Origin of the sequence: Pseudoalteromonas sp. 2CM36K (assembly GCF_023161865.1) — a bacterium.
In the GTDB taxonomy this organism is placed as follows: domain Bacteria; phylum Pseudomonadota; class Gammaproteobacteria; order Enterobacterales; family Alteromonadaceae; genus Pseudoalteromonas; species Pseudoalteromonas tetraodonis.
In genome coordinates this window covers 1-57,671 of sequence record NZ_JALNTK010000019.1, presented here as the reverse complement: position 1 = coordinate 57,671, position 57,671 = coordinate 1, and the positions used below count along the sequence as shown (strand labels likewise).

Genomic DNA, 57,671 nt, shown 5'->3' with positions numbered 1-57,671 from the left:
CTCAATGTTAGTGGTGTCGGTATTAACCCAAACTTCACCATCTTGAATGGTAATAGCCAATTTAATATTACGATCAACCAACGCAGCTAATAACTGAGTAGCAGCATAATCAAGGCTAAAAATGCTTAAGTTTTTAAACTCGTACAATTTAGGCTGATGCTTTTGCCACCAAATAGCTTGGTTATTCTCGCCATAGGTATATAAAACTACTTTTTTAGCTTTATTACAGGCTTTTTTGAGGCGTTTTTCATCAGGTAGCCCCAGCTCAATCCACAGCTCTATTTCTTCGCTGTAATTAATATGCCAAAGCTCCGGCTCATCATCAGCACATAAACCTTTAGTAAACTCTAATCCATCACAGCTATTAAGTGCAAACGCTAGTAAGCGAATCATCAAGCGCTGCTCAGTTTCTGATGGGTGTTGTGCCAAGGTTAAATTAAAGTCTTGGTATACGTGACGGTCCATATCGCTAAGCGATAGTTGCGCTTTAATAATGGTAGATTTGAGAGCCATAATATCTAATCTGAAAAAATTTGCGTCAGTATAGCGCAATTAAATGAATTGCCAGTTAAAATAGCTACAAATTATATGTTAGGAGTTAAAAATGGCTATCCAGTGGTTCCCTGGGCGCTTGCATTAACTTCCATCAGCATACGCAGAAAGAGTTTTTCTCAATTTAAATCAGTGGTTTACCGTTATTTTATTCCGCCACATTCCGCATGGTGATTACTAAATCCGAACCGCTCAGTACCCCAGCCAGTACCCCCAGTTATAAAATTGCTATATACTCATGTTATTAATTGAATATATGGGTTATGCGAAATATGCGTTTAACTGATCGCAAGATAAAATCAATAGTGGCTACAGGTAAAGAACAAAGCTTCTCAGATGGTAATTGTTTAGTATTGCGCGTTAGGGCGAATGGCACTAAATCTTGGCGGTTTAAATATACAGTTAATAAAAAAGTGACCAAAATTTCTTTAGGTGCTTATCCAGCTGTTACTCTTGCTGAAGCCAGAAGTGTGGCAGTAAACTATATGCAGCTTTTAGCTAAAGGTATTGATCCTAAAGAATACGAAAGTACCAAGAAGCTTGAAGCAAGTAGAAAGCTAGCTAATACATTTTATGCTGCTGCAGAGCTTTGGTTTGAACGCAAACAGCCTACTGTGACGCCTCATCACGCAGCTAGGGAATGGCGAACACTTGAGATGTATATTTTCCCCAAGTTGAAAGACACGCCTTTAGAAAGCATTACAGCGATTGATACCATTGAAATTCTCAGGCCACTTGAGGCTGACGCTAAGCACTCCACAATTAAGCGTATTTGCCAAAGCTTAAACCAGATCATGGATTACTCGGTAAATCATGGCTTTATCAATGCCAATCCACTAGCAAAAATTATAAAAGTATTTACTAAAAACACGGTTGAGCACATGGCTACAATAAGGCCTGAAGAGCTACCTGATTTTTTAACGGCTGTGAATAACTCTCAAACCATTCAGGACAAAACCAAGCTTTTAATTTTGTGGCAGTTGCACACAATGACTCGTTCAAAGGAAGCCGCAGGCACTAAGTGGGCAGACATTAATGTTGAAGAGGCTGTTTGGGTGATTCCTGCTGAAGAAATGAAGCGTAGAAGGGCTCACAGAGTGCCTTTAACGCCTGCTACCTTGGCAATACTTGAACAAATGAAACCATTGAGCGGTCACCATGAATATGTATTCCCGAGTGAGCGTAATGAAAAGGGCCATGCAAGCACTTATACGGTCAATGCCGCGATTAAACGCAGTTTGGGTTACAAAGATAAGCTGGTGGCTCATGGCTTGCGCTCAGTTGCATCTACAGCTCTTCATGAGGAAGGTTACGACAGCCTTTTGGTCGAAGCCTGCCTAGCCCACGCAGATGAAAACGAAACAAGAGCGGCATATAACCGCTCTGATTATTTAGAGCAACGCAGGCCAATAATGGCTTGGTGGAGTGATCTGATTGAGCAGGCTAATTCAAAGTAATAGGAGCTAATCAAGCATTGTTTTAACTAGTTCATTGAGGGCTTTTTTTTCAGTGGTATTTTGATCTTTAGCGTAGTTGGTTAGCTTTTTTTGGTTTGCTTTGGTTAAGCCTAACGGGCTACTACTTTTTTGACGAAACATTTTCTGTTTATGTGCGTTGTATAATGATGTGTTTAGTTCAGCTGTTGTTGGGAGCTTATCCTCATATTTGTTAATAAAACGACCAACTTTATTGCTGGAACCTATTATAGGGCTTGTTGTTTTAAATTTTTGATATTTAAAGTCTACTTCAGGCCAGTTGCGAATATGTACTTCACCTTTACGCTTGAGGCTAACCATAAAGAGATATTTTAGTCTGGATCGAAAAATATATGATGGCTCAATAGTTTCGTATGGGTAATAGGTATCGGTGTAAATGATACAAGGCATATATGCATCATTGATGGACTTGAATTCATTAAGCTCAACTAGTTCAATGTCTGACGGTTTGAAGAGGTCCATAGTGTTGGGGGTGGCGTTTTCTGTTTCATTACTATTTTTAGTTATAGTTTCATTACCATAATAGTTTAAATCGATTTGAACATCCAAACTTTTAGTTGTAATGATATGATCGAATATTGGGACTTTAATTGCTTCTATAAATCCCCCTTTTAAGTGCTTCCAATTACTTATCAAGGCAATAACAGACCAATAAATTGTCTCATTATCAATTGGTTTAATGAATTGGAAAGCTATTTTTTCCTCTGCCGCCTCATCTATTTTTTCTGTTAGATAACGCCAAATCCAGCTACATGTTTCTTCATCTTTTATATCTAACCAGGGAAGTAGGCTTTTACCTGTTACAAACTGTGAATAGTCTCGTTTCATCGTCAGTAAATAGTCTTGTTTAACTCCTTCATTGCAAAGTGAGGCATCAAAAATTCTAATGATTAGAGGGTAAATCTCTTTAACGTTACAAGCAAAATCTCGAAAGTACTTATTTGGGGGGGCGTAGTAATAGCGTTTAGGAGGGTTAAATTTCAAGTAAAAAAATACCCAGCATAACTGTTTTGGCTCACTATCTGACAGCCAATTGAAACTCTCAATAGGTAGAATATTTGCAAAGTAACTCTTCATTAACTTTCTCAATTCATACTTGAGACGCCACCCTGTTTCATTAATGGATTCATTTTCCCAACACTGAATAATATAGCGAGCTTCTTTAATGTTTTTAGGAAGTTGATTTACCTGAAACAACTCAGTGTGATGAATATATTTAACTAACCACAAGAGCGATCTTTCATCATTTTTGAATGTGTCTAGCCATGACATTTTTGTAATTCCTTATTAAGTGAAGTTCATTTATAGCATAACTAAAGCATAATTTATAAGTGATTTATTCATAAAAAATCAAACTATATATAGTAAAAAATACGTAACTAAGATGCTTTGTATGAGCACGTTTTTACTGGGGTTAGCTGTTTTTTGGTGTTTATTTTCTTAGTTTTTATTTTATGATCTATCGCATGCTAGTTTTGAAAAAGCAAATATTAAGCTTTGTAGGCAGATGAATTGATCCCGCATCGGTACTACTTTTCTCTTTTTTCTTTCTGTTAAATTCAACTCAACAGCCTATGGTTTTTTGATTCATACCACACAAATCTGATGGGTTGTTTTTCTGTATAGGTAATATATACACGGCACTATCTCTCCAACATATTAAGGAATAATGGATAAATAATTACTAAGGAGACACCTCTTATGTGACTAATTAAATTAAGAGGAAATTATGAATAAACGTCATCCAGTTAATAGGAACTTAGTGATAAACAAAGTAGGGTTCTATAAAAATATTCCTGTATGGAATAAAGGAGACTTGATACAAAATTATTTAATATCTATTGAGCAGGTTCTAACTCAAAGCCTGAATGAACATCCTAGAACTTTGGCTATTAGATTTGATTTAAGATTTCCAGTTAGCTTTGGGATTATTGATCAAATCGCAAGTTTACAAACATCGCATATATCGAGCTTTTTTAAGAATCTTGATCTAGAAATAAAGCGTGACATTAAAGATAAAATTAAAAGAAACGGTAATGCTCACCATAGTAGTTTGAGATACATATGGGTTAAAGAGCAAGATAGCTCTTGCATGCCTCATTATCATGTTGCGATTTTTCTGAATAAAGACACTTATTATGGTTTAGGTAATTATCAAGGTAATGGTGATAATAAGGGCCTGGGCCAAGTCTATAGGGATTGAAACCTATGATGCAGGTAAGTGTGTAGAATTTCCTGATAATCATACATATAGGCTTAATAGGAACAGTGAAAACTTTGCAGAGGATTTTGAACAGCTATTCTTTAGAGTTAGTTATTTTGCAAAAGTTGATACAAAAGCTTTTGGTAGTAAAGATAATTACTTTGGTTGCAGCAGAAGGTAATCAACTTCCCATTAAGCTACTTAAAAGTGTTTTGAGACCTTCAACTAGCTAAATAAGCTCAAATCCTTAGTATATAAGGGCTGGCAAGTTCCCAAAATACCATTATGAGAACCTAAAAAATAAACGGTGTTATTGCACTATAAAAGAGTGCTCATATTGAGCACTCGTATTTAATTAATCAAACAAACTAGCAATGCCAGCAACTACTCCACCAGCTACCGCCAAAGGGACTGTAATAGGCGCAGAGGCAACACCTGCGCCTATTACTATTGCACCAGATGTAAGCGCTCCAGCAGCTGCACCGGAGCCTATAGCCACAGCTGTTCTGCTTACGCTAGAATCACTACTGCCAGTTATCTGTTTAGATAACTCATTACCAACCAAGCCGCACGAAACAGCTTTATCTAAAGACATAATGCCTTCCTTTTAGTTAAGTAAAACAAGCGCCAGAATGACGCTATCAAGGGTTATAGCTCTAGTTCTTCAAAGTCTTTGTCTATTTCCTCCTGTGTTATGCCTATATAACGAAGTGTTGTTGCTTCGGAGCTATGGCGAAGCATTTTCATTACTCGGGCGATGTCGTGGGTTTTCTGATACAAGTGATAACCGCGTGTTTTACGCATTGAGTGAGTACCTAAATGAATGTTTAGTTCTTCACCAACTAGCGCAAATGCTTTTGTAACCGCTCTACGAGATAGCGGTTTGGGCTTTGAGTTAATTGCTTGTTGATTTCGGTATGATTGAAATAAGTAGATGTGATGTGGATGAGTAAGCTTAATTTCGTTGATTAAGGTAAGCGCCTTATCATTTAGCTTTATTTCAGCTAATTTAGAGGTCTTTGACTCGTAAATAATCAACCTATCGTTGTTTATGTCAGTAAATTTCACTGCAAGTAAGTCAGATATTCTAAGCGCGAGATTTAAGCCAATATTCCATATTTGACTCATTTGCTTTGAGCAGCGCTTTTCTAGTAAATAGCTAACGAGCCTTACTGTATCAAGACCTTTAACCGCTTGTACTTCAGCCATAAAAACCTCCAGTTACTCAGTAGTAACCGTTACCTGATAACAACCTGTGTTGTAGTACTCAACAAAGTTTGAAATGAACAAGGCTAACAACTCTTTACCTTCCTTAGCGTTCAACCAACCAGCTAAAAAGTGATAAACCTGCTTAATACTAAAGCACACATCAATTTCTTTTATCAGTTCAGGGGTATGACGGCCCTGATACGAAAAGTCAGTAATATAAATAAGCTGCCAGCTGGTGGCCTGCTTTTCTAGCCTTACCTCTACAGGATGAAAGCCTCCAGCTTTTGGACTGTAATCTGGATCTCTAAAGTTAAGCGTAACCGCTTTTGCCCCACCTACAGAATCACCCCCATTCGTAACTGCACTTACAATTACACCAATAAAAGAGTCAGGCACATTTAAGCCTGATACTTGCTCTATTTTTAACGCCATATTTAACTCCTTTTAAATTAAACCATGCTCAGCAAATGAATACGTGCTTTCGCCAATAATGATGTGATCAAGCACAGATACATCAATTAGGTTAAGTGCCTGTTGAAGTTTGGTAGTAATAAGTTTGTCTGCTTGAGATGGGGTGGTAACGCCCGAAGGGTGGTTATGCGCCAGGATAACGGATGCTGCATTAAGCTCTAACACCTCTTTAACGACTTCTCTAGGGTAAACACTAGCTGCGTTAATAGTGCCTCTAAATAGCTCTTTAAACTCCAGTATGCGGTTCTGGCTATCTAAAAACAGTACGGCAAATACTTCATGTTCATGTATCGCTAATTTATGTTTTAAGTACTCTTCACAATCATTAGGGCTATTTAAAACGCCATCTCTAAACTGCTTCTTAGCGATTATGTATGCAGCTGCTTCAAGTATTTGCTCATCATTTACGGGGTGTTTAAATTCATATAACGACTGTTGACCTTGCATTGTAAATTCCTCTTTAGTGGTTCATGCAAGTTAGTGATGTATATGTGTAAGTTTTTTGTTTGAAGAGCATAAAAAAATACTGACCCCGGAAAGGTTATGTACTAATAACCAACCGGAGAAACTCCATGCGTTTAATCAAATTAAAAGAAGTTATACAAAAAACATCATTAGGCCATTCAAGCATTTATAAATTTATTGCAGAAGGCACATTCCCAAAGCAAGTATCGCTAGGCGCTAAATCAGTAGCTTGGTTAGAATCTGAAGTAGATGATTGGATCATGGATAGATTAGGAGAAAGAGGTTAATTGTTTTTACTTTGTAAGGTAATAAGAGCTATCTATTTAGATAGCTCTTGAAGAGCAGTTGCTACGGTGTGTATTCTGTTTCATGGCATTTAGGGCAAGGTGGCAAAGTATCATCATGATCGTCAAGTGTTACAGTGTTGCCGCAATTATCACATTGGTAAGTGCCAGTACCTGGTTTTTCCCCTGTTGTAGACATTTTTATATCCTCTGTAAGTTTACCTAAAAAGCTACTTCTATTATTGAATTGGTGATTCAATAAAACTCAGTTTTATAGTGAATGTATTAATTGAAAGGTTAAACTTAGTAATAAGACATCCATCTGTAAAGGTATTAAAGGTAATTTATAGTCTTAAAATCGTAAGCGATAAATTGGCTACTTATTTAACAACGAGGAAAAGATATGAACTCTTTTTTTAATGATTTAGAAAAGCAGCTCTCAGGTATGGATGGCGGGAATATTAGTGCACCTTTATGGCTTTCAGGGCTTGAATGGGGTGGCGCAGATGAGAAGGTTACCTCAGAAATAACACGGCCAACCCACGAAGTACATGGTTATTGCGTTCCTTACTTATCTAGTGGGTGGAAAGCTGAAAACCTGAATTTTTATAAATGGCAATTCGACCAAAAAATAGCAAAAATCCTTTGTAAGGCCTTTGAATTTCAAGATGGTTATAAAAATTACATGAAAGATCACTACTGTAATTTTGATTCGAATGAGTTTAAGTTAAATTTGTTCCCCCTCCCTTGCAAGAATATGAACACTTGGTCAGAGGAGCATATCGAATTAACGAAAACCAAGATCAAATATCACTATCAAACACACTGTTCTGTTTCACGGTTTAAATTATTTAATGACTTAGTTAAAGAGTTTGAGCCAAAGGTTATAGTTTGCTTTGGGCAAAAATATCTTGAAGAGTACAAAATGGCATTTTGGAGCTGCAACGATAATAGAATTGATTACACGGAAGTGCTTGAATCGGTTGGGGTTAAAAATACGCTGAAAATTCTTAAAGCCAATGGTTTACCAATATTGGTAATCGCGCCTTTCTTAGGGCGTAACTTAGTTGCTAATGTTGAGCTAGATAAAGTGGGAGAAATAATAAAAACATATCTTTAATACAGTTCAGCTATAAGCTACTTTTTCTCTTTGTTAGATAGCTTTATAAAATATCAAAAGTGTATGTGATCAATTCAGACTCTGGTAGGATGATTCATAAAACGTAAGGATTACAAGTATATGAATTATAATATTGAAAACATTCTACTAGCTTTGCTTGCTGGTGAGCCAGTATCAAATGCTGAGCATGTCGTGTTAAAGGATGCTTTAAAACCAGTATTTTTTGGTAAAGGTTTTATGACATGGGCCCGAAATGAAAAAAGGGATGAAATTAAAGAAAATATAATAAGTGAAGGTAACAGCTTAGTTTATAGCGTGAAGAATGACGCGAATGCTTTAATTGATTCATTTGCAAGTATGGCGAGTGAGTTAAACCAAGGAGGGCAACTAAACTTATTCTACGATCTCTACAAAATCTTTCCTAAGTTTCAGGGCGATGCTCTTAAAGGCAATGAAGCTAAGCTCTTGACCATAATCAAAGATGCACTTCAATCAGAAGATAAAGATGCGAAAGCAAGAGCTACTATGCTAATTGCTTTATATGCTGAATCTAGTAACTCTCAATCTAGAAAGTCTTCTGCAGGCAACGCAGCTGAGCAAGCTATAGAGTTACTAATGCGTTCAATAGGCTTAGTTAAAGGTGAAACTTACGGAACACAGTTTATTTATCAAGGCTCTAATACCGATTTCGTAATTCCATATGCGGAAAGTGGCGATATCAATAGTGTTTCAGCATTTATTGCTGTCCAAGTTAGCACTAATGATAGAGCCCGATTAAGCTCAAGTGAATTGCACCGAGGTGCTAAGAGATATTTGTGTTCACTCAATGGTTGTAATGCATCAAGTAAAAGCACGAAAGACATTGGTGATGATTTAGCCGCTGGTTATTTAGATAATGAAACACATTATGTTGTCATTGAACGTGAGCGACTAGCAGCAATAGAAGATGCTGAAAGAAGGCTGGAGAAAGCAGAAGGCACTCCAAGAGCTGTAAATGCTAAAAGGCGTTTAAAATGGCTAAAAGCTTATGCAATTAACTATGAAGAATTTGCCTGTCAAATTAAACAATTAGCAAATGAATAACTCCCTCTCCTTAATTATTAAATCAGTTATATAAACAATTAGCTTATATTTATACCCTGGACTTAGTTTCAGGGTTGCGTTAAACTGTTAGCTATTAAAGTTTCGGAGTATTTATTTGTGCGGCATATTGAGCTGTTTGCTGGCTGTGGCGGCCTTTCATTAGGTTTAGAAAGTGTGGGTTTTGAGTTTGTTTTAGGTAATGAATTATCACCTATGGCAGCAGAGACGTTTGCTTATAATTTCTTTAATGAAAATTTAAGTGACTTAGCTAAAGCCCAAGCAAAGCCGGAACGAGTGAAGTGGATTAATAGTCGCAATGATGACTTGAATGCTAGGTTACGAGAAAACCCTTTTGAATTTCCTACTATTGATGAGAGTGGTTACAGAGATTTACCTGTTGATGTTTGTGAATACGAAGGCAAGTTATTGGTTGGTAGTGTCAGGGAACTAAACACTCTTTTATCACAACGACCTGAGCTCGCTGATGCGTTACATAATAGTTTCGGGAAAGGTGAATTAACACTTGTTTCAGGCGGCCCACCTTGTCAGAGCTTTAGTATGGCAGGTGCACGTAAAAAAGATTGTGAAAAGAATACCTTACCTTTGGAATTTGTTTCTTTTGTTGAGCGTACTCGGCCGCGTTTTGCGTTGCTTGAAAACGTAACAGGTATTTTAAGAGCATTTCAAGACGATGATGGCAATAAGTACCATGCATGGTATGAAGTCGCGAAAGCTTTCGCTTCTATCGGGTACGTGCCGCTTTGCCTTCACGTTAATGCTCGTTACGTAGGCATTGCACAAAACAGACCTCGCTTTATTCTTATAGCTATTCGACAAGATGTTCATGAAGCTATTTCTGAAGCACAGCACTTGAATGAGCAAAGCCTTAGTCTACTCGCTTCATCCTTGCCGTTTTTTAATATGGTGCAAGAACAAGGCGCTGAATTAGAATTTGGCCATTTAGATTACTTTGATGTAGATAAACAACCAAAGGTATTCGAAGGAAGCTTTTTAGCTGAACTTGTCAATGGGACTCAGGTTTCTGTTAGTGAGGCAATTGATGATCTTCGAGGTGAAGGTATAGATCCATCTAACTTTGTTACTCAACTTAACAGCACCTTTGAATTGCCAGATAGAGGCGTTATTCCAAATCACGATAAACGTGCGAATGGTGAACTTGTGCAAAGGCGCTTTAGGCTTTATCAGGTGTTACAACAAGTTGGTAGTAAAGCTGTAAGCAAAGAGGTATTCGCTATTTTAAAAAGTGAATCTACAACCCTTAGTAGTGATGCATGGGCTGCACTTTCTAAGTATGAGTATTTAAATTTAGATGGTGAATTAGAGCTTATTAAAAGCCTTCAAGAGTTTATTAGTTATTTGAAACGTCACCCAACTAAAAAGCAAACACAGAAAGCTTTGACTCCAAACTCACCTGCACCAGCAGCTTTATCTATCCCTGATGATGCATGCCATTATCATGAAGATGAACTTCGTACACTTACCGTAAGAGAAATGGCGCGCATACAATCTTTTCCTGATAACTTCGAATTTCGCTCCAAGGTAACCACTGGCGGTAAAATGAGGCGATATGAAGTACCTCAATATACGCAGGTTGGTAACGCCGTTCCTCCATTGCTGGGAAGAAAGTTAGGTCAGATTATTTTGACGCTAGATAATTTATAAATGGATATTATTTAAATCGCAGTTGTTTGGATATAACTACTCATGTAAGAGTAACTTCAGTATAATTGCCGTCGTTTTTGTTATTAAGAGTATAAAATGATACGGAATTTGACTGCAGTGGATTTGTTTTCTGGGGCTGGTGGTTTTTCACTCGCCGCCCAAAATGCAGGGGTCGATGTCCTTGCAGCTATAGAGTTTGATCTAAATGCAGCTGAAACCTATCAAAATAATTTGGTAGACCGCCTTGGTGCACCTACACAAGTTTTTGCTCAAGATATTACAAAAAATCTAGATATAGACTCTATGATGCGATATCAAGGAATAAAGAAAGGTGAGCTAGATATTCTGCTAGGCGGGCCTCCTTGTCAGGGGTTTTCTTCCCATCGAATAAAAGGTTCTGGCAAAGACGATCCTAGAAATGCCTTGCTCATTCGTTATTTCGATTTTGTTCGTCATTTAAAACCAAAAACGTTTTTAGTTGAGAATGTCCCTGGGCTTTTGTGGGAGCGCCATAAAGACTATCTAAATAAGTTTATAGATCTTGCTGCTGAGCATGGCTACCAAATAGTAACTGGTGCGCCTATGATATTAAATGCAAGAGACTATGGAGTTCCACAAAACCGTCGAAGAGCTTTTATATTTGCAGTTCGTAATGATATCGCCAAAGGCGATATCGAGTGGCCACCAAAGCCAACGCACTTTAAATCTGGAGACTCTAAATGGTTGACAGCTTCAACGGTATTTGAAAAACCGCCGTCATCTATTTTAAATGGCTTTAAAAGCAGGCTCGAAACTAAATTTAATCTCTCTAGCAATGATTCAAACAAAATTGTAGATGAGCTACAATGGGGCAGGGCGCTAAATGTAGGAGACCCTTGTAACTTGAATATGTGTCACTCTGAGGTTATGAGAAATCTGTTTAAGAATACTCCGCTGCTAGGTGATAGGGATGAGTCAGGGCGAGAGTTAGAATGTCATAAAGGTTACTCAGGGCATAAAGACGTATACGGCAGGATTTATCCTCATATACCATCAAACACCATGACCACAGGATGCAATAACCCGTCAAAAGGCCGGTTTGTTCACCCATGGTTAAATCATGGGATCTCTCTTCGTCATGCTGCTCGTTTACAAACCTTTCCAGATGATTATATTTTCTCAGGCAAGATAATGTCTATGGCAAAACAAATAGGTAATGCAGTACCAGTAAAGCTAGCTGAAGCCTTAATTTTACAAATTCAAAGCATCTTAGATAGACGCTTTGAATAGTTTTAGTTCTCTTATTCTTTGTTGAGCAGATTGCCCTCTGATAAATCTAGTGTCAGAAAGTCGACTCCAATTCGACCTTCATAATGACTTTGAATATTTTGATATCTAGCTGCATATGCTGGTTTTAATAATGAAACAGGATAAACTTTTTCATCTCTCTGTATTACTTCTGGTAAGCCTGCTTCATCAACTTTTGTTTCAAAAGTTATTATTTCTTTAAAGTTAGCTCCATCATTGTACCAAGTCTCATCATCATGATTTTTCACGACCACTTTAACGAGTTCCGGCAGCTTTGATTCTTTATTTAAGACAGAAAAGGCTAGCTCTTCTCGATCTGGGGAGGTAATAAATATATATGAAGAATGATGCGCATTATGTAGAGCTTCAGTTATGTCTGTAACTCTAATTAATTTTACTAGAGTTAATGCTCGGTGTGGTTTAAGGGCTGAGATCCCTAAGTCAGTCTCTTGTCCTGGAATTGTATTACAGCTAGGAGTAACACATATGTACCAATTTTTTTCTGAGTCTATTAGGACACTTCCAGTAGTGATGTATTTGTGAAAATGTTTAGTCGTAGAAAGTTTCTCATTATAAGCATGAGCTATTAAATATAGGTCTTTGAGTTCAAGTTCTCTGTTACTTACATTTCTAGCTGACTCATTAAGTATACTTTTTTGAAATTCTTTATGCAGTTCAGGGGCTTGCTTAGATCGCTCTACATAATCTATAACAGGATCCGTTATTGCTCGAGCTGATGCTACGACGTCAGCAGCAAAATTAGAGTTATATAAGATCGAGTCTAACGCTTCATTTACTATGTTGCCTAAAAGCTCTCGAGCAACTCGTTCTTTATGTTTATCTTCTGACTGTAATATACCCCAAAGAAAAGCCATTTGATCTTTCTCTAAATAAGAAATTGCTTTTTCCATAGACAAGTTAGCATCTTCAATACGGTTTTGCAGATCCGATGTAACAACTCGATATAAGCTTGGTTTCCAATTACATAAAGCTGTTTTAATACTATCCCAAACTTCTGTCGGAGATTCTTTGTCAGTTTTCGAACATAAAACAATGAAAACGTCACCTGCTTGTATCCAGAGGCCTCTTTGGCCATGAATGCAACGCTGTGTATATTTTGTATCATTGAAATTTAAATGCGCGATTGATTTCTCTAGTAGTACCTTTAGATGCTCTTGCGTAGGCTTTTCTATATCAGACTCATCGCAAATCGCAGAAAAATCTTTACAAAAATCTCTTAAATTAGCATTGTCTAAAATGAATTCTGACTTCATTTCTTCTGTAACAAAATTATCCCATAACTCAATCCAATCAAGTGAATTTTCATTCCATTGCTTTATTAAATACGGATTCTTAGTAATGCCTTCTATATCTAGTTCTTTTTGGGAACCTCTAAGAGTAGTTGCGACCTCAAGCCAAACTGAAGATAGTTGTTCATTTGTATAAATAACCACCATATTCATGTGTTTACTAGAGCTTAGTTGAGAAACTAAATTTAGAGAGGCCTCAGCTCTGTTATTTTCGAACTGAGGTTTTAGATAATAATCTAGAACAATTAGATCACTTTTTCTGATTTTCTCATAGTCTAAGTTCGTTGTATCACTTTCAACGTCGCAAATTAGCTTGTTGTTATGAAAAAAGTTAACAAACTCTTTAGCAACATCGCTTCGTTGAACCTCTGTATTTATTTTATTTAACTCATCAATTTTACTTTTTAAATCAGCCAAATCAGATAAGTCACCATCTCTCAAATCATTTAATTTCTCAGAAATAGTTTTCTTGTTAGTAACTAGTTCTTTATAAGGAATATACTCATCATCAATCAATAACACAGATCTAATGGCATCATCACGAAACGCTTTTACTATTTTTTCTTTATACATTGCAGTCATTTTTTGATTTCCATACCACGAAATTGAATTACAAAGTTAGCGCCATCTTTGATGAGCTTTTCTTCTTCCTTTTCTGCGTACCAAATTTTATGGTGCGCAACGGAGAGGTTTTGCTTAGATAAGTAAAGGCCTACCCCGTTACCGTTTGAACGCCGGCTATAGAAAAGCTCAAACAGCCTATCGATGTCCTCCGCGTCTACCGCTGGTCCGCTATTTGCGATTACAACTAAGTCACCAATAATATCTATTCTTATTGTTCTATGCTCTGCAAGGCTAACCCAATATAGGGCATTATTTAAAACGTTTATAAATACAGGGATAATTCTAGATCTCACATCTACTACAACCATCTTTTCAAAGGTGGGGCTGATTATTAGCTCAACATTTTGTCGTTCAAACCGATCTCTGAAAAAAGTATTAATGTTTTTTATAATCTCGACACCAGTAATATCATCACGTGCTTGATAACCTGACAATTTTAAAGGAGATAGAAAGCGAAGGTAGTCAGTAAATTGTTTGTGTGCAGCCATGGCATTTTTAAAGCCTATTTGACTTTGCGCATCACTACTCATTGATTTAAGTGCGCGGGTAACAGCCTGATCTTGAGCATTTAGCTCGTGAGCAAGAACTTCAAAACTGATTCCTAGTTGCGCAAGGCTTCGAATTTGATTTATTTCTTTCTCTGCATTCACGCGCTCTTCCTCTGCTATTACAAAAGCAGAATCAAGGTCTATACCATTTTCAAGCTTATCTAAGGCTTGTAAAAAAGCATCGTATTTATAAGAAAATTCATCAGCGAGAGTTATGTAAATAGCATCTAAACTATTGAGCGTAGATGCTACATCGCTAGATTCAGTAACTGCATCTAAAATAGGAAGAGCCTCTTTCTCATACGCTTTTTTATCTTCTCTGGATTCGCTTATCCAGAAATTTTTAAGCCGTTCAAAAGTACTTTCAATATTAGTGGTGTAACGATTTAGCTGTTTATTGAGCGATGAATCACTATTTTTGTATTTTTTCTCAGCACTCTGTATTGGTGAAAAGTACTGCCCTTGAGCTTCAATTTTATTTAGCCTTTCTCTACATGTCTGCAATAACTCTGTTAGTTCGGCAAACATATCTCGGTAAGATCGATATTGCTCTTCTAATGGTTCAGTTACCTTTGCGGGCTTATTTGGCACTTTTAGATCTGTTCTTAGTGATTCAATTCGATCAATTTTTTTAATCAAGCTATCTAGCTGGTTAAGGGATATGGAAATATCACTCCCTAACTCAGTATGTAAGTTTTTAGCTTCTTCTACTTGAGTAGTTAATATGTCTTCATTTTTTTTCAAAGTTGAAGTAAAAGTTTTTACATTTACCCTAGCTGATGCTTTTTGTGCTTTTTTCTGTTTTTGTTTGGCTTTTGAAAGCGCTTCAAGAACAACTTGACGGTTATCTGATTTTGCACCGAAAAACTTATCAGCTAGATTTATTAATAGATTAATAACAAGAGATTTTAATTCTCTTGCTGCTTGATTAATAATAAAGCCTTCTCTACCTGCTTTATCTTTTAGACGATAATTATCTTGTTGATGAAGTGCTATGTGACCAAATAGTCGACGGTTTGACCAGTAGTATCGGCCAGCACTAATAGACCTTCTCTCCTCTATCTCAAAATAATCATTATCTACACGTCCGAAAGGTAGCACTCTTAGTCCATCTCGAGAGATCATAAATCCCGAATACTTTGCTGCTTGTTCTTTAATAGCAGCTAACTCTTCTGGGGTATGAGTTGATTTGGATTGATCAAATTCGAAAGCACCTAATTGTAGATTGAATTGTCCAGTTTGAGTGTATGCTGACATTCCTGAAGAGCGGCATGGGATTTCTACATTGTCGTATTCTACACCAAAAGCTCTAACAGCTCCTCTGAACCAGCCTTTTTCATCTATAACACCTTCAATTTTATGCTCTAAATTTGAGAAGTCGTTATAACCAAACACATCCCGATAATCTAAAATAGTGCTATAACTACCGGTGTTCCAAAACTCTCGGTCAAACTTTATTATTTCATAACGAAAGTTAATATTTTGATCATCTTCCTCTCTATCATAAGGGTTTACAAAAGCCCTTAATGTATCAACCAAACTTTCCTCAATTGCTATAAACTCATCTGAATCCCGCCCTAATTGACCCCTATTGGTTAAGAGCTCTAGATCTCGATTTAAATCTAATAGAAAAAGTGCAGTACCATGCGTTTGACCATCTAAGCTTTCAGCACTCTCTAAGATTTTACTCCATTGTTCTAGATAATGTTCATTAAAAGAAAATGATTCACTCAGGCGCTTTATTTTATCCTCAGTTGAGATAAATACACTGTTATTAGAATCACTTTGATGCGCTGCATAAGCTTCTTTTTCATCATCAGTGAAGCGCTCCCAAGCTCGTCTTAATATTAAGTCGTCAGGATTACTTTCTGAAGGTTCCAGGGCTAGATTGGATAACATATCTTTTTGTAATTCACTACAAAGTGCTGGTAACTGCTCTAATGAATCGAATTCACTCATCGGCACTTTAATATCATGTAGGCTGAGATAGGTATTTTCAAAAAGACGCCAGTCAATAAGCGCAGCGGAAAAGCGAGAATCTATTTTCTTAGTAACTATAAGAGTTACGGGAGCCAAGAAAGCTGTAGAAAGCCGGCCAATCCCTTTTTCACCCTGTGTAAAGCGGTCAGGTAAACCAAAGCGATCATTTTCTGGAAGCAGCTTTTTAGTTGTTTTTGATGCTGTACCAATTGTTAGCCAGCTGTCGCTTAGTTGCTCATATGTCATGCCACAGCCGTTATCAATAATAGCGCCACACTTAATATCAGCGTCATACAAGTGAAGGGCTACATCTCTAGCATAAGCATCGTAGGAATTTTTCCATAATTCACTGACAGCTGTAGGCGCATCGGCTATTTGGCCTTTTCCTAGGTGATCAATTGTCCTAGCCTGAGCTTTGAAGGAGACTGACTTTCTATTTGATTGTGAAATCATATCAAATGCTTACATCCATGGTTAATAAAATCATTCTATAAATTTTTACAGTTTTAGGCTAGCATACTTTCAATGCATTTAGGCTTTAGATATATTCTGAATAATCCTATTTATTAATGAGGTGATTTATTGTCTAGCAGAGCATCTAAAAAGAGTTTTAAATCAGCATAATCTTCAGACTCAAATAATACTTCACCGTTACCAGCATAAACCTCAGGTTCTTCATTAGTTCCCTCATTAATTGCATCTACAATTACATACCTAGGCGTATCTTCCTCTCTTTGTTCTACATCAGCATAATCTACCCATACTACGTAGTACTGTTCACCTACTTTAAAGTAAAAACTTGGGCATTGATCGTTATGCCAGCTTTTATCTATTAAGTAAGGGTGATTTTTTAAGTCAAAGCCTAGGTCAAAGTTTTGACCAAATTCTTGTTTGTATAATTCCATCTTAAACTCCTAATAATGAAAAAGAGCCACTCAGTTGAGTGGCTCTTTTTCATGTGTTTTTAAAATACTTCTATGAAGCTTTTTTGATCTTCATTTAAATAGTAATATTTCAATTTAAACCAGAGATTCTCTTTTAACTTGTGGAACCATGCCACATCTTCTTTTGTAGGTTTTTTTGATCCAACAATCCAAAATTCATCAGAAGGTTCTACGTCTGGATAGTACCCATACCTAAGTAATTGCCCTATAGCAGCTTCAATTTCTTCAGTCGCAGTTCTTTTATACTTTAATTCAGCTGTTATCTTTTTTGAACCATCGACTATAACTATATCTCTTTTAAAACTGAGATCATGGTATTGACGCTTTATAACTAATTCTGGGTTTTTAAGTTTGTACCATTGAACAAAATTATCTTCCATGAATTGTTCTTTCCTTTCACAGACCTTTTCAGATATAGCTCGTCTTATGTAAGTAGCTGGTCCTTCATTACGGACTTCAGATTGAATTTCATTATATAATGCATGATTTTCTTCGTCGTGAATAAAGCCATCACAGATGCCTGCTTTGATAAATGACTTTAATGCCTCAAACTGTTGAAGGTTATCTTCCTTTAGATAAAACAATATATCGTAATAGCTCTGTGTCTTATTGAAGCAATTTTCAGGTCGCAACAGTTGTGAAAGATCTTCCGAGTAGAAGTAATCTGGAATATCTAAAGCGTTAACTCCAAATCTCACATTTACCCCATTTTTAGATGGTCTAGGATCAATTGATACTCGGCCGTTTTTATTACTAGGTCCAAATTTAAACTTGGCATTACCATCATTAACCCAGCCTTTATTGCTTCCCCTGTAGTGCAAATGTAAAAAATCTATAATGCTGTCAAGTAAAGGCTTGTAATTTGGGTTTTTAGAAAGCCATAGCATAGCTTGTTCTTTATCTTCAATTTCAGTTGCTCGACCTATTTTAGAATTCTTTTCGTCCATACTCATTTTTCCTTCCTAATACTTTTAATAAATGGTTACTATCAACTATTTATAACTCTAGAGCTAATTCAGTTTTTTTAATAGAGTTATTTCATTAACGCCAATAAAGGTGCAAATTTTTATTATTTGTAAATAGTCGCAATTTTTTATAAAGAACTAAGTTAGTGTTTTGTAGTAAACTACTCACCATTAGTTGAGGTGATAAATCGAAATTATTCACCCAGTACCCCACATAGTACCCCATGGTGTTATGGGTTGAAATAAAAGGTTTATATATCAAATGAGTAGAGCAGGAATACAGTGGTTCCCTGGGCACATGAATAAAGCCCGAAATGAAATTAAAGAAATAATGCCACAAATGGATGTGATCATTGAAGTGCTAGATGCGCGCATTCCTTACAGTAGCGAAAACCCGATGGTGGCTACCCTGCGTGAAGGTAAACCGGTCATCAAAATTCTCAATAAAGCCGATTTAGCTGATCCTAAAATGACGCAAATCTGGAAAGACTATTTTGAGCAAGAAAATGGCGTAAAAGCCATTGCGTTTGGTAATGATAAAGCCGCAGAAGTGCATCGAATTAATGAACTGTGTAAAAAGTTAGTGCCGCATAAAGTCGGTGCCGATAAGCAAATTAAAGCCATGATTATGGGGATTCCTAACGTAGGTAAATCGACGCTCATAAATGTGCTTGCTGGGCGTATAGTGGCTAAAACCGGTAACGAGCCTGCAGTTACTAAGGCGCAGCAACGTATTAAACTTGATGATGGCATTATGCTTTACGATACGCCAGGGATGCTGTGGCCAAAAGTAGAGAACGAAAACTCAGGTTATCGTTTAGGCGCAACCGGTGCGATACGTGATACCGCTATTGAGTACGAAGAAGTGGCAAGTTACACCGCTGAGTATTTATTGCATGCTTATCCTGAGCTTTTAAAAGCGCGCTATAAATTAGATGAACTGCCAGAAAGCGATTGGGAGTTTGTTGAAATGGCGGGTAAAAAGCGCGGCTGTATTCGCGGTGGTAACCAAATCGATACGTATAAAATGTCGGAAATTCTAATTAATGAATTACGAGATGGCATTATCGGTCGTATTACCATGGAAACACCTACCATGCGTGAAGAAGAAGAGATAATGGTAGCTGGATTGCGCGCGGCAGCAGAGGCGAAAAAGCAAGCCAAAGAAGAAGAGAAAAAACAACGCCGAGCACGTGCACGAAAAAACCGCCGTTAATTTATAAAAGCTTAGGTTAAGGCCTTACGCGTTAAATTACAGACATAAAAAAAGCCCGTAAGGGCTTTTTTAGTTTCATATCTACCGTCACCGATATGAGCAATGTAGCAAGTAAATGAGTAGGGCGGAAACAGGTCATAAACAGCAAGGGGCGTTGTGGTTTATAACAGGTTTCCATAGCTGTTAGCGTGCGCCACACGTTTGTTTCAGGGTCGAGAAACAAATGAATTTTTCAGTCACAAGAAGCAATGCACTCCCTCTTGTTGATAGTGATTATCAGTTAGATTTGAGTGGCTGTCAACACCTTAATGAAAATGATTCTCATTAACTTTGGGTTGGTTTTATATTAAATTATAGGCATAAAAAAAGCCCGTAAGGGCTTTTTAGTTTCATATCTACCGTCACCGATATGAGCAATGTAGCAAGTAAATGAGTAGGGCGGAAACAGGTCATAAACAGCAAGGGGCGTTGTGGTTTATAACAGGTTTCCATAGCTGTTAGCGTGCGCCACACGTTTGTTTCAGGTCGAGAAACAAATGAACTTTACCGTCACAAAAAGCAATGTACTTCCTTCTTGTTGAGATTGATTATCAGTTAGATTTAAATAACTGTCAACACCTAAATGCAAATAATTCTTATTTTAACTTTTTGTTTATTTATAGCACTAAAGTAAGGGCTGATTTTTGCTGCAGTTCTCCTTATGCCAAGTTAAGTATTATAAAAATAATAACAAGAACAAAAATATGTTTTCTATTTGGTTTATTAGCCTTATTGCCGTGGTGTACCTAGGAGTATTATTTGCAGTGGCGGGGTGGGCAGATAGGCGTAAGGTGCTGCCATTCAAGGGCATGATTTATGGCCTATCATTGGGTGTTAATTGTACCTCATGGGATTTTTATGGCACAACTGCGCAAGCCGCAAGTAATGGTTGGTGGTTAGCACCAACTTATGCGGGCACTATTATTTATTTTTGGCTGGCAATTGTATTGCCGCATTGCACATATTTGTCGACAACAAAAACTCACGTCATTAGCTGATTTTATTGCTACGCGATATGGGCAATCGTCGAGTTTGTCAGGGCTGATCTCACTTATTTCAGTAATAGCGATTGTGGCGTATATCTCTCTTCAGCTAAGTGCAACTGCGCAGAGCACCAACTTAGTCACCGACCGAGCCCCTACTCAAAGTAACCAAGTGTGGGCTGATAGTACGTTTTATATTACGTTATTACTGGCTTTATTTGCGATTTTATTTGGCGCTCGCAGGCTTAAGCCCAGTGAGCATAACCCCGGGTTAATTGCCAGTATTGCCTTTGAATCGATTGTTAAGTTACTTGCCTTTATTGCGGTGGGCTTGTGTGTGTTTTTCTATATTTGATCGCCTCTAAATATAAGTCGGCTTATATCGCTGCAAAACATGGCGCTTTTCATTTATTAGAATGTGCACCCGGTGTGACTATTGATGAAATCAAAGCCAAAACTGCGGGTAATTTAGTTATTAGCGACAAATTCAAAACTATGAGTTTTGAGTGATTTTACTAACGATTTGTATGGGCAAAATAATTGTGTTTGCTTCATGTCATCATCCGATTGCGCTTTTGATGTTCAACAATGACGCTGATAAAGACTTAAGTCGTTTAAATACAGTTTATAATGTGCCTCTTTTAAGCCCATCTCATACCTCAAAATATCTTTAAAGCAAGTTTTTTATAAATTGATTGCATTTTAAGCGACTTCTATGGTGATGTTCGCTTTAAGTAATGCTATACTCCCGCCGAATAATTTATCGACTTTATTAAGAGTAAAATTAATGGCAGATTTATCGAAGTACAGAAACATTGGTATTTTCGCGCACGTTGATGCGGGTAAAACCACAACTACTGAGCGTATCCTAAAGCTTACAGGTACAATCCACAAAAGCGGTGAGACACATGATGGTGAGTCTACTACCGATTTCATGGAGCAAGAAGCTGAGCGCGGTATTACTATCCAGTCTGCGGCAGTAAGCTGTTTCTGGAAAGATCACCGTTTTAACGTTATCGATACTCCTGGACACGTTGACTTCACCGTTGAAGTTTACCGTTCACTTAAAGTATTAGATGGCGGTGTGGGTGTATTCTGTGGTTCTGGTGGTGTTGAGCCACAATCAGAAACTAACTGGCGCTACGCGAACGAATCAGGTGTTGCACGTATTATTTTCGTAAATAAATTAGACCGTATGGGTGCTGATTTTTACCGTGTAACTGAGCAAGTACAAAAAGTACTTGGTGCTGTTCCATTAGTTATGACTTTACCAATTGGTATTGAAGACGAATTCGTAGGTGTTGTAGACGTTTTAAACAAACAAGCATATGTTTGGGATGAGACAGGTCTTCCTGAGAACTACTCAATTGTTGACGTTCCTGCAGACATGGTAGAAAAAACTGATGAATACCATGAGTTCCTAGTTGAAACTGCTGTAGAGCAAGACGATGACCTAATGGAAGCGTACATGGAAGGTGAAATGCCTTCAGTTGAAGATATCAAGCGTTGTATCCGTAAAGGTACTCGTGACCTTGCGTTCTTCCCTACATACTGTGGTTCTGCATTCAAAAACAAAGGTATGCAATTAATCCTTGATGCTGTTGTTGATTACTTACCAGCTCCTACAGAAGTTGATCCTCAACCTCTTATGGATGAAGAAGGTAACGAAAACGGCGAGCACGCAATTGTATCTGCAGACGAACCTTTCAAAGCGTTAGCATTCAAAATCATGGATGACCGTTTTGGTGCGTTAACATTCGTACGTATTTACTCTGGTAAGCTTAACAAGGGTGACACTATCCTTAATGCATTTACTGGTAAAACTGAGCGTGTTGGCCGTATGGTTGAGATGCAAGCTGATGATCGTAAAGAGCTTACTTCAGCGCAAGCGGGCGATATCATCGCTATCGTTGGTATGAAGAACGTGCAAACTGGTCACACTCTTTGTGATCCTAAGCACCCAGTAACACTTGAGCCAATGGTATTCCCAACTCCAGTAATCTCGATTGCTGTACAGCCTAAAGATAAAGGCGGTAATGAGAAAATGGGTGTTGCTATCGGTAAAATGGTTGCAGAAGATCCATCTTTCCAAGTTGAAACTGATGAAGATTCAGGTGAAACTATCCTTAAAGGTATGGGTGAGCTTCACTTAGATATCAAAGTAGATATCCTTAAGCGTACTTACGGTGTAGACCTTATCGTTGGTCAACCACAGGTTGCTTACCGTGAAACTATCACTCGTGAAGTCGAAGATAGCTACACGCATAAGAAACAATCTGGTGGTTCTGGTCAATTCGGTAAAATCGATTACCGTATCAAGCCTGGCGAAGTGGGTTCTGGTTTCACGTTCACATCTTCAGTTGTTGGTGGTAACGTACCTAAAGAATTCTGGCCTGCAGTTGAGAAAGGCTTTAAGTCAATGATGAACGAAGGTGTTCTAGCTGGCTTCCCAGTACTTGACGTTGAAGTTGAACTTTTCGACGGTGGCTTCCACGCCGTGGATTCATCAGCAATCGCATTCGAAATCGCAGCTAAAGGCGCTTTCCGTCAGTCTATCCCTAAAGCGGGTGCACAACTTCTTGAGCCAATCATGAAAGTTGACGTGTTCACGCCAGAAGATCACGTAGGTGACGTAATCGGTGACCTTAACCGTCGTCGTGGTATGTTAAGCAACCAAGAAGCTGGTTTAACTGGCGTTCGCATTAAAGCAGACGTACCGTTATCAGAAATGTTCGGTTACATCGGTTCACTACGTACAATGACATCAGGTCGTGGTCAGTTCTCTATGGAGTTCTCACACTACGCACCATGTCCACAAAACGTAGCTGACACAGTAATTGCTGCAGAAAAAGAGAAAAAAGCAGCTAAGTAATTAGCACTTTAACTCTTTAAAAAAACCCGCACGTGTTGCGGGTTTTTTATTGTCTGAAGGTTATTAAGCTCGAAAATTAAAACGTGCGGTCATAAAAAAGGAGCAACAGTTAGTTGCTCCTTTTTTATTTATTATGGCTATACAAATCTTTAAAATAGCTGACTTAATTAAGCGAATTGGTATTAATTTAGCTTATTAGCTGTTTTTGTGATGAGTGCTTTAAACTTCTTACGATGTGATTCACCACTAAAGCTCTGAATAGGCATGGTTACTTTATGTTCTTGTGGTAACAGCGGTATTGCTGTTGAATAACGCCCTGCAGGTGGAACGGTTATCTCTTTGAGGTGTACTTTAAGTGCCGCTAATGTTGCATCATTATCAACTTCACTCGGGCAGAGAAAAATTCCCCACTGCCTGAGCTTAACGCCTAGCTTGATACTACTTGAATAGCGCACAATAGGTGCAGCGAGTATGAGCCCTAATAAAATAGGAGATAACCACCAAAAAAAGACCGGCGTAAAGTAATAAGCAACGCTACCCCATACAATGGCAACCAGCGAAGAAAGCAATGTATAACTAAACGCTTCTTTCCATGGCACCATTCTGCCTTCACGCGGTTGAGCGTCCCATTTTACTTTTTTACCTAAAAATACACAGACTACAAAATACGCATGAAAAACCATCATTAATGGTGCCACAATAATGGCAAACACGGTTTCAATTATAGACCCTAAAGTAAGTTTTAATGCACCACCAAAGCGCTGCTTTCTATGCACTAAGGTAACAATCACGCCCATGAGTTTAGGCAATAATAAAATAATGATAGTTAAGTAAAGTAATGAGTCAATGAGCTCTGTTTTGGCTATTTGCCAAGTTGGAAATAGTTGATAGGCGCGATTAAAATAGACATCGCTATTTAAAGCGCGTGTTACCGCGTCTATGGTGCTTAACGCCAGCATAGATAACCAAATGAGTGATGATATATACGCGGTTGCACCCAGTAAAAAATGCAGCTTACTCATTAGCTTTAATTTTGCTGATGATAATAAGCCAAGATGTTGAATATTACCTTGAACCCAGCGTCTGTCGCGTACAGCATAATCTAATATGTTGCTCGGAACTTCCTCGTAACTGCCCTCAATATCGGCAAGTAATAATACGTCCCAATTCGCGCTATGTAATAAAGAGGCTTCCACAAAATCATGACTTAAAATTTCACCACCAAAAGGCGCTTTACCTTTTAGTGTTGGCAAGCCACAGCAATCAATAAATGCTTTAACGCGAATAATGGCATTATGGCCCCAGTAATTGGCTTTATCGGTTTGCCAAAAAGCAGATCCGGTAGCTAACATTGGACTATAAAGAATTGAAGCGAACTGTAAAAAGCGTCCAAAAAAGGTATCTTGGCGCACAGGAATAGGGATAGTCTGAATCAATCCCGCTTGTGGATTATTCAGCATACTGGTAGTGAGCTCTAGCATGCACTGACCCGTCATCACACTATCAGCATCCAATACAATCATATGCTCGTATTGGCTACCCCAGCGCTCGCAAAAGTCGGTTAAGTTACCCACTTTACGATGTTTGTTATCTTCACGGCGACGATAAAATACCTGCTTTGCAGTATCACCTAAGCGCTCACATAACGCATGCCATGCACTTAATTCATTACTAGCAATAGTTGCGTCTTGTGTATCGCTTAGTAAATAAAAATCAAAGTGTTTTAATTGCCCTGTCGCTTTTAATGATTGTAAGCTGACTTCAAAGCCTGCAATCACTCTGTGCGTATCTTCGTTATATATAGGCATAACCACAGCCGTTTTTTGCTGTGACAATGCTTCACTGTTAATAGAGACCGGCTTTATTTTTTTAAGTGTGAGTGGATCTATCCGAAATAGCTGCAGTATAAAACCAATACAACCACTACAAAATGCGGTGACTATCCACGCAAAAGTAATAGAAAATAAAGCAAGAAGTGCATACTCAAGTAAGGTCATGCCATTTGAATTTAAAATTTCAAACATAATTGAAATGCCATAGCCTGAAAGACCAATAGCAGCGATAGCAAATAACCACACACGAAGTGTTTTAAAAGGCATCGGCGTGCCTGCGCTTTGTTTACTTGATGTCATTTGGATACCAAACATAGCTCCATACCTCGCTCACTTCTTTATTACGTAGCTTTAACGATAAACGCATATCTACAGGATCACTACCTTGGGGAGCGACTTTAAAAGCAACACGCCAACCTAATGATTTTGGTAATTTTTGCACTGTAATATCGCGGGCTTCACCGGTAGTAAGCTGAAGATCTGCGCTAAGTGCTAATTTTGCTGATAACTGATTGATATCAGGGCCGGTAAAGTCAACAGTAAATTGACGATGGCTTTTTGGCGGTGGATTATCTTCACCAGGTAATGCGGCACTACCAATACGCGTTCTAGCTACTTTGGCCAAATTATTTTGGCTTAGATAATCATTAAACGTCGTCATTTTATAGCTAAACTTTAATGCCTCTCCTGCTTTGAACGGCTTTTCAGGAACCCAATAACTTACAATATTATCGTTTGTTTCAGTATCTGTTGGAATTTCTACTAGCTCAACACGGCCATTGCCCCATTCACCTTGTGGTTCTATCCAAAGGCTAGGGCGGTTGTGGTAATGCGCTTCGATATCAAAGTAGTTATTGAATTCACGGTCACGCTGCACAAGGCCAAAGCCTTTTGGATTCTCATATGAAAAAGAGGTTACACTGAGTTGGGATGGATTATTAAGCGGACGCCATACCCAATTACTCTCTTGTGACTGCGTGAGCAAACCATCTGAATCATGTACTTCAGGGCGGTAATCATCAAAAAACTTAGTGCTATTTTCACCGTGATAAAACATGCTCGTTAATGGCGCTATACCTAGCTTTTTAACATCTTTACGCGCAAAAATTTGCATGTCGACGTTAACACGTGTCTGTGTGTTTGGGTCTATTTCAAACTTATAGGCTCCCGCTACCGATGGGCTATCGAGTAAAGCAAAAATAGTAATATTAGTTTGCTCTGGTGTTGGTTTTACTAACCAAAACTCTTTGAATGAAGGAAACTCTTCACCAGATGTTTGTGCGGTATCAATTGCCAATCCGCGTGCTGATAAGCCATAAACTTGATTAGGTCCAACTAGGCGAAAATAAGAAGCGCCCTGAAACACCATAATTTCATCTTTATAGTCATCGTTATTTAGTGGGTAGTGCAATCTAAAACCAGCATGCCCTAACTGTGTACCTTCAACACTTTTCGCTATTTCATCTTTTAGGTGTGCTGCTGTTCCATCATATTGATAAAAGTCTGTGCTAAATGGGAGACGGCTAAGTTTGGCATCGTGATCAACGATATTGATTTTGACTGGGGTTTTATATAAAAAACCTGGGTGAAACAGTTGCAGCTCATAAAGCCCTTCATCTTTCCATACCGATTGATCGTGTTTGAAGCGGATTGAGCGGTAGTCTTGATAATCAATACTATTGAGCGCTTCTATTTGTATGTTTTTAGGTGCAATATAATCTTGCTCAGCAAGCTTTTTAGCACGCGCACTTATCACATCAAATAAGCTGCCTTGTGGTATTGCCGCTTCTAATGAGGTTGCTGCAATGGCGTTGTTCGTTCCCCACAGTGAAAAAACTATCAACATCCCTACCAAAGGTTTAAAAGCCCTTTGACAAGTTGATATAAGGTGAATGCGTTCTTTCATTTTGAATCCTTTATAAAAATATATTTACAGCGAGAGTAACGTCTATCTCAATGGTTTTTATATGGGTTAGCAGGACTGGGCAATTATCGTTTTAGCGCTGGTGTAGTAACGCAGCTTCACATTTTGTATTTATTGAACAATAAATGAAAGGTGTGAAATTTGATAAAGGCCATATCAAGGTTTGCATAGATAGTAAGCAATGTTTGCTGAAGCTTGTCTGAATTACATTTGTATAAAAAATAAAAAATAAAAAATAAAAAATAAAAAATAAAAAATAAAAAATAAAAAATAAAAAAGCCGCGAAAGCGGCTTTTGAGTAACTATATAGATATTTTAGGTCACAATACCTAATTGTTAACCGACTAATTAAGCTTAATCAGCATACTTTGTTGCTTTGTACGTTAATTTAACATTACCAAAAGGAATGGCGCCGTTTACACGCACTCGCCACTTACCTTCTTTAGGGTTGGTAAATGAACAACTTTCGCTATTACCGAAGCTTATTGAGGCGCAATCTTTTCTGAAAAGAGTCGGGTTTCTTTTATGGCGTACAAATAAGTTTGCATCACCCCAGCCACCGTCAAGGCTAACCGTTAGCTCGTCATAACCTTGTGGGATTTCAAAGCTGTAGCTTTTCCACCAAAACCACCCGCCAATATTATTAATTTCGCCAATAATTACTTCAGGTTCTGGCTCAGGTGGCGCGATAATGGTCGAGCGAATATCGACAATAACAGGGTCATGATCTGACGCTCTGTAAGGACCTTGAGCATATAAGGTTGATTGTTGTGCGTCAGATTTAAATTCAACGTTATAATCAAGCGAGATAGGCTCATCGGCATTAATGTGCCAATCGGTTGCACTGACTACTTTATTTAATAAGCTTGGGCTGACTAGGGCGTGATCTAAACTACCCGCTCGGCCAGAAAAGCTATAAGAGTAACCTAAAGTGTTGCCATCTAGCTCAGCAACCACATTTTTAAGGCCTTTATCAGCAAATGCACGGATAGGATCTTCCATTGCATAGGCGTTCATGTCGCCAACAAGAATGATATCTTCATCATCAACCCCTGTTGGTTTGCTATTTAACCAATCAGCAAATGCATTGGCGCCAGCAGTTCGAATTTCGTTCCAACATGCTTGGCCGTCATTTTGATCAGCGTTTCCACCAGTTGCACTACCACAACCACCTTTAGATTTTAAGTGAGCAACGGCAACAGTAAAGACTTCTTCTGTCTCTATAGACTTAAAGCTTTGCGCAATAGGTGCGCGATTACTGTAGTCAAAAGGCGCGTCAGTTGTAATCGCTGCTGTTCCTACTTGCTGTACTTTATCAGCACGATAAATAAGCGCGGTAGTAATGGCGTCGGTGCCGATTTTATCAACGCCAAAGTCCACAAATGCATATTGATTTTGACTGTCGGCATCATTAAGTGCATTTACTAAGCTTGCAACAGCACTAAATTCACCAAAGCCGTCATTTTCAATTTCCATTAAGCCAATCACATCAGCTTGCATAGCACTGATAGCACTAACTAGCTTGGCCTGTTGACGAATTAATTCTACTTCTGAGTCAGCGCCTCGGCTAGTTGGGAAACCGCCGCCTTGGCCGTCGCCATTAAAGTAGTTAAGCACGTTAAAGCTGGCAACACGTAAATCAGCGTCAGGGTTTAACTCTGGCGCATCGGTGCGTGGATTCGTAGCTATAAACTGAGGTGTGACCGTTGGGTGAATACGGTAAGTGCTAAAACTGTACGCTAGGGCGCCAGTAACGGTATTTACTGTATCGCCAGTACGCAGCGTATTCTCTGCTGATAATCCTGGTACAGGGTAAGCAATAGGGTCGCGATTTTGACGAGTTGAGCCATCATCTACGAGTATTTTTTTAGTTAGATTTTGCGCTTCAACCGCATTTGCTGCCGCACCAGGAAGTGCAACTTGTGTCCCTTGATATAAACGTTCGGTGGCAAGCTCTAATTCACCGTAACGACCTAAACCATAGTTATTCGTGACAACTAATGGCTGCTCTAGGGTCACCAACATACCTTCAAATGCTTCTAACTCACTTTGATCGATAACGGGTAAAGTGATTTTAGTAGGATAAGCTGAAAGGCCAGTATCACAAATAGCAACTTGGCTAACATTACCAATTTGGGTGGCATCAAAGTACTCTTCAACAGTACCTTGTACGCGAACATGGTCGCCAACATTAACATCAGTATTGGTAAAGTAAACAAATACACCTTCAGAAGTAAGGGGATTTGCATCTTCATCACTATTAAGTGAATTTACAAAAAAGCCTTTGAGCTGATCATCTGCTTGGAAATCAGCTGTCACAACGCCTTCAAATTCAACCACAGTGTTAACCAGTGGACTGCTTGCGCCTTCACCTTGAATACTGCTAATTAATGTTTTATCAGCGCCACATAGTAAAGGATCTTCAGGTTCTGGCTCAGGATCTGGATTAGGTGAAGAATTCCCTGCAAAGATACCTAGATCACTAAAATCATCTTGATCAAATTGCAGCCATAGCTCACTTGGATTAAAAGCGCCATCGGCATCAGTGCGTCCGTTTAATTGAGTTTCTTTACGGCGCAGTGTTTTATTTTGCGTTTGTACGCCACCTTCAGACCAAAATGAACCTGGATCTACGCCGCGTTGACCAAAGCTATCAATAACGGTTGAGCCTTGCGTAAGTACCAGTGCGTCATCACCATTAAAGTTAGTGACGGCGCTGAGTTGATCTGCTTTTTCTTTTAATTCAACTGAAGCATTACCATTAACAATGACATACGTGCTATTAGCAGCAAGTTCACCGGTTAAATCGAGCGTATTGTTTGCCTCTGTATTGCCATTTGAATAGAGGCTTAGGGTATAGCCATCCAATGACAATGGGGTTGTCGAATTATTAAATAGTTCTACTGCTTTATTATAGCTACTGCCCTCTACGTATTCTGATATAACGAGGTTTGCGGTAGCGGGTGCACTGAGGCTTGCTAACACAAGCGCCAATGGCGTTATTTTTGTTTTCAACATTATTATTTTTTCCCGTGTTTTTGTTTCCCCAAATGGGACGCTTAGTGTAATGAAAAATGATTACAAATAGAATACAGAATGTTAACAATATTAAGTTTTGTTATTTTTTGAGGTAGAACGTACAGTTGTGTGTTTGGTTTTAGGTAAGGCAGAGCCTGTGTAGTGTGATTACTATCTATAAAAATAGGGGGTAACGCTGCATAAATGCCAACTATGTGTTGTTCTTAAACATAAAAAAAAAGGGCAATAAAGCCCTTTTATATCAATATGTTTTTATTACTTATTTAAATAGCGGGCAGCCTGCTTTGCAAAGTAAGTAAGAATGCCATCAGCACCTGCACGTTTAAATGCTAATAAAGATTCCATAATAGTGGCTTCCTCACTCAGCCAGCCGTTATCAATAGCGGCTTTGTGCATCGCGTACTCACCACTTACCTGATAAGCAAATGTTGGTACACCAAATTCATCTTTAACGCGGCGTACAATGTCTAAATAAGGCATACCTGGCTTAACCATTACCATATCGGCGCCTTCTTGCAAATCAAGAGCCACTTCGCGAATAGCTTCATCAGAGTTGGCAGGATCCATTTGGTAAGTTTTTTTATCAGCGCCTTTTAAGTTTCCTGCTGAACCGACAGCATCTCTAAATGGGCCATAGTAGCTTGATGCATACTTTGCTGAATAGGCCATAATGCGAGTGTTAATAAAGCCATCGGCTTCAAGGGCTTCACGAATTGCACCAATACGCCCGTCCATCATGTCCGATGGGGCAACAACATCAGCACCTGCATGTGCGTGTGATAGCGCCTGCTTAATTAAAATTTCGGTAGTGACGTCATTAATTACATAACCTGCATCATCAAGAATGCCGTCTTGACCATGCACAGTAAATGGGTCAAGTGCAACATCGGTGATCACGCCAAGCTCAGGAAAGGTTTCTTTTAATGCGCGAACAGTTCTTTGTGCTAAGCCATCATCGTTATACGCTTCTTCAGCGAGTAGAGACTTTTTATCTGCAGGGGTAACAGGGAAAATAGCAAGCGCAGGGACGCCTAAATCAACTAATTCTTTAGCTTCTTCTAGCAGTAAATCAATTGACAAACGTTCAATGCCGGGCATCGATTCAATACTTTCACGACGGTTTTTACCTTCAAGCACAAAAACAGGGTAAATAAGATCATTAACACTCAGCTGATTTTCAGCCATAAGGCGACGAGAGAAATCATTACGGCGCATTCTACGCATGCGAGTATATGGGAAAAGGTCTAGTCCAGATTGGGCCATAAGTTATACGCTCCTACTGTGAGATTGGAAAATTAACCACTTGATTGCGGCCATGTTGTTTTGCTAGATAGAGTGCCTTATCGGCACGCTCAGTAAATGTTTCAGGGTTATGAACATCATCGGCAATATGAGTATAAACACCGGCACTAATGGTGTATTTAATCGTAGTACCTGCAACACTGACAGTGTTTTTTTCTACTGCGCACCGTATTTGCTCGGCAATAGTTAACGCACCTTGATTATTAGTATTGGGTAGCAGGACGACAAATTCTTCACCACCATAACGCGCCACTTCATCAAGGGGACGTTTTAATTGTTGTTTAATAACATCACAGACTGCTCGAATTACCTGATCGCCGGTTAAGTGGCCATAGGTATCGTTGATTTCTTTAAACTTATCTATATCAAGCATAATGATGCTCAAGGGTATTTGCTCACGGCGTGAACGGCGAATTTCCATGATTATTTTTTTATCAAAGAAGCGCCTGTTTTTTACCCCTGTTAGAGCATCTTCCATATTGAGTTGTTCAAGCTCACGGTTCTTATCTTCAAGTTCCCTAAGCGTGACTTGTAACTCAAAGGTGCGCTCATCAACTTGGTTTTCAAGTTCATGACGAGTGCGATCTTGTAATTCAATTCGTTCATTTAACAACGCGTCTTGCGCTGCACTTTTTGCAATCAATGCCTGTTGTGTTGTGACTTGCTCATCACGTTGTAATATAAATAATTTTATGACGGTGTAGCTTAAACAAAATGAGCAGCTTAAAGAGGCCGCGAAGGTGAGTATTAAGCTGGATCTAGTGACGGTATACAGGCCTGTTAACGCAACGGAAAAATGAATGACTACAATTAAAAAGAACCCGAGTGCCATTAATAGAGATTTATTGGGGCTCGTGGGGTTTTTTCGTAAGTAAAATAATGTTGTGACAACATGATAACTTAAAATGACAGGAATGCTTAAAATAGCAAACAAAGCCACGCTTGGAGTAGGCAGCAACCCTATAAGTACAATAACCAATGCATATAAGGTGGTAATTATTGTTTGCCCTTTAACTAAGTTGGATTTAATGGGTATGCAAACATGGCGCTGTAAAGGAAGAAACAACACCGTAATCAGCATTAGCAAAATAGGCAGCATTAATTGCTGTAAGGCAGCTATGCTTGGGGGGGCATAACGAAACCCAAATCCGCCTAAATATGCTAAAAATAGGCTAAGCATCAGTGTAATCACACCGGCATAGGCAAAATAATGTTTACGTGAAAAAGCAAATAAAACCAAGCTACTGATAGCCAAAGAAAAAATAAATCCAATCAGTAATCCATAGTGCAAGTTAAGCATACTTTTATGGGCTAATAATGCATCTTGTTGCCATAAGGTGAGGGGGACGCGAAGCCCGATTCCTGCATTATTATTAACGTTAAGATAAACGGTGGTTTCGCTGTTAGCGGGAAGTGTTAATTTAACCAACAAAGACTCACTTTTAATCGCTCTATCAGATAAAGGAAGAGCATCACCAAAATATTCCGATTTTAGTTGCTTCTCACCCATAAAGTGGTACAGGTATACATTGTTTAGAAGTGGGTTATCTAACGATAAAATTGGCTCTGTTGGCTTATTAAGATAATTATTTAGTTGAAATTGAATCCACACAGGGCGAGTTTCAAGACCTAAATTAAGCGGTTTATTATTAAGTGACTGCCATTGTTGTAAGTTGCTTTGTTGTGCATCTTCTAGTGAGTTGGGGGTAAACGAATAATGAATCGACTCTATTTTTTTTGAGCTAAATTCGCTATTTATATCAATTGCAGTTGCAGGGAAACAGGATGTAAAAAACACCAAAATGAATGCCAGCAAGGTGCTGTAGATGCGCATTATTTTTTCTCTAATCCAAATAAGCGATTAAAGTTTTCACGAGTATGTTTTGCCACTTCAGATGCTGGAATGTCGTAAAGCTGAGCAAGCGTGTCACACACATAATGCAGCAATGCTGGCTCGTTTCGTCTTGATTTTGGCTTTGGTTTAACAATACGAGGAATTAAAAATGGCGAATCGGTTTCTATTAATAAACGTTCAATAGGAATACTCGGTATAAGTTGCTGTAACTCCTCGCCACGTCGTTCGTCACATACCCAGCCGGTAATACCAATATAAAGTCCTAAACTTAAGTAACCTGAGAGTGCTTGCGCATTGCCTGTAAAGCAGTGCAGTACACCGCGAACAGTAAATTCTTTTAAAATAGTGAGCATATCCTCACTGGCATCACGTTCATGCAAATAAACAGGCAAGTTGAGTTTTTCAGCTAATGCGAGCTGACGACGCAAAACAGCACGTTGTATATCTCTAGGGGAAAAGTCGCGATTGTAATCTAGTCCGCATTCACCTATGGCAATAACATGCTCATTTTGAGCGAGCTGAGTAAGTTGTTGCTCAAGCTCAGGGGTTGCTGTTTTAGCGTCATGAGGGTGAATACCAGCGGTAGCATATTGATTATAGTGCGCAGCAAGTGCTAATGATTCTTCACTGGAGGTTATATCACAGCCAATAATCAGCATCCTGTTTACGCCCGCATCTTTTGCTCTGGCGAGCACCTCTTGATGCTGACCATCAAATTGATGATTAGTTAAATTTACGCCAGCATCAATTAACGTGTATTGCATTACTGAGTACGTTTTACACGAATTGAACGGTTTTGATCTGCTTTTTTAAGTAAAAAAGAGTTAAATACGCCACGGCTAATGATAACAGTATCACCTTCGTCTAATTTTAAGCTATCTGAGCCAATTTGACGCCATTGCTGGTTATTTTCTAAGGTAATGATTAGCTCACCATAAGGTGCTTTTTTAACAGATGAAATCATTGATGTAATAGACTCTTCACCATTTTCAGCAATTTCTTTATGCTCTAAACCAAACTCTTTTGTTTTAGTGGCCACAGGCGCTGTTGCAGCGAGAGCCTCAGCTTTTACATTTGTTTGTGCCGATTTGCTTAGCTGGCTTTGCGCTGGTTGTGTTAATGACTTTCCGGCAATGGTGTTGTCGTAGCAGAGTAAACGATTAAAGTCGTTTTCAATAAAACTACAGGCTTGCAAAGCTTGCTCATTAATAGGAGTAGCGGCTAAAACCGGTACGCTGACTAAAGCGAGTATAGAAAGTAAATACTTGTTCATATTATTCCTTAGATTCTTGTTGTGGTTTTGCGGTATAAAATTTAGCTAAAATTAAACCAAGCTCAAATAAAAGCAGCATAGGTAGTGCCAATAGGGTTTGTGAAAGCACATCAGGAGGCGTTAAAAACATTGCCACTACAAATACGCCAACCACTATATAGGGACGCTTTTCTTTTAGACTTTGTGTGGTTGTTGCACCGCTCCAGCAGAGCAACATAATTGCAACTGGGATTTCAAATGCGATCCCAAAAGCAAAAAACAGCTTGAGCACAAAACCTAAATAACTACTTATATCGGGCGCAAGTGTCATCATTTGCGGCCCTACACTAGTGAAAAACCCTAAAATTATAGGTAGCACCACAAAATAACAAAAAGCAATGCCACTATAAAATAAGATAATACTGGAAGCCAATATGGGCATCAGCATTTTTTTTTCATGTTGATATAAACCCGGGGCTATAAACCCCCAAATTTGATGCAAAATCCAAGGAATGGCAGCAAATAAAGCAACAAACAACGTCAGCTTAAAAGGGGCAAAAAACGGTGCAGTAACATCCGTTGCAATCATAGTGGCTGTACTAGGTAAATGAGCAACTAACGGAGCGGCTACAAAGGTATAAATATCGTTTGCAAAGTAAATTAAGCCAATAAAAATCACTAAAATACTCAATAACGATTTAATTAGCCGGTCACGCAATTCAATTAAATGAGCGACAAACCCTGATTTTACTTCCTCAGTCATTGTGTTTTATACCGTGTATTAAGTGCATGAAAAAAAGAGAGTGTTATGTTCACTTTGAGTCATCTGTTTGTTGGCTATTTGATGCTGGCGTTTGACTTTTTTTATAGCTACGGGTGACTGATTGCGCCGCTTGTTGTAGCTCAGAAACAGAATTTTGTAGGTCAGGACTTAAATCTTTAAGACCTTGTTGCTCTGCTTTTTTTAGATTTTCGTGTAGCTCATGCACACGAAGCTCCTCACTCACCTCCGCTTTTACGGAATTGGCCATTGCTTTTGCTGTTTTAACCCAACGGCTCACAGTTCTAATAGCGACAGGTAAACGCTCAGGACCAAGCACCACCAAACCGACAATAAATACAACAACAAGCTCCCACATTCCCATGCTGGTTAAACCTTGTCGTTGTCTTTAGTTTTGCTAGTTGTACTTGAATCGATAGGTGTTGATTCTGCTGATTTTTCAATGTGTTCTGTTTTATTTTCGCTGGCTTGTTTTTCAGCGCTTTGCTCATCCGACATCGCTTTTTTAAAACCTTTAACTGCACCGCCTAAATCACCACCGATACCGCGTAGCTTTTTGGTACCAAATAAAAGTACAATGATTGCAAGTACAATTAATAGCTGCCAAATACTAATACCACCAAACCCCATGGTTTTCTCCTGCTTTTAAAGCCGTTAATATTAAGATTAAATGCTGATTATACGCCCACAGCGGTAAATAGCACTTAGTTTATGCGCGGCGCCAAGCCGCTATAAAGCCAACTACAGCACAGCCTAAGACAACGCCAGCAGCCATTAAGTTGTATTGTAAATAAAATAATGCTGAAACAATCATCGCTGCACCACTAAAAAGTCCTAAAACCAAGGGCTTATGTGAAACCGTTGATGTTGGAGGTTGTGCGTGCGGTGCTCGTTTTAAATTTTGATAAATTAAATCAGGCAACTCAGGCATTTTTTCTGCCCAAAACGGCAAGTTTGCATACATTTGCTTTAGTACAGAAAGCGGGCCAACCTGTTGTTTTACCCAGTCTTCTAAAAACGGTTTTGCGGTTTTCCACAAATCTAGTTGTGGATAAAGCTGGCGACCTAAGCCTTCAACATACAACAAGGTTTTTTGTAATAATACGAGTTGTGGTTGAACCTGCATATTAAAACGACGTGCAGTATTAAATAAATTAACCAGTACATGGCCAAATGATATTTCAGCCAGTGGTTTATTAAAAATGGGCTCGCAAACGGTACGAATGGCAAATTCAAACTCTTCAATGCTGGTATCGGGCGGCACCCACCCTGAATCAACATGTAGCTGAGCTACTTGGCGGTAGTCACGATTAAAAAAGGCAATAAAGTTTTCAGCTAAATAGCGTTTATCTTCTTTGTTAAGTGTTCCCACAATACCACAATCTATACCAATATATTTAGGATTGTGCGGGTTTTCGCGCGACACAAAAATATTGCCAGGGTGCATATCTGCATGAAAAAAACTATCGCGGAATACTTGAGTAAAAAACACTTCCACTCCGCGCTCTGCTAATAACTTCATATTGGTATTTTGTGCCATGAGCGCCTCAGTATCCGAAACAGGAATACCGTAAATTCGCTCCATAACTAATACATTATTGCGGCTGTAATCACTATATACAGTGGGGATATAAAGAGATTCTGAACCTTCGAAGTTACGCTTTAATTGAATGCCGTTAGCACCCTCACGCATTAAGTCGAGCTCATCGAGCAATGTTTTTTTATACTCTTTAACCACTTCCACAGGGCGTAATCGCTTGGCTTCGTTAATTAATTTACCGACAACCTTAGCTAATTTTTCCATTAGTGCTAAGTCAGCGTTGATTTGTTGCTCAATATTAGGGCGAATAACTTTAATAACAACATCTTGCGATTCGCCCTGCGCGTCAACGAGGGTGGCAGTATGCACTTGAGCAATTGAGGCCGATGCCAAGGGGGTTTGTGAAAACTCGCTAAATAGCTGGCTAATATCATCTATTTCTAATGCTTTTTCGATGATCTTTTGCGCTAATTCACCTTCAAAAGGTTCTACCTGATCTTGTAAAAATGCTAACTCTAGCGCGATATCGTGGGGTAACAAGTCACGACGGGTTGAAAGCATTTGGCCAAATTTTATCCACACCGGGCCAAGTTGTTGCAGTGCTAATCGAAGTCTTAAGCCAGGTGGTTTATCTTTGTGTTGGTTGCGCAACCAAAACAAACTTCCTCGTGCAAGTTTAGCAAACCAAGGTGCTTTGTGTTTTGGAATAAGCTCATCGAGTCCGTAGCTAAGCAGAGTTTTAGTTATGTAATACAGTCGGGCAGTTGACACAAAAAATCCTTAGCGCGTTAAAGAGCTTTAATTAAGGCGTTAATACGTTGCTCAATGGCGGCAACTTGGCCTTTTAGTGCTCTATTTTGTTGTTTAAATTGCGCAAGCTCTAATGGATGAATGGTGATTGCCAATTCATCTTGGCACACACTAATAAAAGTACTGTCTAGCTGAGACTTTGCTTTTTTACCTTGCTGCTTAAGCGACTGCAAATGTAAATAAAGTTGTTGTGCAGGCGCGTCGCCAATATGCTTTGCTAGTTGCTCTGGCCAATCAATGTCTACACTTGAAAAGGCGGAACTATAATTTTGAGCTATATTTAAATCGCCTTCTAAATCAAGTTTATTTTGGCGAATAAGTTGAGTCAGCATGGCAGGGTTTTTCAGTGCTAACAATGTATCTATGGTGGCACTGATCATACAATCAGCGTCAGCATGTTCTAATGCAGTGTAAAGATGTAGCTGCTGATTGGCATAGGTAATGACTATTTTTTGCTGCCAGTCTCTAACTTCAACCAATAAACGCTGATGCTCTACTACATTTAGTTTATCGTGTAAGCTCGGGTCGAGTTTAAGCGCTTGATTTAGTATTTGTTCAATAAGCGAAAGCACAAAACTCGGTAGCATAAAAAAACTGCTTGTAGCCGGTTGTTCTTTATTGTTTTCTTCAAGCGCCATAAATTACTAACCTTAGTATTTAAATCCACGATGAAGCGCAACAATGCCACCTGTTAGATTTTGATAAGTCGTTTGCTCAAATCCCGCTTCGACCATCATCGATTTAAGCGTTTCTTGATCTGGATGCATACGAATTGACTCGGCTAAGTATTGGTACGATTCACTGTCGTTAGCAACTAGCTTACCCATAGTAGGTAAAATGTTGAAAGAGTAAAAATCATACGCTTTGCTGAGAAGCTCTTGCTCTGGTTTCGAAAACTCAAGAATGAGTAAACGACCACCTGGCTTTAAAATACGGTACATAGAGCGCAACGCTTTATTTTGGTCGGTAACATTACGTAAGCCAAAAGCAATCGTAATTAAATCAAAACTATTATCAGGAAAAGGTAATGCTTCAGCATTCATTTGCACATAATTAATGTTACCGACAAGGCCTAAGTTATGCAGCTTTTCGCGGCCAACCTTTAGCATTGAAGAGTTTATATCACCTAAAACAACCTGGCCGGTATCGCCAACAAGTTGACTAAACTTTGCGGTTAAATCGCCAGTACCACCGGCTAAGTCTAATACATGATGGCCTTTACGAATGCCTGAACTAGCGATTGTTTGACGTTTCCATAAGCGATGAATACCAAAAGACATGAGATCATTCATAACATCGTATTTTGTCGCAACAGAATGAAACACATCAGCAACCATAGAAGCTTTTTCGGTTTCGGCAACAGTTTTATAGCCAAAATGCGTGGTCTTTTCAGGGTTCTCGTTCATGATTAATCTCTATCGTGGTAATAAAGACTAGTGTACTTGATTGTGCACCAAGGGTGCAATTTGAATATGATTTATCAGCTAATTTATTGTGTGAACAGTGTAATTGGCTATTGAGATGTGCGTGATTTAAAGGCTGCGTTTGAGGCACTTTTAACAAGTTGGTTAAAGTCGCCTTGTTGCTCCGTAATCCCTAGAGAGAGAGAAATGGGAGGGAGTTTTAGATCGCTTTTTGAACTTATAAAGCGTAGTTTTTCAACTCCGCTTATCACTTTTTGTGCAATAAGGTTAGCGGTTTCGGGTTCTATGTTAGCAAGTAAAACGATGAATTGATCTTTTGCAGAGCGTCCAGCTAAGCCACTTTGCGAAACATATTTTTGCACTTGCTTAGCCACTTTATTTAAAATCACTTCGCCAATGGCATCGCCAAAATTATTAATAAAATGCTCTAAATTATCAATTTGAATGGCAATAGCTGAGATTGATTTGTCTTGTTTTAACCATAACTGTGTTTGTTTGGTTAAATAATGGCGTTTGTATAAGCCAGTTTGTGGGTCAATCACATGTTGTTTGCGTAGGGTATTAAGTTGTTTTTTAGTTGCTTCGTGTAGTTTTTTGGCCTGACTTAGTTGGTGTTTAAATTGAGCTTGTTGCGTTAATAAAAGCTGAGTTTGTTCATTAAGCCTTTCTAAAGCAATACGGCTGTTGGCAATATTATTTTCATCTAGAGAGTGCATACAGTCATTAACATGACCTGCAAAGTCGTTTAGCTTTTTTTCGGTCTGTTGAGCATTTTGCGATAGTGAATTGATCACGCCATTGACGTTTTCAATCATGGCTACTTCGGTTTTATGCCCTTGATTTAAATATTCAAAATAGAGTTGTTCAATAAACAGCTCATCAATATTTTGATGGGCATCTATGGCATCATCAATAGCATTGTTAAGCGCAAAATGGATTTTACTAGTGTATGTATACACAACTTGAAAATTTAAGGGGGTAGGAGGCAAAACATGATGCTCTAAAAACATACATACTTTTGTCATTTTTTCTTGTGCTATAGCCATGGAGTCATGGAACATCATTTGCAATTACCAACCAAATACGCATAAATGCTGATTTATAAAACTCGTCCAATAAGGCAATTTGCTTCCAAGCGCAGATACAATAATCATTATATCTGTGATTTAAAAGTAAAATGAGTCGTAGTTGGCTAAAATGGCGCTATAAATTCAATAACCGTTGCTTTTTTGAGCAATTACTCTAATTGTTAAGTATTAACTTAAGTTAATACAATATCTCACGGGCGTATATTTTGCGCAGTTGGTCGTATATCTATTTGCTATTTATCTAGGCTACGATAGGTTTATCACATCTGTAATCTTACTAAGATCAATCACTATGAATTTATCTCTTTCAAAACAAATGCGTCTTTCCTTATTAAGTGTCACCTTAGTGTGCTCATTAAGCGCGTGTCAGCTCACCGCAATTAACGCCGATCAGCAATTTACGCAAACGGCTGAAAATATCGTACAGCACCGCCAAAATGTAAGCCCGTATAGTAACCCCGAAGGCGTTGATGGCTACTTATTACCTAATTTGTCAGCTGAATTTTTAGCACAGCAATATCAAAAAAACACGCAGTTATTAGCAGATTTAGATGCCATAGATGTAAGTAAGCTCAGTGATGAAAACCAAATTAACTACAGTATTATTCGAGCGCAAGTGCAAAATAGTGTTGATGAATATGTATTTAATACGCACTACATGCCTTTAACGTCAGAATATGGCTTTCATTCAAGCTTATCGTTTATTGTTAATAGCTCTGATTATAAAACCGCACAAGATTATCAACACTATTTAAAGCGATTAAAGCAAGTTCCGCGCTTTTTTGAGCAAAATATAGGTTGGATGCGCAAAGGATTAGAGGTTGGTTTAACTCAACCCAAAGCGGTGTTAATTGGTTATCAAGACTCGATTACTGCTTACATTGTTGATGACGTCACACAATCTGAATTTTATAAGCCTTTTTTAAACAATACCGCGGGTTTAAGTGATAGTGAATTTGCAGATTTGCAACAACAAGCTAAAGCTATTATTAGCAGTCAAGTTATTAATGCCTACAAAGACTACTTAACTTTTTTTAATAACGAATACTTACCAGGCGCACGTAGTGATATTGGTATTTCGTCAACACCGAATGGTGAGGCCTTTTATGCAAATCGTGCTAAATATTACACCACCACACAAATGACCCCAAAAGAAATACATGAGCTGGGTTTAGCGGAGGTTGCGCGCATTCGTAGTGAAATGGAAGCGGTTATTAAAGAAGTCGGTTTTAAAGGCACATTTGCAGAATTTATCCACTTTTTACGAACAGATCCGCAGTTTTACGCCACAACGCCTGAGCAATTATTAAAAGAGGCCGCGTATATTGCAAAAAAAATGGATGCACAGTTACCTAAATTATTTCATACCTTACCGCGTAAACCTTATGGCGTAGCGCCGGTGCCTGCCAATATTGCTCCTAAGTACACTACTGGGCGCTATTCGGGTTCGAGCCGTGATGATCAAGCCGGCTTTTATTGGGTGAATACCTACGCTTTAGATAAACGACCACTCTATGCTTTAGAAGCATTAACTTTGCACGAAGCTGTTCCGGGTCATCATTTACAAATATCACTCAATGCAGAACTTGAAAGCTTACCTAGCTATCGCCGTGATGCGTATTTATCAGCGTTTGGTGAGGGCTGGGGACTGTATTCAGAGTACTTAGGCGTTGAAGCGGGTTTTTATCAAGACCCGTACAGCAACTTTGGTCGTTTAACCTACGAAATGTGGCGTGCTGCACGTTTAGTGGTTGATACGGGGATGCACATGTACGGCTGGAGTCGTGAGCGTGCAATGAACTTTATGGCCGATAATACTGCGCTTTCATTACACAATGTAAAAACAGAAACCGATCGTTATATTTCATGGCCTGCACAAGCGTTGTCATACAAAATTGGTGAGTTAACAATTAAACGTCTGCGTGCAGAGGCCGAGCAAGTATTAGGTCAGCAGTTTGATATTCGTGAGTTTCATCATCAAATATTGCGCCATGGTTCAGTGCCTTTATCGCTGCTTGAGCAGCAAATACGTTTATATATACAAGAAGAATTAGCAAAAACAGATAGCTAATAGCGTATTATTTTGAAACTATAAAAGCGTGGTGTTATTTAATGACATCACGCTTTTTAGCATTTAAGGATAAGTAATGAGTCAATTTATAATGTTTAGTATCGATGTGTTTGCCAGCTTATTTATTGTTGTATTTGGATTGCTGGTTATATTAATTGCTATTTTTTATGTTCGAGATATTACCCAAACAAAGCATGCTATTAGGCGTAATTATCCGGTAATTGGACGTTTTCGCTACTTTTTTGAACGCCAAGGTGAGTTTTTTCGTCAGTATTTTTTTGCTCTCGACCGTGAAGAAATGCCCTTTAATCGCGCCGAACGCAGTTGGGTATATCGGGCTGCTAAAGATGTTGATCATACGGCTGCTTTTGGTTCAACCCAAAGCTTAGAAACGACAGGCACCGTAATGTTTATGAACTGCGCATTTCCTACCTTAGATGAAGAAGCCTTAGCGCCTAGCAACGTAACGCTTGGGCCTTATTGTAAATTTCCTTACACCACAAATTCGTTATTTAATATATCGGGCATGAGCTTTGGTGCGCTATCTAGCCCTGCTGTTCGTGCACTCTCAAAGGGAGCAAAATTAGCCGGTTGTTGGATGAACACGGGGGAAGGCGGACTTAGTCCGTATCACTTAGAAGGTGGTGCCGATATCGTGTTTCAAATTGGTACGGCTAAATATGGTGTACGCGACGAGCAGGGAAATTTAAGTACAGAAAAGCTAAAAGCCGTTGCTGCACACCCAACAGTTAAAATGTTTGAACTGAAAATGAGCCAAGGTGCCAAGCCAGGCAAAGGCGGCATGTTACCTGGGCGAAAAGTGAATGCTGAAATTGCCAAAATAAGAGGCATACCCGAAGGGCAGGATTCTATTAGCCCAAATGGGCACCCAGAAATAAAAAATCCAAACGATATTCTAGACATGCTTACCACCATCAGGACTACAACCGGTAAACCGACAGGTTTTAAAGCGGTTATTGGTGAGCATACTTGGTTAGAAAGTTTATTTGCCGAGATTAATCATCGTGGTATTGAGTCTGCACCCGACTTTATTACTATTGATAGTGCGGATGGCGGTACAGGCGCAGCACCACAATCTTTATTAGATTCTGTGGGGTTACCGCTTAAAGAAAGCCTTCCTTTAGTTATACAGCTATTAAAGAAACATGGTCTTAGAGAGCGAGTTAAAATTATTGTTTCGGGTAAGTTAATTGTTCCTTCCAAAGTCGCATGGGCACTAGCACTAGGAGCCGACTTTGTGGTTTCTGCGCGAGGGCATATGTTTGCACTAGGCTGCATTCAGGCTATGCAATGTAATAAAGATACCTGCCCAACAGGAATTACTACGCATAATGAACGTTTGCAACGTGGTTTAAATGTTGAAGATAAAGCGCAGCGGGTCGCAAATTATAATAAATACATTCATTACGGTGCAGGGCTTATTGCACATTCTTGTGGCGTTACCAGTGCTCGCGAATTAAAACGCAAACATGTGCGTATTGTGCAAGAAAGCGGCCTTTCTGAGCCGCTAGATAAAATGTACGAGCATTATCATTAAATACTTGCTTGTTAATTATTGATGATGAAGTGTATTGCTCGCTTGAATGCCGGTGATTTTTAATCGCTCTAATTCGCAGCTAAACAAAAACTCTAGTGCTTCTAGGTGGCGACGCACTTCAGCAATATTTTTGCCAACTGCATATAAGCCATGACCGCGAATTAATACACCAAATTTAATCGGTGAGTGCAAATGGTGATCGCTGACTAATAAGCTCAAACGATCAATATCTTGGTCGTTATCAAAAATAGGAATGCTTAAGGTTTCTAAATGTGAGGTAAAACCACTGAGCGCTTTTTGCATTTCGTAACCGCTTAAATCAAGCTGATGAGCTTGCGTTACTTGTGAAAGCACCGTTGCTGCAACAGATTGAGTATGCAATACACATTGCGCCTCAGGAATTAACTGATACAAACTTAAATGTAATTTCGCTTCGCTTGATAACGCCTGAGGAGTATTTAAGTTTTGCTGGTCTAACTGTAAAAAATGCTCATGGGTAAGTTGGGCCTTATCGCAGCCATTAGTCGTTATAACAAAGCCATTTTGGGTGCGAGCTGATAAACTTCCACCCGAGGCAGGAACCCAACCTTGTTGGCTAATCCATTTTGCGGCTTCTATAAGGTTTGAAATAGCGGTATGGTTGTTTTGCATATTTTCCTCACAAATAACAATTAAAGTACAGTTTAGACGGCTAAACTTCCGTTTTTAATCATAGCACTGCTCTGTACACAAAACCATCATCAGGAGACTTCGTGTTTGACAGTAAACTCCCCAATTTAGGTATTAGTATATTTAGTCAAATGAGTGGCTTGGCTAATAAGTTTTCGGCAATTAATCTTTCGCAAGGTTTTCCTGAGTTTGATACCCCTGAATATTTAAAAGCGCAGTTAAGCCAGTATGTAACGCAAGGGGTTAATCAATACTCGCCTTCCAGCGGTGTACCTAAACTGCAGCAGCAAATTGCAGCATTAGTTCAGCGCAAATACAAAGCGCAAATTGATGGAACAAGCCAAGTAACTATAACTTCAGGAGCAACTGAAGCACTATTTGTAGCGATTCAAACAATCGTGCGCGCGGGTGATGAAGTTATTATATTTGATCCTGCTTACGACTCATATCAGCCCGCTATTGAACTGGCAGGCGGCAAGTCAGTGCATGTTGCGTTAGTCGCCCCAGATTACGCCATAAATTGGCAAATGGTAAATCAAGCTATCACAGTAAATACTCGTGCAATTATTATTAATACTCCGCATAACCCAAGCGGTAAAGTATTAAAGCAGCAAGATATCAACGAACTAAAAAAGCTAGTGAGTGCTCACAATTTATATGTCATAAGTGATGAGGTTTATGAGCATATAACGTTTGATCAACAACCACACTTAAGTGCACTAGGTGACGAGGAACTACTGGCAAAAAGCTTTGTTATTTCAAGCTTTGGTAAAACCTTTCATAGCACCGGTTGGAAAATGGGCTACTGTATTGCGCCTACTGATTTATGCGAAGAATTTCGAAAGATTCATCAGTATGTTACTTTTTCAAGCTTTACGCCTGCACAACATGCATTAGCCGATATGTTAGAACAGCAAGGTGAGCATGTGGATGCGCTAAGTGAGTTTTATCAACAAAAACGCGATGTGCTCAGTAATGCTCTACAAGATAGCCGCTTTAGCATTTTACCAAGTGAAGGCACCTACTTTTTACTGCTTGATTACAGTGATGTATCTGACTTAAATGACGTAGAATTTTGCCAATGGTTAGCAGAACAAGCTGGCGTTGCAGCCATTCCACTGAGCGTGTTTTATCAGCAACCAAATAACGATAAAGTTATTCGTTTATGTTTTGCTAAAAATGATCAAACCTTAATAGAGGCGGCACATATTTTATGTCAACTTTAACCTTAGCATTATTACAAAGCTCGCTGCATTGGCTCGATAAAAAAGCCAATTTAGCGATGTTTGAAAAACAGCTTGCTAACATCACCAATCAACCTGATTTAATTGTACTTCCTGAAACCTTTGCCACTGGATTTGCGGTTAACCTTGACTGTGGCGAAGCTGAAAATGGCTCAGTACTGAGTTGGCTCAAGGCACAGGCGAAGCACTATAATGCGGTAATTGCAGGCTCAGTATTGGTAACCCAAGGAAGTAAAAAAGCGAATCGGTTTTACTGGGTACAACCAAATGGAGAAGTGAGCTATTACGATAAACGGCACTTATTTTGTTTAGGTAACGAAGGCGAGTTTGTAGTGGCAGGACAAACGCGTGAAGTGTTTGAACTCAATGGGTTTAAAATATTGCCACAAGTATGCTACGACCTACGTTTTCCGGTGTTTCAGCGCAATAACAATGACTACGATGTGATGATAAATATTGCCAATTGGCCAGCGGCAAGGCGCAATGTGTGGGATACCTTGCTAATGGCACGAGCAATGGAAAACCTATGCTACGTGGTTGGCGTAAACCGGGTTGGTGAAGATGGCAATGGTATTGCTCACAGTGGTGGAACTGCAGTGTATGACTTTAAAGGTGAGCCACTGATTAAAGCGAATGACGACCAGCAAGCACTACTAACAATCACGTTAAATAAAGCGCCGCTTGATGAGTTTAGAGCTAAATTTCCGGCACATTTAGATGCTGATGCTTTTACATTGGTATAAATTAGCGCCCAGCCGATAAAGTGCTAAAATAGCCGCTGATATTTTTATTGGCGGCTTTATGAATACAACCCTTATTACACCGGTAATTTTAGCTGGCGGTATTGGCACACGGCTTTGGCCGCTGTCGCGCCAAGCAATGCCAAAGCAGTTTTTATCTTTGCTTGATAATAAAAACCAGCAGTCGTTATTGCAAAGTACGTTAGTGCGTGTTGCAACTGAGGGCTTTAATCCCGCTATTTTGGTCTGTAATGAGCAGCATCGATTTATTGCCGCGCAGCAGGCTGCATTTGCAAAGCCCCATGCCATAGTACTTGAGCCAGAAGGCAAAAATACCGCACCAGCCATTGCCCTTGCCGCGCACTATGCATTAAAAAATAATATTACTGGTCCCTTGTTGGTGATGCCTGCCGATCATTATATTGAAGATTTTACGCCATTAACTGCTCAGTTATCTGATGCGGTGACACTGGCTGAGCAAGGTAAATTAGTTACATTTTCAATTACGCCAACAGAGCCGCATACCGGTTATGGCTATATCAAACAGGGCGCAGCAATTACAGGTACTGCTTGCTTTGAGGTAGATCAGTTTAAAGAAAAGCCTGATTTAGCAACTGCATCAAGCTACTTAACTGAGGGCGGTTATAGTTGGAACAGTGGCATGTTTTTATTTACTCCCGCTGCATATCTAAAAGAGCTGGAACGCTTTGCGCCAAAAATAGCTAAAAGTGTTGCTAGTGCCATTGATTTTAAACAAGACTTAGCGTTTACAAGAGCAAATACTCATGCACTTGAATCTTGCCCAAGTGACTCGATTGACTACGCTATTTTAGAGCGCAGTAATAATGTGGTGGTAATGCCCGTTGCGTTAAAGTGGAGCGATGTGGGTAGTTTTTCTGCACTCGCAGCGTTGAGTAAAAAAGAGCCACAGGGGAATAGCCCACATCAAGAACATATCGCCCAAAACAGTAGTAACAACTTAGTTATTAGCGAAGATAGACACACAATAGCGACGTTAGGAGTAAGCGATTTAGCAATTATTCATACCCACGACGCCACTTTAATTGCTGATCAAAATGCGTTTGATGCCCTCCCGTTATTGCTCAAGCAACTGGCATCAACACATAACAACAAACTGACACACCATCAGGTGGTTTACCGCCCTTGGGGAAATTATCGTACGCTGGTAGAAAGTATCGGTTTTAAAGTAAAAAAAATAACCGTTAATAGTGGGGCTAGGCTCTCAACGCAGCGTCATCAGCATCGCGCTGAGCATTGGGTTGTGGTGTCGGGCACTGCAGATATATGTATTGATCAGCAAAGCTTAACGCTGACCCACGACCAATCTTGTTATATTGCAGCAAAACAGCTGCACAGTTTAGCGAATAATCAGCCCGAGCCCTTAGTTGTTATTGAAGTGCAAACGGGTGCCATTTTAGATGAAAGCGATATAGAGCGATTTGACGATATATACGGCAGAAAATAACAGTATAAATAGTGAAAATACTTGATTATTTGTCACTGTAGTAAAACTTGATAGCCTGTAGCCGTTTTACCCTAGTCCTTGCCGCACATACTTCAAATACGCTTCTAAACTGTGTTGCCACAGTGTGCTGGCTTCATTTAACGAGTTATTTAATGGTTTTTTACCTAGTAAGCGTCGCTCAATTTTTTTTAGAGCTAGTCCATAGCTATTAAAGCCAAGTTGCATTGCGGTGCTGGCTTGGCGATGTAATAACTTAATGCATTGCTCGGGGTCTTGCTCTAATAAAGCTTGGCAACGGCTCAGCTTATTACGAGCAGAAAGAATAAATTCATTATAGATAGAAGACACTTCATCAATACTAAAAGAGCTTGTCAGGGTGTCTGTTGCGGTTTCATCGTATAACGTATCAATCAGCTCGATGGCAATATTAGCTGTTTGTGTTGACTGTGAATCACTCAATGCTTGGCGTAGTTTCTCTTGCTTTAATGGCTTGCCAACAATGTCTTTAATACCCAGTGCTAAGTATTCTTTTATTTCATCAGGGCTCAAACTGGCAGTAAAGGCCAGCACCGGCGTTCGCTGATTTTTATGCTCCACCCGTTTGAGTGTTTTTAGTACCTGTTGCCCTGTTAAATCGGGTAGGTTCATATCAAGTAGCACCACATCAAAGTGGTATTTTTTCATCAACTCAATCGCACTTTTGCCATCTTTAGCGAGCTTAATTTTATGCTCGTCGTCTGCCATAAATTCAACGGCAATTTTTTGGTTCAGATCTAAATCTTCAACAAGTAATACATCGAGTCCGGTTAAATAGTCTTTACTTTGATGGCGTTGCTCGACGAGACTAAGCTCACCAATGGCTAACGTCATGTTAAAGCTAAATACACTACCTACTCCCAGCTCACTGGTAATTTCTAGCTGGCTATTAATTTTATCGAGAAGGCGACTAGTTATAGCAAGTCCGAGGCCTGTTCCGCCTTTTTCTTTACCGGCACTGCTTTGAATGTAGGGCTCAGTTAAATAATCAATTTCATCTTTTTCAATACCGGGGCCTGAATCGAGTACACTTACTTTAAGAGTGTGATCTAGCTGGGTTTCATTAACTAAATCTATTTGTACTTTTACCATACCGTTATCGGTAAATTTAATCGCATTACCTACAAGGTTAATAATAATTTGTCTGAGTTTTTGTTGGTCGCAGTAGTAACAGGCTTTATCGGGGATATTACAGGCAAGCTCAAATTTAAGTTGTTTTTGTTCGGCCAGAGGGCTTAACAGCAAACATAAGTTTTGCAGCCATGTTTTAAACTCTATGTCTTCTTCGTATAGGGCTTCGTCGTGCTGATCTAAGCTTGCGTATTCCAGCACTTTATCTACCAGTAAGTTGAGTGACTCTGCTGAATTGATAATTGCCTCACAATAGGCTTTATTGCGGCTGTCGCTGGTTTGATTTAATATCAGTTGTGCACTGCCTAATATGCCGTTTAGTGGTGTGCGTATTTCATGGCTGATGGTGGATAAAAACAGTCCGCGAATTTCTAAATCTTTATGAGCTTTTTCGGTGAGCTTATTAAGTCGTAATTCCCTGCGTTCATTACATAACAACGCCATACCTGCAGCATAAAACATGGGGGCAATAACACTGTTTAAAAATAACAGTGAGTTAAACCATGAATTTAAAATGGCATCCTGTTGTGCAATGTCATCCATAAATAGGCTTCGGGTAATAAAACTTGCTGCAACTAAAGTTAAAATAATTATGTAAACAATGCTGGCGTTAGGGTAGGGTTTTCGCGCATATTTTATAAATATAAATAATAAAAAAGTGGCCTCTACAATATGCTGCAAATCAGAAATATATACCCGCGAGCGCATTGAAGGCTGTAAAAATGTGAAATAAACAAGCAGCAAAGCGCTGAGCGCTGTAAATAGGCAAACAAACTTAAGGCCACGACCACGATAATTTAAAAATTGACTCAGTGACAAACAATGCACAATAGAAGCTAAAAACATCATGCTATTAGCAAGGGTAATGGCAATCTGATCAGGGATTTTGCCTATTAGTGCAAAACTAACAATGGCAGTTAATAGCAGTAAAGGATAGAAAATATAAAGTAACGTGCCGGGGACATGCTTATTGGTACGCCAGGTTAAAAAGTTCAGTAGCGTCATCACTGTTATAACGGCGATACTGGCAAAATAAAGCGTAAATGAGTCGAGCATTAAGACCCCAACAGCGTTTTTTAAAGAAGATATAAAAACAGGCACTTAAAGTGCCTGTATGGTATTTATTCAAACAAACGTTAACGAATTTCGTCAGGAATGTTTTGTTGTGCCCAAGAAAGTAATTCAATACGGTTACGGCATTTAGTTTTTCTAAATGCACTGTATAAATGAGTTTTAACCGTATGCGGGCTAATACTTAACTCTTCAGCAATTTCTTTATTTTTAGAACCATTACTCATTAACGATATAATTGCTTTTTCACGCTTCGTCAGCTTTATTGGTTCAATATCACCATCAGTTAGCTTATGCAGGGCGTCTTTATTAAATTGCAGCATGCGGTTAAGTGCATTACACATAATGTCACGACGATACCAAAGCTGATCTTCGAGTAATAAACGAATCCCTTTCATGAGTACATCGGCATTATCTGTGGTGTAAAATACACCACGAATACCGCTGAGTAGTGCGCGATTAGCAAGCTCTGGGTTTTCATCTAAATTAAACAACACAATATCGCACTTGATGCGTAAGTTAACGAGTTGCTCTTTTAGCTTTGTCCATGCGTCTTTACTTGATGTTTCAATGAACAATAAGCGAGTACCTACCGGAACATCTAAAATATTTGTACCCGTAGTAACGTCAAGGCCTTGTGTTTTTAACAATGGCTCTAAAACGTTAATACCAATAGTGTTAATTGGTTCTTCATCTAACAACAAAAAGGCTGAACTGCTCATGTTTTTTTTACTCTTTTATAAAGCTGGCTAATTAATTTTACCACAATCCCTACACACCTTTTGTATTAGAGAATCGTTATTTCACTGGAGAAAAGGTGCGATTTCCGATTATTTAAACATAAAATGTTGCAAATAAGTAATTGTTTTTTTTCGTGTAGTAAGAAAAACGCCGTATTTTTGATTTTTTTAAACTAATCTAAGATTTAACTAAGCACTATAGCGCCGTTTTTTTAGTTTCTTGGTATGGAGGCCAGCCCATTTCTTTACCTGCGAGCATATGTAAATGTATGTGATACACAGTTTGGCCACCATGTTCATTACAGTTCATCACAACGCGGTAGCCGTCATCGCTAAAGTTGTGTTGCTTGGCCAGTTTTGCGGCGACCGTGTATAAATTACCAACTAAATGTGAGTTTTCATTATTTATATCATTTATAGTGGCAATTGGTTGCTTGGGAATAATTAATACATGAAATGGCGCTTGAGGATTAATGTCTTTAAACGCTAGCGTGTCATCGTCTTCGTAAATAATATCGGCTGGAATTTCGCGATTAATAATTTTAGTAAAAATAGTCTCTTGGCTCATAATGATGACTCTAATTTATTTGATTAATATATGTGTCACTAATGACAAATTTTGCTAGCAGTGTCAAACTGAAATCAACTAAAGGAGTAATTATGCGTAAATCAATATTATTAGGCAGTGTAGCGGCGCTCTTACTGAGTGCATCGAGTTTGGCAGAAAATATTCACTTTCCTGAGGAATTTGTTCCTTTGCAAGTGGGTGACCGAATAATTGAAAGTTCGCTTTTTAGTCGTGTTGATGATGTTGAATTAGCACCGGGTACTTATCAGCTAAAACTTAAATACACAGATTTATATGACTTAGGTTATGACGATCATGAAGTGATTGAATCAGAACCTTTTTGGGTGAATGTAACCATTGAAGCGGGTAAAGATTACACCTTAGTATTTAATCGTGCTGAAAATGCGGTAGCGGCAAAAGTATTTGCTGAAGCACCGCAAGTGAGTTTAAAAGCAAAAGGCAGCACCTTAGCTAAGCCATTAAATATTATTGCCGAACGACAAGTTCAAAGCGCACAGTTTAACCAGCAAACAACAGCAACCCCAGCGGGCCCGCAAAAACCGAGTCGTCCCATTAAACCGATTACGCCAATTAATGGAAAAGGCATGCCAAGTGCGGCAAATATGCTCGACTTTTGGTGGCAACAAGCAACGCTCGCTGAAAGGCAGGCTTTTTTAGATAAAGTAACAAAATAATTAAGCATTAAAAAAGGGCCAAATTGGCCCTTTTTAGTTTATTGGTAACGCTATTATTTATTCAAATAACGCGTCAATGGTACCTTGTGCAAGTGGGTGATAACCTGGACGTGCTTTTAAGTACACGCTTTGTGCCCAGTCTTTTTTACCATGTGTAATAAGTGCTTTGTAAAGTGGCACTATTAGCTTACGACGACCAATACCCGATAAGTGTTTATCTAGCGCAGGGTAAATCGGTTGGTAACCATTACCTACTGCTAGCATATACCATGCAAATGCGCGTTCTGCGTTAGTTGATTGGGTTAAGTTAAACTCGCCGTCTAATTCAGTCATTTTTTCAATGCTTAAATCGCGCGGTAGGTTATTTAAAAAGTGCAGCCACTCATGCACTGTCCAATTTGCAGTAGGTAATTGTGCGGCAGTTGTATCCCCCTTTAACCATGCTTGTGTTGCAGCATCTACTTTATCGAACGCATCAGAGGTAGGGTTAGGTGCATCACTTGGTAAACCAGGCTCAAAAATCCACTCGTTTACTTTATCCATGCTCACTACACCAGGGTACTTTTCAATTAAGTTAGCTTTGATGTAAGTCACAAATTGCGCAGTGGTTAGTGACTTAAACGCAAATTCATTAAAGTAAGTTTTAACAAAGTCATCAAACTTATTACGGCCATATTTTTCTTCTAGGTAGATTAAAAATAGCTGACCCTTTGTGTAAGGCACTGAGCTAAACGCATCATCTGGATCGCGGCCATTAAGTTTTAAATTAAGGCGAGTGTCTGGTGCATCAATGGTTTTAAGTTGTGCACGCAGGCCAGCTGCATCAAGCGCTTGCTCCATTACTGCACGGTCGCGACCAAATACTTCTTCCATAATGCGGTTTTCAACATAAGAGGTAAATCCTTCGTTTAACCATAAGTCTTCCCATGTGGCATTGGTTACTAAGTTACCAGACCAAGAGTGAGCAAGCTCATGTGCAATCAGGTTAACGAGGCTTTTATCGCCAGCAACAACGGTTGGGGTAATAAATGATAGACGCGGGTTTTCCATGCCACCAAATGGGAAGCTAGGCGGTAGCATAAGTAAGTCATAGCGACCCCAAGCATATTCACCATACATCGCATTGGTTTTGTCGATCATCGCTTGGGTGTCATTAAATTCAGCAACTGAGGCATCCAAAATAGTCGGTTCAGCAAAAATACCGGTTTGTTTAGACATCGCTTTAAATTCTAAGTTACCAGCACCAATCGCAATTAAGTAAGGCGAAATTGCTTGTGGCATATTGAAGTGGTAATCACCGTCTTTATAAAGGGCATCTTTATTATCGGCACTCATTACCGCACGCACATCTTCAGGGGTATGAATACGTGCAGAATAAGTCACACGCATTGCCGGTGTGTCTTGCACAGGGATCCAACTACGTGCATGTATCGCTTGCGATTGACTATACATAAACGGGTGCGTTTTACTGGCTGTTTGCTCTGGCGTTAACCACTGTAAGCCCGACGCTTCTGGGCGACTGTTGTAGTAAATACGGACTTTTTCAGCTTGGCTTTTAAATGTAATGGTTAGTTTTGAGCCTTTAACATCGTCGCGATTAGCAAGGTTAAAACTGGCTTTATGCCAATTGCCATTGGCTGTTTGATACATCACTTTATCAATATCAAGATCGCGGGTATCAAGTACTAGCTTTGTGCTTTTCGCGTTTTGCCATTGTAGCGTATGCTCAACAAAACCTTCTAATTGCTTGTCGGCAAAGTCGATGTCTAAATCAAGGTTTAAATGCGTGGTGATAACATCATCAAGGTTGGCGTAGGAATTTTGATCAATAGCGCTAGCCATTGCTTGCGAGCACATACCGGCCATAACGAGGCTTAAAAAAAGAGGTTTGATTTTCATAATTACCTTGAGTACAAATAAAAAAGTACCCGTTTTATAACATGATTGCCACAGTGGGTTGAACAATTTTTACAAGCTGATGCGCAATTTGCGACGATGAGTTAAACTAGAGCGATTAATTACTGGTACCTTTAGGACCCTTGTGGCGCACTCATTACAACCCCTACATACATTTGCATTAAGTAGCCAATGCCAAAATTTTATTGAGATCACCGACTCAGCGCAGCTTCAAACTCAGAGCTTTAACGCGCCTTTTTGTCTGTTAGGGGAGGGCAGTAATACCATTTTTTTAAATGATTATGCTGGCACGGTTATTAAAATGGCGACCCAAGGAATTAATATTACTGAGCGGGAAAATGATTTTTTAGTCAGTGCGGCTGCCGGTGAAAATTGGCATCAATTAGTGACTTACTTGCTTGAGCAAGGCATAGCAGGGTTTGAAAATTTAGCACTCATACCAGGCACTGTCGGTGCTGCGCCAGTGCAAAATATTGGTGCCTACGGTGTAGAGATTGCGCAATTTGTAGAAGCTATTGACTATTTTGATATTAATAGCAACTGCTTCAAATCTTTAACTAATAAGCAATGCCACTTTGCTTATCGTGAATCGGTTTTTAAACACGCGTTAAAAAATAAAGCGGTGATCACCCAAGTGCGCTTTAAACTGCCAAAAATATGGCAACCAGTACTCAGTTATGGACCGCTACAACAACTAAAAAACCCGACGCCACAGCAAGTATGTGAGCAGGTGATACAAACACGCAATAGCAAACTCCCAGACCCTTATAAACTAGCTAATGCTGGGAGTTTTTTTAAAAACCCAATTATTACCAATGCTGCGTTAGTGCCGTTACTTGCGCAGTTTCCTGAGTTACCTCATTACCCACACGGAGCCGGTCATCATAAAGTCGCAGCGGGGTGGTTAATAGAACAAGCGGGATTAAAGGGATATAAGATTGCCGGTATTGAAGTGCATCAGCAGCAAGCTTTGGTGCTCGTTAACCATGGTCACAGTACAGGGGATGATTTGATCAGCATGATCACCCATATTCAAAACACTGTTTTAGCGCGCTATAACATAAGCTTAGAACACGAAGTGCGGTTAATTGATCAACACAATGAATGCCATATCTCTTTGGAGCAATTAACATGAAAGCACCTGATGGAAACAAGCTGGCTATTTTAAATGAGCTTAATAAAGGCGGGTTTGTCTCTGGGCAAGCTTTAGGAGAGGAATTAGGAATTAGTCGTGCCGCTGTTAGTAAACACATTCAAAGCCTACAAGCTATGGGCTTAGATGTATTTAAAGTTACAGGTAAAGGCTATTGCTTAAATAACCAAGTAGGGTTACTTAATCAGGAAAAAATACAACAGCTTTATGCTGAGTTAGGGCAAAATACCGCTAATATTGAAGTGCAGCCGCTCATTGATTCAACCAACAGCGAACTAATGCGCCGCATTCAGGCTAAAACACCACTTCAGTCGGGCACGGTAATCGTTGCCGAAATGCAGCAAGCAGGGCGCGGGCGTCGAGGGCGTGTATGGCAATCGCCATTTGGTGCCAACTTATACTACAGCTATTTTTGGCGATTAGATGATGGTTTACAAGCCGCTATGGGTGTATCGATTGCTGTTGGTTTAGCGGTGTATGATGCGATAAAAGCACTTTATGGTATTGATGTAGAGTTAAAGTGGCCAAACGACATTTACATAAACAAACAAAAGCTCGCTGGCGTATTAGTTGAATTAGACGGGCAACCACAAGGGCCGTGTCAGTTGGTGATAGGAATTGGTATTAATTTAAATATGCCACAAAGTGCCAGTCAGCACATTGACCAAGCATGGACAGATTTAAGTCAGCACACTCAGCAGCTAGATAAAAATCAACTAGTAGCTTCATTAACTTATTGGTTAGAGCAGCGCTTAGCGCAATATCGCGAGAACGGCTTACAAACTATGTATCAACAATGGAATGCATTAAATGCGTTTGCAGGCGAGCAGGTAGAGCTTAATACTGGGCATCGTAGTTGGCGTGGCATTTGTGAAGGTATAGATGCGCACGGTGGTGTACGTATTCGCCAAGACGGCGAAGTAAAAAGTTATTATGGCGGCGAGATTTCATTAAGAAAGGCGCAAGCATGAGATTGTTAATTGATGTAGGTAATACTTCACTCAAAGCCGTATTGTGGGAAAACGGGCAAATACAGCCATGTGATATTAATAATATTTTATGGCAGCAAATTACGGTTGTTATTTACGCTTGTGTTGGTCGTAGCGAGTTACTTAAACAATTATTAGCGCAAGCCAAAACGCATAATATTGATTGTTTTGAGGCTACGGTTAGTAGTGAGCTTGGTGGGTTGCGCTGCGCGTATCAGCAAGTAGGTAATTTGGGTATAGATAGATGGTTGGCGCTTATTAGCGGTTATACGCTTTACCCTAATATGGCTGCTATTGTTGTTGATGCTGGCACGGCTACCACTATAGACGTTCTCAATAATGATGGGCAGCATCTAGGAGGCTGGATATTACCTGGGCTTGATTTAATGACCTCATCACTCACTCAAAATACTCAGCGGGTATTTGATGATGCAAACACGCCATTTGCTAATGAGCTTGGAAAAAACACCCCTAATGGGTTAAAAAACGGAGCCTTAGTGGCAACTATGGGTGCCATTGAGCAAGCAAGATTGCATTTAAAGACAAAAAATAGCCTTTTAATTTTTGCGGGTGGTTATGGTCAGCTGTTACAAGGGCATTTTTCACAGAGTATTTTCGACCCAATGCTAGTAATGAAAGGCTTAAATTACTGGTATGAGTTAGCTAAAAAGAGTTAAAAACAACAAAAAAACAGCTTTTTGCGCGAATAGTGAGCATTTGAAGCATTAAATCACATTTTTTTTAATTTTTTGGTTGCATCCCAATAAACCTTACTCTAGAATCTCGCCCCGTACTAAAGCAGTGCCGACTTAGCTCAGCTGGTAGAGCAACTGACTTGTAATCAGTAGGTCAACCGTTCGACTCGGTTAGTCGGCACCACTTTCCTTTTACCGGAAGTGCTTAGTAAAGAATTATCGTGGAGGGGTTCCCGAGCGGCCAAAGGGATCAGACTGTAAATCTGACGGCTCAGCCTTCGCTGGTTCGAATCCAGCTCCCTCCACCACTTTATTCTAGACGGTTAGAGGTAGTTTAAGAACAGGTTCCTTAAAGCGGGCATCGTATAATGGCTATTACCTCAGCCTTCCAAGCTGATGATGCGGGTTCGATTCCCGCTGCCCGCTCCAATTTGATGATGCTGATATAGCTCAGTTGGTAGAGCGCACCCTTGGTAAGGGTGAGGTCGGCAGTTCAAATCTGCCTATCAGCACCAGTCAATCGAATCGCCTTAAACACTTCCTTTATCTGTCAGAAAAAACTATTTGAAATTTGAAAAAATTAACTTAATCTACCTATGGTGGATTATTTTCATATGTAATCTAGATACACAAAACTGATAGGTTCCGTCATGGCAAAAGAAAAGTTTGAACGCGTAAAACCGCACGTAAACGTTGGTACAATTGGCCACGTTGACCACGGTAAAAC

At 39.3% G+C, this 57,671-nt stretch carries 48 protein-coding genes, 4 tRNA genes and 2 pseudogenes (1 of these 54 running past the window's edge); 24 read left to right on the top strand and 30 right to left on the bottom strand.

Annotation, left to right across the window (positions count from 1 at the left end; translation table 11 throughout):
• Positions 1–513: the 5' portion of a YaeQ family protein gene (locus tag MTN97_RS12805; RefSeq protein WP_041709750.1), read on the bottom strand. It extends 24 nt beyond the left edge of the window; only the first 513 of its 537 coding nucleotides appear in the window; it begins with the start codon at positions 511–513; its stop codon lies beyond the left edge, outside the window.
• Between the two features lie 311 nt (positions 514–824).
• On the opposite strand from MTN97_RS12805, the gene MTN97_RS12800 reads away from it, so the two are divergent.
• The gene (locus MTN97_RS12800; protein ID WP_248474547.1) at positions 825–2,009 is read left to right on the top strand and encodes a tyrosine-type recombinase/integrase; all 1,185 of its coding nucleotides are present in this window, start codon (positions 825–827) and stop codon (positions 2,007–2,009) included.
• A gap of 6 nt (positions 2,010–2,015) precedes the next feature.
• Here the strand turns inward: MTN97_RS12800 and MTN97_RS12795 are convergent, their stop codons facing one another.
• A complete protein-coding gene (locus MTN97_RS12795; protein ID WP_248474546.1) occupies positions 2,016–3,320 on the bottom strand; it encodes a hypothetical protein in 1,305 nt (434 codons plus the stop codon).
• 457 nt (positions 3,321–3,777) lie between these two features.
• Here MTN97_RS12795 and MTN97_RS12790 point away from each other — a divergent pair.
• Positions 3,778–4,432: pseudogene (locus MTN97_RS12790) on the top strand (inovirus Gp2 family protein).
• A 174-nt stretch (positions 4,433–4,606) separates the two neighbouring features.
• Here the strand turns inward: MTN97_RS12790 and MTN97_RS12785 are convergent.
• From MTN97_RS12785 to radC, 4 genes are read right to left on the bottom strand one after another with little or no spacing between them, the layout of a single operon-like run.
• Positions 4,607–4,846 (bottom strand): hypothetical protein, encoded by a 240-nt coding sequence (locus MTN97_RS12785; protein WP_248474544.1) that lies wholly within the window; start codon positions 4,844–4,846, stop codon positions 4,607–4,609.
• Between the two features lie 53 nt (positions 4,847–4,899).
• Positions 4,900–5,460 (bottom strand): tyrosine-type recombinase/integrase, encoded by a 561-nt coding sequence (locus tag MTN97_RS12780; RefSeq protein WP_248474543.1) that lies wholly within the window; start codon positions 5,458–5,460, stop codon positions 4,900–4,902.
• 12 nt (positions 5,461–5,472) lie between these two features.
• Positions 5,473–5,892 carry a DUF2787 domain-containing protein gene (locus MTN97_RS12775; RefSeq protein ID WP_248474542.1) on the bottom strand — a complete coding sequence of 140 codons (420 nt, stop codon included), beginning with the start codon at positions 5,890–5,892 and terminating at the stop codon, positions 5,473–5,475.
• Positions 5,893–5,904: 12 nt separating this feature from the next.
• The gene (radC, locus tag MTN97_RS12770; protein WP_024595466.1) at positions 5,905–6,378 is read right to left on the bottom strand and encodes a RadC family protein; all 474 of its coding nucleotides are present in this window, start codon (positions 6,376–6,378) and stop codon (positions 5,905–5,907) included.
• A 125-nt stretch (positions 6,379–6,503) separates the two neighbouring features.
• Between radC and MTN97_RS12765 the strand changes: the two genes are divergently transcribed.
• Entirely contained in the window at positions 6,504–6,683 is a 180-nt protein-coding gene (locus MTN97_RS12765) for an AlpA family transcriptional regulator (RefSeq protein WP_248474541.1), read from the top strand.
• A gap of 61 nt (positions 6,684–6,744) precedes the next feature.
• Here the strand turns inward: MTN97_RS12765 and MTN97_RS12760 are convergent, their stop codons facing one another.
• On the bottom strand, positions 6,745–6,879 hold the full coding sequence (locus MTN97_RS12760; protein ID WP_138561435.1) for a zinc ribbon-containing protein: 135 nt from the start codon (positions 6,877–6,879) through the stop codon (positions 6,745–6,747).
• Between the two features lie 204 nt (positions 6,880–7,083).
• On the opposite strand from MTN97_RS12760, the gene MTN97_RS12755 reads away from it, so the two are divergent.
• The 4 genes from MTN97_RS12755 to MTN97_RS12740 all read left to right on the top strand — a co-directional run bounded on the left by MTN97_RS12755 (position 7,084) and on the right by MTN97_RS12740 (position 11,835).
• Positions 7,084–7,800, top strand: a complete 717-nt coding sequence (locus tag MTN97_RS12755) for a hypothetical protein (protein ID WP_248474540.1) — start codon at positions 7,084–7,086, stop codon at positions 7,798–7,800.
• 120 nt (positions 7,801–7,920) lie between these two features.
• Positions 7,921–8,883, top strand: a complete 963-nt coding sequence (locus tag MTN97_RS12750; RefSeq protein ID WP_248474539.1) for a hypothetical protein — start codon at positions 7,921–7,923, stop codon at positions 8,881–8,883.
• Positions 8,884–9,000: 117 nt separating this feature from the next.
• Entirely contained in the window at positions 9,001–10,566 is a 1,566-nt protein-coding gene (locus tag MTN97_RS12745; RefSeq protein WP_248474538.1) for a DNA cytosine methyltransferase, read from the top strand.
• Between the two features lie 96 nt (positions 10,567–10,662).
• Positions 10,663–11,835 carry a DNA cytosine methyltransferase gene (locus MTN97_RS12740; RefSeq protein WP_248474537.1) on the top strand — a complete coding sequence of 391 codons (1,173 nt, stop codon included), beginning with the start codon at positions 10,663–10,665 and terminating at the stop codon, positions 11,833–11,835.
• Positions 11,836–11,846: 11 nt separating this feature from the next.
• On the opposite strand, the gene MTN97_RS12735 is transcribed toward MTN97_RS12740, so the two are convergent.
• From MTN97_RS12735 to MTN97_RS12720, 4 genes are all read right to left on the bottom strand, one after another.
• Positions 11,847–13,745 (bottom strand): response regulator receiver domain, encoded by a 1,899-nt coding sequence (locus MTN97_RS12735; RefSeq protein WP_248474536.1) that lies wholly within the window; start codon positions 13,743–13,745, stop codon positions 11,847–11,849.
• Entirely contained in the window at positions 13,742–16,768 is a 3,027-nt protein-coding gene (locus tag MTN97_RS12730; RefSeq protein ID WP_248474535.1) for a sensor histidine kinase, read from the bottom strand. Before MTN97_RS12730 ends, MTN97_RS12735 begins: the two co-directional genes overlap by 4 nt.
• A gap of 113 nt (positions 16,769–16,881) precedes the next feature.
• Complete coding sequence (locus MTN97_RS12725; protein ID WP_248474534.1) at positions 16,882–17,220, bottom strand: hypothetical protein; 339 nt, start codon at positions 17,218–17,220, stop codon at positions 16,882–16,884.
• A gap of 59 nt (positions 17,221–17,279) precedes the next feature.
• The gene (locus MTN97_RS12720) at positions 17,280–18,212 is read right to left on the bottom strand and encodes a hypothetical protein (protein WP_248474533.1); all 933 of its coding nucleotides are present in this window, start codon (positions 18,210–18,212) and stop codon (positions 17,280–17,282) included.
• Between the two features lie 274 nt (positions 18,213–18,486).
• On the opposite strand from MTN97_RS12720, the gene ylqF reads away from it, so the two are divergent.
• From ylqF to fusA, 3 genes are all read left to right on the top strand, one after another.
• Positions 18,487–19,440 carry a ribosome biogenesis GTPase YlqF gene (gene ylqF, locus MTN97_RS12715; RefSeq protein WP_248474532.1) on the top strand — a complete coding sequence of 318 codons (954 nt, stop codon included), beginning with the start codon at positions 18,487–18,489 and terminating at the stop codon, positions 19,438–19,440.
• A gap of 948 nt (positions 19,441–20,388) precedes the next feature.
• Complete coding sequence (locus MTN97_RS12710; RefSeq protein WP_409418113.1) at positions 20,389–20,817, top strand: hypothetical protein; 429 nt, start codon at positions 20,389–20,391, stop codon at positions 20,815–20,817.
• 432 nt (positions 20,818–21,249) lie between these two features.
• Positions 21,250–23,334 carry an elongation factor G gene (fusA, locus tag MTN97_RS12700; protein WP_248474531.1) on the top strand — a complete coding sequence of 695 codons (2,085 nt, stop codon included), beginning with the start codon at positions 21,250–21,252 and terminating at the stop codon, positions 23,332–23,334.
• A 182-nt stretch (positions 23,335–23,516) separates the two neighbouring features.
• On the opposite strand, the gene mdoH is transcribed toward fusA, so the two are convergent.
• From mdoH to MTN97_RS12630, 14 genes are all read right to left on the bottom strand, one after another.
• Positions 23,517–25,481: a glucans biosynthesis glucosyltransferase MdoH gene (gene mdoH, locus MTN97_RS12695; RefSeq protein ID WP_138627375.1), complete on the bottom strand. Its 1,965-nt coding sequence runs from the start codon at positions 25,479–25,481 to the stop codon at positions 23,517–23,519.
• Positions 25,453–27,072 carry a glucan biosynthesis protein G gene (locus MTN97_RS12690; RefSeq protein WP_036980625.1) on the bottom strand — a complete coding sequence of 540 codons (1,620 nt, stop codon included), beginning with the start codon at positions 27,070–27,072 and terminating at the stop codon, positions 25,453–25,455. The genes mdoH and MTN97_RS12690 overlap by 29 nt, the downstream gene beginning before the upstream one ends.
• 372 nt (positions 27,073–27,444) lie before the next feature.
• Positions 27,445–30,108, bottom strand: coding sequence for an ExeM/NucH family extracellular endonuclease (locus MTN97_RS12685; protein ID WP_248474530.1), 2,664 nt, complete (start codon positions 30,106–30,108; stop codon positions 27,445–27,447).
• Between the two features lie 276 nt (positions 30,109–30,384).
• Entirely contained in the window at positions 30,385–31,392 is a 1,008-nt protein-coding gene (gene hemB / locus MTN97_RS12680) for a porphobilinogen synthase (protein WP_248474529.1), read from the bottom strand.
• Between the two features lie 13 nt (positions 31,393–31,405).
• Entirely contained in the window at positions 31,406–33,265 is a 1,860-nt protein-coding gene (locus MTN97_RS12675) for a diguanylate cyclase (protein WP_248474528.1), read from the bottom strand.
• Complete coding sequence (locus MTN97_RS12670; RefSeq protein ID WP_069438906.1) at positions 33,265–34,050, bottom strand: TatD family hydrolase; 786 nt, start codon at positions 34,048–34,050, stop codon at positions 33,265–33,267. Before MTN97_RS12670 ends, MTN97_RS12675 begins: the two co-directional genes overlap by 1 nt.
• Positions 34,050–34,559, bottom strand: a complete 510-nt coding sequence (locus MTN97_RS12665) for a hypothetical protein (protein WP_214552930.1) — start codon at positions 34,557–34,559, stop codon at positions 34,050–34,052. The genes MTN97_RS12670 and MTN97_RS12665 overlap by 1 nt, the downstream gene beginning before the upstream one ends.
• A gap of 1 nt (position 34,560) precedes the next feature.
• Positions 34,561–35,301, bottom strand: coding sequence for a twin-arginine translocase subunit TatC (tatC, locus tag MTN97_RS12660; protein ID WP_013466202.1), 741 nt, complete (start codon positions 35,299–35,301; stop codon positions 34,561–34,563).
• 49 nt (positions 35,302–35,350) lie between these two features.
• On the bottom strand, positions 35,351–35,683 hold the full coding sequence (tatB, locus tag MTN97_RS12655) for a Sec-independent protein translocase protein TatB (protein ID WP_036980612.1): 333 nt from the start codon (positions 35,681–35,683) through the stop codon (positions 35,351–35,353).
• Between the two features lie 5 nt (positions 35,684–35,688).
• Complete coding sequence (gene tatA / locus MTN97_RS12650) at positions 35,689–35,949, bottom strand: Sec-independent protein translocase subunit TatA (protein ID WP_013466200.1); 261 nt, start codon at positions 35,947–35,949, stop codon at positions 35,689–35,691.
• Between the two features lie 79 nt (positions 35,950–36,028).
• Complete coding sequence (gene ubiB, locus MTN97_RS12645; protein ID WP_248474527.1) at positions 36,029–37,630, bottom strand: ubiquinone biosynthesis regulatory protein kinase UbiB; 1,602 nt, start codon at positions 37,628–37,630, stop codon at positions 36,029–36,031.
• Positions 37,631–37,647: 17 nt separating this feature from the next.
• The gene (locus tag MTN97_RS12640) at positions 37,648–38,307 is read right to left on the bottom strand and encodes an SCP2 domain-containing protein (RefSeq protein WP_069438912.1); all 660 of its coding nucleotides are present in this window, start codon (positions 38,305–38,307) and stop codon (positions 37,648–37,650) included.
• A gap of 12 nt (positions 38,308–38,319) precedes the next feature.
• A complete protein-coding gene (gene ubiE / locus MTN97_RS12635; protein WP_069438913.1) occupies positions 38,320–39,075 on the bottom strand; it encodes a bifunctional demethylmenaquinone methyltransferase/2-methoxy-6-polyprenyl-1,4-benzoquinol methylase UbiE in 756 nt (251 codons plus the stop codon).
• Positions 39,076–39,182: 107 nt separating this feature from the next.
• A complete protein-coding gene (locus tag MTN97_RS12630; protein WP_248474565.1) occupies positions 39,183–40,139 on the bottom strand; it encodes a diguanylate cyclase domain-containing protein in 957 nt (318 codons plus the stop codon).
• A 334-nt stretch (positions 40,140–40,473) separates the two neighbouring features.
• Between MTN97_RS12630 and MTN97_RS12625 the strand changes: the two genes are divergently transcribed.
• On the top strand, positions 40,474–42,252 hold the full coding sequence (locus tag MTN97_RS12625; protein ID WP_248474526.1) for a DUF885 domain-containing protein: 1,779 nt from the start codon (positions 40,474–40,476) through the stop codon (positions 42,250–42,252).
• A 76-nt stretch (positions 42,253–42,328) separates the two neighbouring features.
• On the top strand, positions 42,329–43,810 hold the full coding sequence (locus MTN97_RS12620) for an FMN-binding glutamate synthase family protein (RefSeq protein ID WP_036980601.1): 1,482 nt from the start codon (positions 42,329–42,331) through the stop codon (positions 43,808–43,810).
• 15 nt (positions 43,811–43,825) lie between these two features.
• Here the strand turns inward: MTN97_RS12620 and MTN97_RS12615 are convergent, their stop codons facing one another.
• Complete coding sequence (locus MTN97_RS12615; protein WP_036980600.1) at positions 43,826–44,461, bottom strand: methylthioribulose 1-phosphate dehydratase; 636 nt, start codon at positions 44,459–44,461, stop codon at positions 43,826–43,828.
• Positions 44,462–44,562: 101 nt separating this feature from the next.
• Between MTN97_RS12615 and MTN97_RS12610 the strand changes: the two genes are divergently transcribed.
• The 3 genes from MTN97_RS12610 to MTN97_RS12600 are packed head-to-tail and all read left to right on the top strand — an operon-like array spanning position 44,563 to position 47,949.
• The gene (locus MTN97_RS12610; RefSeq protein ID WP_248474525.1) at positions 44,563–45,705 is read left to right on the top strand and encodes a methionine aminotransferase; all 1,143 of its coding nucleotides are present in this window, start codon (positions 44,563–44,565) and stop codon (positions 45,703–45,705) included.
• Entirely contained in the window at positions 45,693–46,466 is a 774-nt protein-coding gene (locus MTN97_RS12605) for an amidohydrolase (RefSeq protein WP_013466188.1), read from the top strand. Before MTN97_RS12610 ends, MTN97_RS12605 begins: the two co-directional genes overlap by 13 nt.
• Positions 46,467–46,524: 58 nt before the next feature.
• Entirely contained in the window at positions 46,525–47,949 is a 1,425-nt protein-coding gene (locus tag MTN97_RS12600; protein ID WP_248474524.1) for a mannose-1-phosphate guanylyltransferase/mannose-6-phosphate isomerase, read from the top strand.
• Positions 47,950–48,015: 66 nt separating this feature from the next.
• Here the strand turns inward: MTN97_RS12600 and MTN97_RS12595 are convergent, their stop codons facing one another.
• The 3 genes from MTN97_RS12595 to MTN97_RS12585 all read right to left on the bottom strand — a co-directional run bounded on the left by MTN97_RS12595 (position 48,016) and on the right by MTN97_RS12585 (position 51,495).
• Complete coding sequence (locus MTN97_RS12595) at positions 48,016–50,172, bottom strand: response regulator (protein ID WP_248474523.1); 2,157 nt, start codon at positions 50,170–50,172, stop codon at positions 48,016–48,018.
• 80 nt (positions 50,173–50,252) lie between these two features.
• Complete coding sequence (locus MTN97_RS12590; RefSeq protein WP_008108518.1) at positions 50,253–50,909, bottom strand: helix-turn-helix transcriptional regulator; 657 nt, start codon at positions 50,907–50,909, stop codon at positions 50,253–50,255.
• A gap of 214 nt (positions 50,910–51,123) precedes the next feature.
• Positions 51,124–51,495: a histidine triad nucleotide-binding protein gene (locus tag MTN97_RS12585; protein ID WP_013466185.1), complete on the bottom strand. Its 372-nt coding sequence runs from the start codon at positions 51,493–51,495 to the stop codon at positions 51,124–51,126.
• A gap of 92 nt (positions 51,496–51,587) precedes the next feature.
• On the opposite strand from MTN97_RS12585, the gene MTN97_RS12580 reads away from it, so the two are divergent.
• Entirely contained in the window at positions 51,588–52,190 is a 603-nt protein-coding gene (locus MTN97_RS12580; RefSeq protein WP_069438917.1) for a DUF2057 domain-containing protein, read from the top strand.
• Between the two features lie 57 nt (positions 52,191–52,247).
• Here the strand turns inward: MTN97_RS12580 and MTN97_RS12575 are convergent, their stop codons facing one another.
• Complete coding sequence (locus tag MTN97_RS12575; protein WP_069438918.1) at positions 52,248–54,089, bottom strand: M1 family metallopeptidase; 1,842 nt, start codon at positions 54,087–54,089, stop codon at positions 52,248–52,250.
• A 142-nt stretch (positions 54,090–54,231) separates the two neighbouring features.
• Here MTN97_RS12575 and murB point away from each other — a divergent pair, with 142 nt between their 5' ends.
• From murB to MTN97_RS12535, 8 genes and pseudogenes are all read left to right on the top strand, one after another.
• Entirely contained in the window at positions 54,232–55,242 is a 1,011-nt protein-coding gene (gene murB / locus MTN97_RS12570) for a UDP-N-acetylmuramate dehydrogenase (protein WP_069438919.1), read from the top strand.
• The gene (birA, locus tag MTN97_RS12565; RefSeq protein ID WP_138627676.1) at positions 55,239–56,231 is read left to right on the top strand and encodes a bifunctional biotin--[acetyl-CoA-carboxylase] ligase/biotin operon repressor BirA; all 993 of its coding nucleotides are present in this window, start codon (positions 55,239–55,241) and stop codon (positions 56,229–56,231) included. Before murB ends, birA begins: the two co-directional genes overlap by 4 nt.
• On the top strand, positions 56,228–56,926 hold the full coding sequence (locus MTN97_RS12560; protein ID WP_069438921.1) for a type III pantothenate kinase: 699 nt from the start codon (positions 56,228–56,230) through the stop codon (positions 56,924–56,926). The genes birA and MTN97_RS12560 overlap by 4 nt, the downstream gene beginning before the upstream one ends.
• 126 nt (positions 56,927–57,052) lie before the next feature.
• A tRNA-Thr gene (locus tag MTN97_RS12555) sits at positions 57,053–57,128 on the top strand.
• A 39-nt stretch (positions 57,129–57,167) separates the two neighbouring features.
• Positions 57,168–57,252 (top strand) — tRNA-Tyr (locus tag MTN97_RS12550).
• A 46-nt stretch (positions 57,253–57,298) separates the two neighbouring features.
• Positions 57,299–57,373: transfer RNA gene (locus tag MTN97_RS12545), tRNA-Gly, on the top strand.
• A 10-nt stretch (positions 57,374–57,383) separates the two neighbouring features.
• Positions 57,384–57,459 (top strand) — tRNA-Thr (locus MTN97_RS12540).
• A gap of 135 nt (positions 57,460–57,594) precedes the next feature.
• A pseudogene (locus MTN97_RS12535) lies at positions 57,595–57,671 on the top strand (elongation factor Tu); the annotation flags it as partial.

What these genes read in the sequence shown, in the direction of transcription:
- MTN97_RS12800 (WP_248474547.1), top strand. Translation starts at nt 825, where the DNA reads ATGCGTTTAACTGATCGCAAGATAAAATCAATAGTGGCTACAGGTAAA.
- MTN97_RS12795 (WP_248474546.1), bottom strand. Translation starts at nt 3,320, where the DNA reads ATGTCATGGCTAGACACATTCAAAAATGATGAAAGATCGCTCTTGTGG.
- MTN97_RS12785 (WP_248474544.1), bottom strand. Translation starts at nt 4,846, where the DNA reads ATGTCTTTAGATAAAGCTGTTTCGTGCGGCTTGGTTGGTAATGAGTTA.
- MTN97_RS12780 (WP_248474543.1), bottom strand. Translation starts at nt 5,460, where the DNA reads ATGGCTGAAGTACAAGCGGTTAAAGGTCTTGATACAGTAAGGCTCGTT.
- MTN97_RS12775 (WP_248474542.1), bottom strand. Translation starts at nt 5,892, where the DNA reads ATGGCGTTAAAAATAGAGCAAGTATCAGGCTTAAATGTGCCTGACTCT.
- radC (WP_024595466.1), bottom strand. Translation starts at nt 6,378, where the DNA reads ATGCAAGGTCAACAGTCGTTATATGAATTTAAACACCCCGTAAATGAT.
- MTN97_RS12765 (WP_248474541.1), top strand. Translation starts at nt 6,504, where the DNA reads ATGCGTTTAATCAAATTAAAAGAAGTTATACAAAAAACATCATTAGGC.
- MTN97_RS12760 (WP_138561435.1), bottom strand. Translation starts at nt 6,879, where the DNA reads ATGTCTACAACAGGGGAAAAACCAGGTACTGGCACTTACCAATGTGAT.
- MTN97_RS12755 (WP_248474540.1), top strand. Translation starts at nt 7,084, where the DNA reads ATGAACTCTTTTTTTAATGATTTAGAAAAGCAGCTCTCAGGTATGGAT.
- MTN97_RS12750 (WP_248474539.1), top strand. Translation starts at nt 7,921, where the DNA reads ATGAATTATAATATTGAAAACATTCTACTAGCTTTGCTTGCTGGTGAG.
- MTN97_RS12740 (WP_248474537.1), top strand. Translation starts at nt 10,663, where the DNA reads ATGATACGGAATTTGACTGCAGTGGATTTGTTTTCTGGGGCTGGTGGT.
- MTN97_RS12735 (WP_248474536.1), bottom strand. Translation starts at nt 13,745, where the DNA reads ATGACTGCAATGTATAAAGAAAAAATAGTAAAAGCGTTTCGTGATGAT.
- MTN97_RS12730 (WP_248474535.1), bottom strand. Translation starts at nt 16,768, where the DNA reads ATGATTTCACAATCAAATAGAAAGTCAGTCTCCTTCAAAGCTCAGGCT.
- MTN97_RS12725 (WP_248474534.1), bottom strand. Translation starts at nt 17,220, where the DNA reads ATGGAATTATACAAACAAGAATTTGGTCAAAACTTTGACCTAGGCTTT.
- MTN97_RS12720 (WP_248474533.1), bottom strand. Translation starts at nt 18,212, where the DNA reads ATGAGTATGGACGAAAAGAATTCTAAAATAGGTCGAGCAACTGAAATT.
- ylqF (WP_248474532.1), top strand. Translation starts at nt 18,487, where the DNA reads ATGAGTAGAGCAGGAATACAGTGGTTCCCTGGGCACATGAATAAAGCC.
- MTN97_RS12710 (WP_409418113.1), top strand. Translation starts at nt 20,389, where the DNA reads ATGCGGGCACTATTATTTATTTTTGGCTGGCAATTGTATTGCCGCATT.
- fusA (WP_248474531.1), top strand. Translation starts at nt 21,250, where the DNA reads ATGGCAGATTTATCGAAGTACAGAAACATTGGTATTTTCGCGCACGTT.
- mdoH (WP_138627375.1), bottom strand. Translation starts at nt 25,481, where the DNA reads ATGTTTGGTATCCAAATGACATCAAGTAAACAAAGCGCAGGCACGCCG.
- MTN97_RS12690 (WP_036980625.1), bottom strand. Translation starts at nt 27,072, where the DNA reads ATGAAAGAACGCATTCACCTTATATCAACTTGTCAAAGGGCTTTTAAA.
- MTN97_RS12685 (WP_248474530.1), bottom strand. Translation starts at nt 30,108, where the DNA reads ATGTTGAAAACAAAAATAACGCCATTGGCGCTTGTGTTAGCAAGCCTC.
- hemB (WP_248474529.1), bottom strand. Translation starts at nt 31,392, where the DNA reads ATGGCCCAATCTGGACTAGACCTTTTCCCATATACTCGCATGCGTAGA.
- MTN97_RS12675 (WP_248474528.1), bottom strand. Translation starts at nt 33,265, where the DNA reads ATGCGCATCTACAGCACCTTGCTGGCATTCATTTTGGTGTTTTTTACA.
- MTN97_RS12670 (WP_069438906.1), bottom strand. Translation starts at nt 34,050, where the DNA reads ATGCAATACACGTTAATTGATGCTGGCGTAAATTTAACTAATCATCAA.
- MTN97_RS12665 (WP_214552930.1), bottom strand. Translation starts at nt 34,559, where the DNA reads ATGAACAAGTATTTACTTTCTATACTCGCTTTAGTCAGCGTACCGGTT.
- tatC (WP_013466202.1), bottom strand. Translation starts at nt 35,301, where the DNA reads ATGACTGAGGAAGTAAAATCAGGGTTTGTCGCTCATTTAATTGAATTG.
- tatB (WP_036980612.1), bottom strand. Translation starts at nt 35,683, where the DNA reads ATGGGAATGTGGGAGCTTGTTGTTGTATTTATTGTCGGTTTGGTGGTG.
- tatA (WP_013466200.1), bottom strand. Translation starts at nt 35,949, where the DNA reads ATGGGGTTTGGTGGTATTAGTATTTGGCAGCTATTAATTGTACTTGCA.
- MTN97_RS12640 (WP_069438912.1), bottom strand. Translation starts at nt 38,307, where the DNA reads ATGGCGCTTGAAGAAAACAATAAAGAACAACCGGCTACAAGCAGTTTT.
- ubiE (WP_069438913.1), bottom strand. Translation starts at nt 39,075, where the DNA reads ATGAACGAGAACCCTGAAAAGACCACGCATTTTGGCTATAAAACTGTT.
- MTN97_RS12630 (WP_248474565.1), bottom strand. Translation starts at nt 40,139, where the DNA reads ATGGCTATAGCACAAGAAAAAATGACAAAAGTATGTATGTTTTTAGAG.
- MTN97_RS12625 (WP_248474526.1), top strand. Translation starts at nt 40,474, where the DNA reads ATGAATTTATCTCTTTCAAAACAAATGCGTCTTTCCTTATTAAGTGTC.
- MTN97_RS12620 (WP_036980601.1), top strand. Translation starts at nt 42,329, where the DNA reads ATGAGTCAATTTATAATGTTTAGTATCGATGTGTTTGCCAGCTTATTT.
- MTN97_RS12615 (WP_036980600.1), bottom strand. Translation starts at nt 44,461, where the DNA reads ATGCAAAACAACCATACCGCTATTTCAAACCTTATAGAAGCCGCAAAA.
- MTN97_RS12605 (WP_013466188.1), top strand. Translation starts at nt 45,693, where the DNA reads ATGTCAACTTTAACCTTAGCATTATTACAAAGCTCGCTGCATTGGCTC.
- MTN97_RS12600 (WP_248474524.1), top strand. Translation starts at nt 46,525, where the DNA reads ATGAATACAACCCTTATTACACCGGTAATTTTAGCTGGCGGTATTGGC.
- MTN97_RS12595 (WP_248474523.1), bottom strand. Translation starts at nt 50,172, where the DNA reads ATGCTCGACTCATTTACGCTTTATTTTGCCAGTATCGCCGTTATAACA.
- MTN97_RS12590 (WP_008108518.1), bottom strand. Translation starts at nt 50,909, where the DNA reads ATGAGCAGTTCAGCCTTTTTGTTGTTAGATGAAGAACCAATTAACACT.
- MTN97_RS12585 (WP_013466185.1), bottom strand. Translation starts at nt 51,495, where the DNA reads ATGAGCCAAGAGACTATTTTTACTAAAATTATTAATCGCGAAATTCCA.
- MTN97_RS12580 (WP_069438917.1), top strand. Translation starts at nt 51,588, where the DNA reads ATGCGTAAATCAATATTATTAGGCAGTGTAGCGGCGCTCTTACTGAGT.
- MTN97_RS12575 (WP_069438918.1), bottom strand. Translation starts at nt 54,089, where the DNA reads ATGAAAATCAAACCTCTTTTTTTAAGCCTCGTTATGGCCGGTATGTGC.
- birA (WP_138627676.1), top strand. Translation starts at nt 55,239, where the DNA reads ATGAAAGCACCTGATGGAAACAAGCTGGCTATTTTAAATGAGCTTAAT.
- MTN97_RS12560 (WP_069438921.1), top strand. Translation starts at nt 56,228, where the DNA reads ATGAGATTGTTAATTGATGTAGGTAATACTTCACTCAAAGCCGTATTG.